The sequence below is a fragment of the Acinetobacter sp. SwsAc2 genome (genome assembly GCF_013391465.1).
GTDB classification, from domain to species: Bacteria; Pseudomonadota; Gammaproteobacteria; order Pseudomonadales; family Moraxellaceae; genus Acinetobacter; species Acinetobacter johnsonii.
This window is the reverse complement of sequence record NZ_JACBEZ010000006.1, coordinates 1-57,671: the sequence shown is the minus strand read 5'-3', so window position 1 is coordinate 57,671 and position 57,671 is coordinate 1. Positions and strand designations below refer to the sequence as shown.

Annotated in this window: 53 protein-coding genes and 1 rRNA gene (1 of these 54 running past the window's edge); 28 read left to right on the top strand and 26 right to left on the bottom strand. The window is 40.5% G+C overall.

What is annotated here, in order from left to right; translation table 11 throughout:
- From pgi to tviB, 18 genes are all read right to left on the bottom strand, one after another.
- On the bottom strand, nucleotides 1-1,387 hold the 5' portion of the coding sequence (gene pgi, locus HYI04_RS04335) for a glucose-6-phosphate isomerase (protein WP_178895897.1). Its footprint begins 287 nt before the window's first position; 1,387 of the gene's 1,674 nt are visible here — the first part of the coding sequence; the start codon lies at nucleotides 1,385-1,387; its stop codon lies off the left edge, out of view.
- On the bottom strand, nucleotides 1,384-2,640 hold the full coding sequence (locus HYI04_RS04330; RefSeq protein WP_178895896.1) for a UDP-glucose/GDP-mannose dehydrogenase family protein: 1,257 nt from the start codon (nucleotides 2,638-2,640) through the stop codon (nucleotides 1,384-1,386). Before HYI04_RS04330 ends, pgi begins: the two co-directional genes overlap by 4 nt.
- Before the next feature lie 19 nt (nucleotides 2,641-2,659).
- Nucleotides 2,660-3,529 (bottom strand): UTP--glucose-1-phosphate uridylyltransferase GalU, encoded by an 870-nt coding sequence (galU, locus tag HYI04_RS04325; protein ID WP_178895895.1) that lies wholly within the window; start codon nucleotides 3,527-3,529, stop codon nucleotides 2,660-2,662.
- 88 nt (nucleotides 3,530-3,617) lie between these two features.
- Nucleotides 3,618-5,492, bottom strand: a complete 1,875-nt coding sequence (locus HYI04_RS04320) for a nucleoside-diphosphate sugar epimerase/dehydratase (RefSeq protein ID WP_178895894.1) — start codon at nucleotides 5,490-5,492, stop codon at nucleotides 3,618-3,620.
- A 45-nt stretch (nucleotides 5,493-5,537) separates the two neighbouring features.
- Nucleotides 5,538-6,065 (bottom strand): acetyltransferase, encoded by a 528-nt coding sequence (locus HYI04_RS04315; RefSeq protein ID WP_178895893.1) that lies wholly within the window; start codon nucleotides 6,063-6,065, stop codon nucleotides 5,538-5,540.
- Nucleotides 6,058-7,071, bottom strand: a complete 1,014-nt coding sequence (locus tag HYI04_RS04310) for a glycosyltransferase family 4 protein (RefSeq protein WP_178895892.1) — start codon at nucleotides 7,069-7,071, stop codon at nucleotides 6,058-6,060. The genes HYI04_RS04315 and HYI04_RS04310 overlap by 8 nt, the downstream gene beginning before the upstream one ends.
- A 7-nt stretch (nucleotides 7,072-7,078) precedes the next feature.
- Nucleotides 7,079-8,017, bottom strand: coding sequence for an NAD-dependent epimerase/dehydratase family protein (locus HYI04_RS04305; RefSeq protein ID WP_178895891.1), 939 nt, complete (start codon nucleotides 8,015-8,017; stop codon nucleotides 7,079-7,081).
- A complete protein-coding gene (locus tag HYI04_RS04300) occupies nucleotides 8,014-9,123 on the bottom strand; it encodes a glycosyltransferase family 4 protein (protein ID WP_178895890.1) in 1,110 nt (369 codons plus the stop codon). The genes HYI04_RS04305 and HYI04_RS04300 overlap by 4 nt, the downstream gene beginning before the upstream one ends.
- Nucleotides 9,124-9,149: 26 nt before the next feature.
- Nucleotides 9,150-10,259 carry a glycosyltransferase gene (locus tag HYI04_RS04295; RefSeq protein WP_178895889.1) on the bottom strand — a complete coding sequence of 370 codons (1,110 nt, stop codon included), beginning with the start codon at nucleotides 10,257-10,259 and terminating at the stop codon, nucleotides 9,150-9,152.
- A gap of 21 nt (nucleotides 10,260-10,280) precedes the next feature.
- Nucleotides 10,281-11,384 (bottom strand): glycosyltransferase, encoded by a 1,104-nt coding sequence (locus HYI04_RS04290; protein ID WP_178895888.1) that lies wholly within the window; start codon nucleotides 11,382-11,384, stop codon nucleotides 10,281-10,283.
- Between the two features lie 67 nt (nucleotides 11,385-11,451).
- Nucleotides 11,452-12,597 carry a non-hydrolyzing UDP-N-acetylglucosamine 2-epimerase gene (gene wecB / locus HYI04_RS04285; protein WP_178895887.1) on the bottom strand — a complete coding sequence of 382 codons (1,146 nt, stop codon included), beginning with the start codon at nucleotides 12,595-12,597 and terminating at the stop codon, nucleotides 11,452-11,454.
- The gene (wecC, locus tag HYI04_RS04280; protein ID WP_178895886.1) at nucleotides 12,597-13,805 is read right to left on the bottom strand and encodes a UDP-N-acetyl-D-mannosamine dehydrogenase; all 1,209 of its coding nucleotides are present in this window, start codon (nucleotides 13,803-13,805) and stop codon (nucleotides 12,597-12,599) included. The genes wecB and wecC overlap by 1 nt, the downstream gene beginning before the upstream one ends.
- 18 nt (nucleotides 13,806-13,823) lie before the next feature.
- The gene (locus HYI04_RS04275) at nucleotides 13,824-14,999 is read right to left on the bottom strand and encodes a glycosyltransferase family 4 protein (RefSeq protein WP_178895885.1); all 1,176 of its coding nucleotides are present in this window, start codon (nucleotides 14,997-14,999) and stop codon (nucleotides 13,824-13,826) included.
- 7 nt (nucleotides 15,000-15,006) lie between these two features.
- On the bottom strand, nucleotides 15,007-15,936 hold the full coding sequence (locus HYI04_RS04270; protein WP_218645659.1) for an ATP-grasp fold amidoligase family protein: 930 nt from the start codon (nucleotides 15,934-15,936) through the stop codon (nucleotides 15,007-15,009).
- Nucleotides 15,937-15,946: 10 nt separating this feature from the next.
- The gene (locus HYI04_RS04265; protein ID WP_178895884.1) at nucleotides 15,947-16,894 is read right to left on the bottom strand and encodes an O-antigen ligase; all 948 of its coding nucleotides are present in this window, start codon (nucleotides 16,892-16,894) and stop codon (nucleotides 15,947-15,949) included.
- 361 nt (nucleotides 16,895-17,255) lie between these two features.
- Complete coding sequence (locus HYI04_RS04260; RefSeq protein ID WP_178895883.1) at nucleotides 17,256-18,518, bottom strand: flippase; 1,263 nt, start codon at nucleotides 18,516-18,518, stop codon at nucleotides 17,256-17,258.
- A gap of 2 nt (nucleotides 18,519-18,520) precedes the next feature.
- Complete coding sequence (locus HYI04_RS04255) at nucleotides 18,521-19,546, bottom strand: NAD-dependent epimerase/dehydratase family protein (RefSeq protein WP_178895882.1); 1,026 nt, start codon at nucleotides 19,544-19,546, stop codon at nucleotides 18,521-18,523.
- A gap of 40 nt (nucleotides 19,547-19,586) precedes the next feature.
- Entirely contained in the window at nucleotides 19,587-20,864 is a 1,278-nt protein-coding gene (gene tviB / locus HYI04_RS04250) for a Vi polysaccharide biosynthesis UDP-N-acetylglucosamine C-6 dehydrogenase TviB (protein WP_178895881.1), read from the bottom strand.
- Nucleotides 20,865-21,179: 315 nt separating this feature from the next.
- Here tviB and HYI04_RS04245 point away from each other — a divergent pair, with 315 nt between their 5' ends.
- From HYI04_RS04245 to HYI04_RS04225, 5 genes are all read left to right on the top strand, one after another.
- Nucleotides 21,180-22,283 (top strand): polysaccharide biosynthesis/export family protein, encoded by a 1,104-nt coding sequence (locus HYI04_RS04245; RefSeq protein WP_178895880.1) that lies wholly within the window; start codon nucleotides 21,180-21,182, stop codon nucleotides 22,281-22,283.
- On the top strand, nucleotides 22,283-22,711 hold the full coding sequence (locus HYI04_RS04240) for a low molecular weight protein-tyrosine-phosphatase (protein ID WP_178895879.1): 429 nt from the start codon (nucleotides 22,283-22,285) through the stop codon (nucleotides 22,709-22,711). Before HYI04_RS04245 ends, HYI04_RS04240 begins: the two co-directional genes overlap by 1 nt.
- 17 nt (nucleotides 22,712-22,728) lie before the next feature.
- Nucleotides 22,729-24,921 (top strand): polysaccharide biosynthesis tyrosine autokinase, encoded by a 2,193-nt coding sequence (locus HYI04_RS04235; RefSeq protein ID WP_178895878.1) that lies wholly within the window; start codon nucleotides 22,729-22,731, stop codon nucleotides 24,919-24,921.
- Nucleotides 24,922-25,134: 213 nt separating this feature from the next.
- On the top strand, nucleotides 25,135-25,839 hold the full coding sequence (locus HYI04_RS04230; RefSeq protein ID WP_178895877.1) for an FKBP-type peptidyl-prolyl cis-trans isomerase: 705 nt from the start codon (nucleotides 25,135-25,137) through the stop codon (nucleotides 25,837-25,839).
- Between the two features lie 53 nt (nucleotides 25,840-25,892).
- Nucleotides 25,893-26,585 (top strand): FKBP-type peptidyl-prolyl cis-trans isomerase, encoded by a 693-nt coding sequence (locus HYI04_RS04225; protein WP_178895876.1) that lies wholly within the window; start codon nucleotides 25,893-25,895, stop codon nucleotides 26,583-26,585.
- Nucleotides 26,586-26,710: 125 nt separating this feature from the next.
- On the opposite strand, the gene murJ is transcribed toward HYI04_RS04225, so the two are convergent.
- A complete protein-coding gene (gene murJ / locus HYI04_RS04220; protein WP_178895875.1) occupies nucleotides 26,711-28,267 on the bottom strand; it encodes a murein biosynthesis integral membrane protein MurJ in 1,557 nt (518 codons plus the stop codon).
- A 77-nt stretch (nucleotides 28,268-28,344) separates the two neighbouring features.
- Nucleotides 28,345-28,917, bottom strand: coding sequence for a 1,6-anhydro-N-acetylmuramyl-L-alanine amidase AmpD (gene ampD / locus HYI04_RS04215; protein ID WP_178895911.1), 573 nt, complete (start codon nucleotides 28,915-28,917; stop codon nucleotides 28,345-28,347).
- A 184-nt stretch (nucleotides 28,918-29,101) separates the two neighbouring features.
- Between ampD and nadC the strand changes: the two genes are divergently transcribed.
- Entirely contained in the window at nucleotides 29,102-29,947 is an 846-nt protein-coding gene (gene nadC / locus HYI04_RS04210; protein WP_148827017.1) for a carboxylating nicotinate-nucleotide diphosphorylase, read from the top strand.
- 73 nt (nucleotides 29,948-30,020) lie between these two features.
- Here nadC and rph read toward each other — a convergent pair whose 3' ends face one another.
- Nucleotides 30,021-30,737, bottom strand: coding sequence for a ribonuclease PH (rph, locus tag HYI04_RS04205; RefSeq protein ID WP_004684198.1), 717 nt, complete (start codon nucleotides 30,735-30,737; stop codon nucleotides 30,021-30,023).
- A 161-nt stretch (nucleotides 30,738-30,898) separates the two neighbouring features.
- On the opposite strand from rph, the gene HYI04_RS04200 reads away from it, so the two are divergent.
- Together HYI04_RS04200 and HYI04_RS04195 are read left to right on the top strand one after the other, a co-directional pair.
- Complete coding sequence (locus HYI04_RS04200) at nucleotides 30,899-31,576, top strand: TetR family transcriptional regulator (RefSeq protein WP_004684197.1); 678 nt, start codon at nucleotides 30,899-30,901, stop codon at nucleotides 31,574-31,576.
- Between the two features lie 108 nt (nucleotides 31,577-31,684).
- Entirely contained in the window at nucleotides 31,685-33,319 is a 1,635-nt protein-coding gene (locus HYI04_RS04195) for a PglL family O-oligosaccharyltransferase (protein WP_178895874.1), read from the top strand.
- Nucleotides 33,320-33,391: 72 nt separating this feature from the next.
- Here HYI04_RS04195 and HYI04_RS04190 read toward each other — a convergent pair whose 3' ends face one another.
- Complete coding sequence (locus tag HYI04_RS04190) at nucleotides 33,392-34,009, bottom strand: thiol:disulfide interchange protein DsbA/DsbL (protein ID WP_114836721.1); 618 nt, start codon at nucleotides 34,007-34,009, stop codon at nucleotides 33,392-33,394.
- A gap of 180 nt (nucleotides 34,010-34,189) precedes the next feature.
- On the opposite strand from HYI04_RS04190, the gene ubiG reads away from it, so the two are divergent.
- The 14 genes from ubiG (at nucleotide 34,190) to HYI04_RS04120 (ending at nucleotide 46,149) form a co-directional block, all read left to right on the top strand.
- Nucleotides 34,190-34,906 carry a bifunctional 2-polyprenyl-6-hydroxyphenol methylase/3-demethylubiquinol 3-O-methyltransferase UbiG gene (gene ubiG / locus HYI04_RS04185; RefSeq protein ID WP_178895873.1) on the top strand — a complete coding sequence of 239 codons (717 nt, stop codon included), beginning with the start codon at nucleotides 34,190-34,192 and terminating at the stop codon, nucleotides 34,904-34,906.
- On the top strand, nucleotides 34,903-35,598 hold the full coding sequence (locus HYI04_RS04180) for an HAD family hydrolase (protein WP_178895872.1): 696 nt from the start codon (nucleotides 34,903-34,905) through the stop codon (nucleotides 35,596-35,598). The genes ubiG and HYI04_RS04180 overlap by 4 nt, the downstream gene beginning before the upstream one ends.
- Nucleotides 35,599-35,634: 36 nt before the next feature.
- Nucleotides 35,635-36,381, top strand: coding sequence for a YciK family oxidoreductase (locus HYI04_RS04175; RefSeq protein WP_005401600.1), 747 nt, complete (start codon nucleotides 35,635-35,637; stop codon nucleotides 36,379-36,381).
- A 153-nt stretch (nucleotides 36,382-36,534) separates the two neighbouring features.
- Entirely contained in the window at nucleotides 36,535-36,954 is a 420-nt protein-coding gene (locus HYI04_RS04170; RefSeq protein ID WP_178895910.1) for a hypothetical protein, read from the top strand.
- Between the two features lie 150 nt (nucleotides 36,955-37,104).
- Nucleotides 37,105-37,260, top strand: a complete 156-nt coding sequence (locus HYI04_RS04165) for a hypothetical protein (RefSeq protein ID WP_178895871.1) — start codon at nucleotides 37,105-37,107, stop codon at nucleotides 37,258-37,260.
- 246 nt (nucleotides 37,261-37,506) lie between these two features.
- Nucleotides 37,507-37,890 (top strand): RcnB family protein, encoded by a 384-nt coding sequence (locus HYI04_RS04160; protein WP_178895870.1) that lies wholly within the window; start codon nucleotides 37,507-37,509, stop codon nucleotides 37,888-37,890.
- Nucleotides 37,891-38,189: 299 nt separating this feature from the next.
- Nucleotides 38,190-38,546: an RcnB family protein gene (locus HYI04_RS04155; protein ID WP_178895869.1), complete on the top strand. Its 357-nt coding sequence runs from the start codon at nucleotides 38,190-38,192 to the stop codon at nucleotides 38,544-38,546.
- A gap of 124 nt (nucleotides 38,547-38,670) precedes the next feature.
- On the top strand, nucleotides 38,671-40,023 hold the full coding sequence (gene argA / locus HYI04_RS04150; protein ID WP_178895868.1) for an amino-acid N-acetyltransferase: 1,353 nt from the start codon (nucleotides 38,671-38,673) through the stop codon (nucleotides 40,021-40,023).
- Nucleotides 40,024-40,354: 331 nt separating this feature from the next.
- Complete coding sequence (locus HYI04_RS04145) at nucleotides 40,355-41,320, top strand: sulfonate ABC transporter substrate-binding protein (protein ID WP_126039024.1); 966 nt, start codon at nucleotides 40,355-40,357, stop codon at nucleotides 41,318-41,320.
- Nucleotides 41,321-41,330: 10 nt separating this feature from the next.
- Nucleotides 41,331-42,326 (top strand): aliphatic sulfonate ABC transporter substrate-binding protein, encoded by a 996-nt coding sequence (locus HYI04_RS04140; protein WP_178895867.1) that lies wholly within the window; start codon nucleotides 41,331-41,333, stop codon nucleotides 42,324-42,326.
- 26 nt (nucleotides 42,327-42,352) lie between these two features.
- A complete protein-coding gene (ssuD, locus tag HYI04_RS04135; protein WP_063454422.1) occupies nucleotides 42,353-43,528 on the top strand; it encodes an FMNH2-dependent alkanesulfonate monooxygenase in 1,176 nt (391 codons plus the stop codon).
- Entirely contained in the window at nucleotides 43,528-44,343 is an 816-nt protein-coding gene (gene ssuC / locus HYI04_RS04130; protein ID WP_178895866.1) for an aliphatic sulfonate ABC transporter permease SsuC, read from the top strand. Before ssuD ends, ssuC begins: the two co-directional genes overlap by 1 nt.
- A 10-nt stretch (nucleotides 44,344-44,353) precedes the next feature.
- Complete coding sequence (locus HYI04_RS04125; protein ID WP_178895865.1) at nucleotides 44,354-45,154, top strand: ABC transporter ATP-binding protein; 801 nt, start codon at nucleotides 44,354-44,356, stop codon at nucleotides 45,152-45,154.
- Nucleotides 45,155-45,510: 356 nt separating this feature from the next.
- Complete coding sequence (locus tag HYI04_RS04120; protein WP_004684172.1) at nucleotides 45,511-46,149, top strand: TetR/AcrR family transcriptional regulator; 639 nt, start codon at nucleotides 45,511-45,513, stop codon at nucleotides 46,147-46,149.
- 60 nt (nucleotides 46,150-46,209) lie between these two features.
- Here the strand turns inward: HYI04_RS04120 and HYI04_RS04115 are convergent, their stop codons facing one another.
- The gene (locus HYI04_RS04115) at nucleotides 46,210-46,770 is read right to left on the bottom strand and encodes a 5'-nucleosidase (protein ID WP_005401589.1); all 561 of its coding nucleotides are present in this window, start codon (nucleotides 46,768-46,770) and stop codon (nucleotides 46,210-46,212) included.
- A gap of 132 nt (nucleotides 46,771-46,902) precedes the next feature.
- Nucleotides 46,903-48,039 (bottom strand): TDT family transporter, encoded by a 1,137-nt coding sequence (locus HYI04_RS04110; RefSeq protein ID WP_178895864.1) that lies wholly within the window; start codon nucleotides 48,037-48,039, stop codon nucleotides 46,903-46,905.
- A 206-nt stretch (nucleotides 48,040-48,245) separates the two neighbouring features.
- Between HYI04_RS04110 and ribF the strand changes: the two genes are divergently transcribed.
- The 6 genes from ribF to HYI04_RS16885 all read left to right on the top strand — a co-directional run bounded on the left by ribF (nucleotide 48,246) and on the right by HYI04_RS16885 (nucleotide 55,013).
- The gene (gene ribF, locus HYI04_RS04105) at nucleotides 48,246-49,247 is read left to right on the top strand and encodes a bifunctional riboflavin kinase/FAD synthetase (RefSeq protein ID WP_178895863.1); all 1,002 of its coding nucleotides are present in this window, start codon (nucleotides 48,246-48,248) and stop codon (nucleotides 49,245-49,247) included.
- A 64-nt stretch (nucleotides 49,248-49,311) separates the two neighbouring features.
- Nucleotides 49,312-52,155, top strand: coding sequence for an isoleucine--tRNA ligase (gene ileS / locus HYI04_RS04100; RefSeq protein WP_178895862.1), 2,844 nt, complete (start codon nucleotides 49,312-49,314; stop codon nucleotides 52,153-52,155).
- Nucleotides 52,148-52,687, top strand: a complete 540-nt coding sequence (gene lspA / locus HYI04_RS04095) for a signal peptidase II (RefSeq protein ID WP_062031494.1) — start codon at nucleotides 52,148-52,150, stop codon at nucleotides 52,685-52,687. The genes ileS and lspA overlap by 8 nt, the downstream gene beginning before the upstream one ends.
- Nucleotides 52,680-53,162, top strand: coding sequence for a peptidylprolyl isomerase (locus HYI04_RS04090; RefSeq protein WP_004684162.1), 483 nt, complete (start codon nucleotides 52,680-52,682; stop codon nucleotides 53,160-53,162). Before lspA ends, HYI04_RS04090 begins: the two co-directional genes overlap by 8 nt.
- A gap of 154 nt (nucleotides 53,163-53,316) precedes the next feature.
- Entirely contained in the window at nucleotides 53,317-53,859 is a 543-nt protein-coding gene (locus HYI04_RS04085; RefSeq protein WP_178895861.1) for an NADPH-dependent FMN reductase, read from the top strand.
- Nucleotides 53,860-54,503: 644 nt separating this feature from the next.
- Nucleotides 54,504-55,013 (top strand): hypothetical protein, encoded by a 510-nt coding sequence (locus HYI04_RS16885; protein WP_256732898.1) that lies wholly within the window; start codon nucleotides 54,504-54,506, stop codon nucleotides 55,011-55,013.
- Nucleotides 55,014-55,571: 558 nt separating this feature from the next.
- Here HYI04_RS16885 and HYI04_RS04075 read toward each other — a convergent pair.
- Together HYI04_RS04075 and rrf are read right to left on the bottom strand one after the other, a co-directional pair.
- Nucleotides 55,572-56,729 carry a PQQ-dependent sugar dehydrogenase gene (locus tag HYI04_RS04075; RefSeq protein WP_178895860.1) on the bottom strand — a complete coding sequence of 386 codons (1,158 nt, stop codon included), beginning with the start codon at nucleotides 56,727-56,729 and terminating at the stop codon, nucleotides 55,572-55,574.
- 601 nt (nucleotides 56,730-57,330) lie between these two features.
- Nucleotides 57,331-57,445, bottom strand: a 5S ribosomal RNA gene (gene rrf / locus HYI04_RS04070).
- Nucleotides 57,446-57,671: the final 226 nt, after the last annotated feature.

Genomic DNA, 57,671 nt, shown 5'->3' with positions numbered 1-57,671 from the left:
AAGAAGCTAATTCATTTTGATCCAATGCTTGATTACCGAATGCCAATAAACGTGACTGTGCTAAACAATTGGAAAGTGCTAAATGATGTTGTTCAATTAACGCCTCAGCATTATCCACATAGGTAAACTGATTTGCGTTATAACGTTGTATCGGTGCAATGAAGTCACAACTCACCGAATGTGTCCCTTGATGCAACAACTGATAAAATGCATGCTGTGCATTTGGTCCAACCTCTCCCCACACAATCGGACAAGTATCCCATTCTACCTTTTCACCATTGCGTTGAATCGACTTCCCATTCGATTCCATTTCAAGCTGCTGTAGATAGGAAGCAAAGTATTTGAGGCGACCGTCATAAGGCAAAACAGCATGGGTTTGAATGTCTAAGAAATTATTATTCCAAGCCCCTAAAAGCCCCATCAAGACAGGAATATTCTGCTCAAAAGAGGCATTTTGAAAATGCTGGTCAATGGCATAAGCACCCGCTAAAAACTGCTTAAATCCATTCACTCCAATAGTTAAAGCAATTGGAAGTCCAATACACGACCATAAAGAATAACGACCACCCACCCAATCCCACAATAAAAATTGATTCTCTGGCGCGATACCCCAAGCAGTCATTTTTTCAGGCTTGGTCGAGACACCAATAAAATGGTGCTTTAAGGTTTGAGCCTCTTGACCTAATGCTTTTTCAAGCCACAGACGTACCGTTTGCGCATTGGAGAGGGTATCAATCGTACCAAATGACTTTGACGAGATAATAAACAAGGTTGTTTCTGGACGCAGCTTATGCAGAAGTTCTGAAAGCTGACTGCCATCTATGGTTGAAACAAAATGCAGATTTAAAGGCTTTTGTGTCGATTTTTTAAAGTCAGATAATGCATGGCTGACCATCAGTGGTCCTAGGTCAGATCCCCCCACACCAATATTCACCACATCTTGAATCACTTCACCCGTCGCACCCCGGTATTGGCCCTCGTGAATTTTGTTGACCAATGCATACATTTTTTGCAGTTGTTCATGAACCTGATCGGCAATAGCTTGATGCTGTTGATCGCATTTTGGTAAACGTAACGCCCAATGCATGGCTGAACGGTGTTCAGTATAGTTAATCGCTGTACTTGAAAATAAGGTTTTAATCCGATTGGTTAAATCTCGTGCCTGCGCCCACTGTACTAAAGAATCAACTACGGTTCGATCAATACGATGTTTACTAAAATCAAAAATAATCGGCTCTAATACGACAGAGAGCTGCTCAAAACGAGTCGAATCATCTGCAAAAAGATCATTCAGATGATGCTGTTCAAAATGAGCTTTCAAGCCCTGCAGTCGGGCAATGGCTGTATTAATATCTTCGACGGGATACGGTTTATTTTGATTCTTCATCGCCCGACTCCCTGATAGGCAAAGCCTTGGGCTTTGACATAACATGGATCATAAATATTTCGACCATCTAAAATCAGTGGGTGCTGCATTTTTTTGAGTAATTCTGGGTAATTAGGGCTCCAGTACTGCTTCCAAGCGGTTAATAAGCACAAAGCATGTGCTCCCTCAACGGCCTCATATTGATTGGTACAGTAAATCAAATCTTCTCGATGCCCATAATGTTTTTCAATTTCGGCCAATGCCTGAGGATCATGCAATTTGACCACCATATTTTGTGCCCAAAGCGCTTTTAACATGGCATGAATTGGAGATTGCTGAATGCGAGACGTGTTTTCTTTAAATGATGCACCCCAAATCGCAATCACCTTACCCGCTAAATCCCCATGATAATAATTCCATAATTTACGAAAGAGAATTTCTTTTTGCTGCTCATTGATATCCCAAACTTGTGCCAATAATTGGCTCTTCGCTCCAGTCCCCGAAACAGTATTTGCCAATGTTAAGACATCATGAGAGAAGTTTTCACCGCCAAAGCCAGCACCTGGATAAAGATATGAAGCCCCGATTCGACTATCCGCCGCCAAGCCTTGACGTACATACTCAATATCGATACCTAGCTTTTCAGCCACCACAGCTAAATCGTTAATATAACTGATGCGGGTTGCCAACATGCCTGAAACACTAAGTTTAGTAAACTCGGCATCTAAAACGGGCATAAACAAATATTGTTGTTCTCTTGGAAATAATGGGCGAAGTAACTCTCGAATTTTAATTTGGCTTGTTTCGCTTGAGCAACCTACAGTCAACTGTTTAGCCTGTAGTAAACTTTGCAAAGCGTTACCCTCTTGGATCACGTCAGGCAAATATACCCAATCATCATCCGTTAAGATTTTTTCAAATTTTTCAGTGCCGTGTAACCCTAAAGTCGAGGCATTGATCATCAATTTAGGATGAATAATAGGGCGCTGTTTGAGTTCTTTTAAAATTTCAATGCCTTGCGATTCTTCTGTCGGACTCAGACTAAAAAAGTAAGCATCGATATCGAGAGGAATCGCATTAAAATTGCAGTATTGCAGAAATCCACTTTTTTCTTGCTTATGGAGTAGATTGATAACAGCATCATCTTGTGTATAGGCTTGCTCTGAAGCCGACCTTTTTAAGATATCGCACCAAAAGACCTGATGTCCACATTCAGCTAGCAATGCCGCCATAACACCTGAATACAGGGTTTGTCCAAATACTGCAACTTTCATAAGAGTTTCCCGCTGATCATTAAAGCTCTTGGATAAGCGCTTTAAATGCCTCACCCAACTTCGGGTGATCGACCCCATAATGCAAAACAGCTTTTAAATAACCCAGTTTACTACCACAATCAAAAGTTTGACCTTTCATACGATAGGCTTCAACAGTATTGGTCTGTTGTAGCATGGCAATTGCATCGGTTAATTGAATTTCGTTACCCGCACCTTTCGGTGTTTGTTCCAAAAGTTGCATAATCTCAGCGGGCAAAATATAGCGTCCGACCACGGATAAATTAGACGGTGCTGAACCCACTGCTGGTTTTTCAACAATACCTTGCATCACTATACTTTGACCTTCATTGGGTACAGAAGCTACATCAACAATACCATACTGATCAACCAAATGGTCAGGCACCGCTTCAACCATAATTTGTGAAGCATTTGTTTCATTAAAACGCTGAATCATTAAGCTCAAATCATTAGTTAGATCAGCATCTTTAACTAGAACATCAGGTAACAGCACAGCGAAATCATCATTTCCCACAATCGACTTTGCACATAAAACTGCATGTCCAAGTCCTAAGGGTTGCGGCTGGCGCACACTGACTACGCTGACATGTGGAGGCAGAATATCCTTAATCTCTTTGAGTAAATCAAATTTTTGCTTCTGCTCAAGCGTTGTTTCAAGCTCAAAGTTACGATCAAAATAGTTCTCAATCGATGCTTTAGATGAATGCGTGACTAAAATGATCTGCTCTATACCCGCCGCGACAGCTTCTTTCACAACGTACTCAATCGCAGGACGATCGACCACAGTCACCATTTCTTTAGGGATAGATTTACTGGCAGGCAGAAAACGGGTGCCTAAACCAGCAACGGGTAAAATGGCTTTTTTAATCATCTTAGATACCTAATTTCACACAAATTTTTTAATTAAATTTTACTCATCAACAAGTTGAACTGACTTACTTCAACTTAGTTTTTGAAATTTAGTTCACCTTAATTTCTGTCCCACGGACATAACCATCAACATAGTGTTCCAGCTGTGCCAAAGCCCAGTCGATATCACTTTGAATTGCGGTTAAGTCATGCATACGCTCAAACACCATCAGCAATTCATCCAACGGATACATTTTTTCATAAGAACGTAAAATACGACTGTGCTGGGTCACTTCGGTATTATCGGCATCAATCAACAATTCTTCGTAAAGTTTTTCGCCTGGGCGTAAGCCTGAATATTGAATTTCAATATCACCTTCCTGACTGCCTGTTTCTCGTACTTTTAAACCACTTAGTGCAATCATTTGACGGGCCAAGTCCTGAATGCGTACAGGTTCCCCCATATCCAGCAGGAATACATCGCCCCCCTGACCTAATGCACCCGCCTGAATCACCAATTGCGAGGCTTCTGGAATGGTCATAAAGTAACGGGTGACTTCAGGATGAGTCACGGTAATGGGCCCACCTTTGGCAATTTGCTGTTTAAACAACGGCACCACCGAACCCGATGAACCCAAAACATTCCCAAAACGGACAATGCTAATTTGGGTCTGATCTTGCGCTTCTGCCATGGCCTGACAATACAATTCTGCCATACGTTTAGACGCCCCCATGACATTGGTTGGACGCACGGCTTTATCGGTAGAAATGAGTACAAAGGTTTCCACACCTGTTTTGACCGCTGCATTTAAGCTAAATGCCGTACCAATGGCGTTGTTTTTCAAACCTGCCAATGGGTTACATTCTACCAACGGCACGTGTTTGTAAGCAGCCGCATGGTACACGGTTTGAACCCTATACTGTTCCATCACTCGCTCTAGTTTGGCCTGATCCAACACTGAACCTAAAATCGGGATAATCGTGACATCGCTATTTAAGCGTAATTCTTTGTCAATGCTGTACAACGCAAATTCGGTCAGTTCATAAATCACCAAAGCTTTAGGTTTATTTTTGACAATTTGACGACACAATTCAGAACCAATGGACCCCCCCGCCCCTGTAACCAAGACCATTTTGTCTTGAATATTTTTAGCCAACAGTTCGGGTACAGGCGGCACAGGGTCACGCCCGAGCAAGTCAATAATATCGACTTCCTGAATATCCGATACGCGAATTTCACCATCGACCAGTTTGGTCAGTCCTGGAATTTCGGTAATTTTAATATGTGCAGGTTCTAAAAATTTGACGATCTCGCTTTTACGCATCCGTCCGACCGAAGGCAGCGCAATCAGAATTTCATCGACATTTTTTTTAGCTAACAATTTTAATGCGCTGTCTGCGTCATAGACTTTTAAACGTCCCAACTGCTGCCCAGTGAGTGAGGGATCATCATCTATAAATAATACGGGTAAGTGTTCATCTGAATTGTATAGTGCTGCTGCAATTTGCTGTCCTGCATTGCCTGCACCATAAATCGCCACACGTTTTTTTTGTACATCGGCTTGTAAATAAGAACGCACGATAAACCGAATAAAACCACGGCTAAACCAAACCCATGCGAACATAAGAAATCCGAACATGAGCGGAATAGAAGTGGGAATAAAGGCATCAGTAAAGTAAGCCAACGCATACAACCCTGCCACAGTCAAAGCAGTACCCAACCCCAGTTTGACCATAAACAGCTCGCAGTAGGTGCGCACAATAAAGCGATACACCCCAAAAATAAACAGCGATACAACGGCAATTACACTTGCCCATACCGAACCAAAAGCCAAGTTGGGCACCACTTCTGCGCCTAGGTCAAACTGACGAATGGCATAACATAGCCACAGCAAGACAGGAAATACACAAAAGTCCAGCACCATTAAAAATGCAAGTTTGACTAAGCGGGGGGATTCAACAGCAGGTTCGATAATGGATTTCATAAATATACTATTATTAATATTTGAATTTTAAAACACCGTATTACTTTAATGCAGAATACAGGTTCCAACCTCTAAAAATGAATGTGCAGCGATAGTTTGACCACCTGCGACTTTTACCCCCACGCTTAAATGAGCAAATTCCTCAATGACCACGTCATGATCCAATAATGTACCAATATTTAAAATTACACCATCGTTGATCACAGTTTTACGACTAATGATACACCCTGCCATCACACTGACCCCTAAACCGATTTGAGCGGTTGGACTAATCATGCTGTGTGGATGAATAACCGAAGTTAATTCTATACCCAAGGCTCGTAAGGTCTGTTGCCATTGCTGCCGTAATGTATTACTGCCTACTGCCACAATCGCTTGAAGCTGCGTATTCTGCAACTGATTTAAATTAGCAATATTTGTCACAATGTTATATTCCGCAACATGCTGTGTTGCAGGCCAACGGTCATCGGCAAACTTAATCTCTTGCCATTGTCCACTCAGTTCTGCAGCTTCTGCAACGGCTAAACCGTATCCCCCTGCACCTAAAATTAACAAACTGGGTTTATTAAGCATCGGGATGACCTGCCTTGAATTTTATAGCCACAAATAGCAATGGCAAATAGGCAATCAGTACTGCCAGTTCAGGGTACGCCCATGGTTGTGTAACCGTTATATAAGCGATAGGAAATAACCACAATAGGTTAATTGCGGCAACCGCCAACGTCACGGGGGTATGACTCCCGCATTTACGCGATAAAATTTGATAGCTATGGCTTCGATGTGCGTCATACATTTTATAGCCGCTCAATACGCGTTTGATCAGGGTATAAGTCGCATCTACCACAAATACACCTAGACAAATGATCCACGCACAAAAAAGTGCCAAGTTTTTTTTGAGGGCGATGAGTGCCAAAATACCCAAAGTGAGGCCGAGAAATCCGCTACAGGCATCGCCCATAAAAATTTTAGCCTTGGGAAAGTTCCACAGTAAAAAGCCAAATACACAGGCTGCCAATAACCAAAGTATGTCTGAGTTTAATGTGGTATTCAGTACATAATACAAAATGGCCATACTAACGACAGTGGTGATTGCTTCGACACTAGCAATTCCGTTAATGCCATCCATAAAGTTGTATAGATTGAGTAACCACACCAAAAATAATACTGCAATAATATTGGCGATAAAGCCAAGTTGCAGACCATTAAAAGCTGTAACTTCGCTAAAGCCTCCCAAGCTGGTCACCACACCAATGGCCACCAAGAAGTGTACGGCTAAACGCAGCATGGAGTTAATATGCCCATGATCATCCAAAAAACCAAGTAAAGCGATGACAAAACCCGCTGCCATAAGAGTTAAGCCAATATGTAGTGTCAATTGTTGGCTATAGATCAGCACAGCCAAGGCCAATAAATAGCTACACACCACCGCAACACCACCACCGCGGGGCGTGGGTACACTGTGGGAGCTACGTTCATTGGGGTTGTCTATTATATTTTTTTTGAGGGCATAATGACGCATGTAGCCTGTAAATAGTAATGTCAGTATAAAAAATACGATGCTCAGTGCAAAAATTGACATGCGTAAATTACTCTTTCATTTTTAAATAATTTTGACCCGCTTGCAGCATCGCTTGCTGGGTACTCAATGGCGCTGTCCAACCCAGCAACTTCTGCGCTTTGGTCGTATCGACTTCTAGTGATTCAAACAACTGTTCATAAAGTTTAGATTTGCCAATACATGCTGCCCCTAGTCTCATAAGCGGTTGCGGAATATAAATGAAACTTACAGGTTTTCCCATGCCCTGTTTTAAATATTGCACTAACTCACGTGTCGAAATACTCGTTTGATCTGCAACTAGAAATGTTTGATTGGCTGCATTTGGATGTTCAATACAGGTTTGGATAAAGTCTACCAAATTTTCAAGTGCAACAAAGCTACGTTTATTTTGTGTGCCTGCAAAAGGTAAAGGTAAATTGCTTGCAACTAGTTTGAGTAACCGAGCAAAGTTACCTGGTGCACGAGCAGCATAAACTAAGGGTGGACGAATAATAACTAATTCTGTGTCTGATCCAGCAAACAGCTTTTTGAGTTCTTGTTCAGCCTCTAGTTTAGAAACAGCATAATCTGCATAAGGTTGTGCTGGAGCATCTTCTGTAAAGGGTTGTTGGGAAGTCACTGAACCATTAACACCTATAGAGCTCATAAAAATAAAACGTTTTACTTTTTTATCCAAAGCTTGACGTGCTAATTGCAAAGTACCTTCTAAATTCACTTTACGAAATTCGCTCAATGGGTCTGTTGATTGTTCATTTAGAATATGAGCACGGCCTGCTAAATGAATAATGACGTCTATATTTTCAGGTAAGTCTGCTGCAAAAATATTAGCAGCAACAAGTTGTTGGATATTTGAAGAAAGTGCATAATTCTGAGTGCGAACTAAAGCAATCGTGTTATACAAACTACTCACCTGTTCAGTCAGAGCTGTACCGACGAATCCTGTTGCACCTGTGATTAAAATTTTCATTTTAAAGTCACTACTTTTGTATAGATTTTAAGGATTTTTGTCAGCATCAAATCATGTGTAAATTCTGTAATAAGACGCTCATATCCACGCTTACCCATTTCTATAGCTAAATTTCTGTCATCAATTAAAGTAGAAAGGGCTGTAGATAGATCTTGAACATCATTCTTATTTGTTAAAAAGCCTGTTTCTTTATCTATAACACTTTCATTGTTACCCCCAACATTTGTTGCTATAACTGGTAACTTAGCTCTCATGGCTTCAAGAATTGTCAAAGGAAAACCTTCATAATTTGTAGATAATACAAAGATGTCTGAGTTATTTAGAAAATCTTTAACATTGCGTTGCTGCCCAAGAAATTTTATTTTATCTCCCAACCCTAATTTATTAGCTTCTTGTTTGCATCGCTCAACAGTTGGACCTGATCCTATAAACGCCATAACCCAATTTTTATTTTTCAACAAACCTAATGCTTGAATTAAAGTCATTTGATCTTTTTGATCGTCAAAACGTGCAACCATTATTATTTTACAAGGCTGATCAAACTGTCTGACTTTCTCAATTTGTAAATCTTGAATAGGTATGCCATTATGAACAGTAGTTACTATATCTAGTGACCCCACACCAAAATTAAAACCATATATACGATCAAATTCTGACACTGTAATAATATGATCTGAAAATTTAATTAGAAATTTTTCAATTTGGGCATAAATTTTTTGTTTTCTTGGACTTATCCCTTCTGTAAAAGCCCAACCATGTGCTGTAAATACTACTGGCAAGCCTAGTGACTTAGCTGCTAAACGTCCCAATAGGCCTGCTTTACTCGAATGACAATGTACAATATCCGGCTTCAGTTTTTTTAAGTGCTTTTTAATTTCCCAAAAACCAAGCGCATCATGTATTAAAGAAATTTCTCTCTTTAAATGATTTAGTGGACTAAAGCTAATATCATTTTTTTCAAGCTCCTCAGTAAAAGCACCTGTTCCACCCACCAAAATATGCACTTCATGTCCTTGACTAATCATTCCTTTTGCTAAGTCAAGAAGATGTACACTAGCGCCTCCTAGTACATCTGAGCGGGTAATAATATAAACAATACTTAGCATTTGAAATTTAAACCTAGAATATACATTTATTTTGTCAAATCAGTATAAATTTGAGACCACGTTTCTAACATTGCTTTCTCACTAAAGTTTTCAAGTGCATTTTGATAACGTTGTTCTATAATTAATGAATGATCAAAATTTCTCGCCTCTAATAACTTTAAAGCATACCTATCAACATCACCTATGGGTGATGTAAATCGTTCATCTAAAAGTATCTCTTTAGCACCACAACAAGCCGTAGAAATAATTGGTTTTTTTGAAAAGACTGCTTCTAACAATACAGTAGGAAGTCCTTCATGATCTGATGACAAACAATAAAAATCACATAATTTTAAAAGTGCTGCCACATCATTTCTACGACCAAGGAAATGAATGTTTTTACTCATTCCCAAATCATATACCATTTTTTTTAATTTTTCTTTCTCTTTACCTTCCCCTATAATTAAGAGCTTATCATCTACATTATTTTTGATAAAATATTTAGAAAAAGCTTGAATAAGTAATGAAAAGTTTTTCTCTGATGACAGCCTGCCAATTGACAGAAATATTTTACCTTTAGATCTAAAATATAAATCAATCTCTTCAGGAACAACTTGGTCTTCTAAATTAGAAAATTTAGTAAAATTGACCCCATTATAAACTGAAACAATCTCATTTTTTTTATAAAAACCATAATCAATATAGCTCTGAACAGCCTCTTTACATACATTTGTATTCAAATTTGACTGTTTTTTTAAGAAATTATTAATTTTGAAAAATAGCTTAGGTATTTTGGTATAAGGAGAAATAGAGCCATGCTCTGAACATATTAATGTATATCCAAATAAAGGTTTTAGTATGCGAGAAAGAACATGACTATAAAAAATATGACTGTGTACTAAATCTGGCTTTAACTCTTTAATTTGTTTTGATAATTTATATGTAGCATATAAATCTGATAAAGGATTTAAGCTACCACGATTAAGCGAATAAACTACAGGTATAGCACCGAGCCATTGTATTTTTTTCAATTCTAAGGCCTGATTATCTATAGTGAAAGCATAAACTTTCACATTTTTCTTAACTAACTCTTTAATAAGATCAGCTCGAAAGCCATAAAAACTTGAGGCAACAGTACCTATAAGAACTACGATCATAGTAAGTCACTTAATTTAAATTTAGTCTTCAATTATGCAATTCAGTGTTCGAATAAAGTTTTTCATAATATTACTCTTTTCTATATACACACTAGATGCCTCCCGAACTTCCAATCTAGATATAACTTTATGCTTTTTAGAAAAATTTAATAATTCAAAAAAATTAAAATCTTTTTTAAAAGTATAGTAGGGGAAATCTTCAGGTAATGAAGCATCTTTATGACCAGAATATACTGGTATTCCCATAGCAAGCATTTCACTAACTTTTAAAGTTGACCCCTCACTCATATTTTGACGAAATAAAGCTAATGAGCCTAAAGCTGTATCACACTTTGATGCTATTGAATAAATTTCATTTTTATTTAGGACACCATAAATCTTAATATTATTCTTATATTTATTATTTTCAATTATTAAAAGTTGATCAGTATTCAAATTCCCAATTAAATGTATAAAAAAGTTATCATCTATATCATTTGTATTAAGGAAATCTAGCAAGATATCTAAGCCATGCCATTCAGTAAAATAGCTACAAACAAAAATTATATTTATCTCATTATCTAATCTATTATCATCAGCAATACATATATCACTTAATTTAATACCATTCTGATAAGTAACATATTTTTTATTTAATTTCCTTCTTTCATTTTGATATTTTGCTATTTCCTCTGTAACTCCAGCTATTAATAAACTATTATTAATAGATATTTTTCCAGTAAACCTTTCTATGATTGAAGCAAAAATACCTTTCCAACCTTTTTTAATTAATACCAACTCTTCAATTTCCTTAGAATGGTGTACACTTACTCTATTTCTCACAAATGGAGAAAATATAATTGAAAATATATCAAAAGGTAGATATCGAAACATTACAATATCATAATATTTACTCATTCTTATTACTTTTAACCAAAAATAAATATTTCGAAGTACCAATACATCAATATACTTAGGAGTTCTATTTTCAAAACTTTCAATTTTTTCACCAGAATGAAAAGCTATTGTATTCCAGTTAATATCTTGTATCTCTTTTGCTGCATTAACTTCATATTTAAGTTGATTTCTTTGACCACTCCCCAACTCTCTTAAAGCTGTTACATGTAAAATTCTCTTTACTTTCATACAAATAAATCTCATAAGTCAATATATTATAATATAAATAGTATATTGACTTATTATTTTAATCCACTTATTTAGTAAATTTATTATCCTTAAGATATTCTATTATGCGACAACTAGCGTTTCCATCTCCGTAGGGATTATGAGCTTTAGACATAGTTTTATAAATAACTGTATCATCGAGCAATTTCTGAACTTGCATAGTAATCACATTTACATCTGTTCCTACTAGTCGGACAGTGCCTGCCTCCACAGCTTCAGGGCGTTCTGTTGTATCTCGCATGACTAAAACAGGTTTACCAAGGCCAGGAGCCTCTTCTTGTACCCCACCACTATCAGTTAGTACCAAATAAGCGTGCTGCATTAAGTATACAAAAGGCTCATAACCTAGAGGCTCAATTAAATGAATATTTTTTAAACTACCTAATAAACGTTTCACAGGTTCTTGAACATTCGGATTCAAATGAACAGGGTAAACAAAATGTGTTTCAGGATTTTTTATTGCCAACTGCTCAAGAGCAGCACAAATATTTTCAAAGCCTCCCCCAAAATTTTCTCGACGGTGGCCTGTAACTAATAAATAACGTTTACCGATTACATCTATGCTTAAGCCAGCTTGAGTTAGAGTATCTTGGATAGATTCACGTAACTCAAATGATGATTCAATCTTGCTCACAACTATTTGTAATGCATCAATCACCGTATTTCCTGTAACTAAAATCTGTGATTTTGGTATATTCTCTGCCAACAATGCATTTTGATTACGTATAGTAGGTGCAAAATGCCATTGTGCTAAGCGACCAGTTAAAACACGATTTGCTTCTTCTGGCCATGGTGAATACATATTGTTAGTACGTAAACCTGCTTCAACATGTCCAATAGGAATTTGTTGATAGAAAGCTGCTAATGAGGCACCAAATGTTGTAGCTGTATCCCCATGAACTAAAACAATATCAGGTTGGAAATCTTTTAAAATATCACGTAATCCCAGTAATACACCCGAAGTTACGTCATATAAATCTTGACCAGGCTTCATTAAGTTTAGGTCATAATCTGGTTTTATTTCAAAAAGCTCCAACACTTGATCAAGCATATCACGATGTTGAGCTGTTACTGCAACTTTTGCAGTAAAAAACTCATCTGCTTCTAATGCTTTGACCAAAGGGGCCATTTTAATTGCTTCAGGACGTGTACCAAATACAGCCAAAACCTTCATTATTTAATCACCCCACAGAAATCTAAAATCACTTTTCCATTACTAATAGCAATATCTTTAAATTCATTATGTGCGACAAGTAAAGCTACAATATCCGCTTTCTCAATAGCTTCCTCTAGCTTGGTAATTTTATAATAAGGATGCTCTTCAACATTTGGTTCAACTATGAAATACGTCTCTCCTTTAGCCTGTTGTAATACTTTTTGTATAATGTAAACCGCTGGTGATTCGCGCAAATCATCAATATTTGGTTTAAAAGCCAAGCCCATTAAAGCTACAGATGGTGTCTTATTATGCTTCACTTCAAAATCACGAATGGTGTTGGCAATTTTTTCTGCACACCAAAAAGCTTTATAATTATTTATTTCACGCGCTTTACCAATAATTTGAGCTTCACGTGGAAATTCTGCAGTAATAAAATACGGGTCAACAGCAATGCAATGTCCGCCTACACCACTACCAGGCTGAAGAATATTAACGCGAGGATGCTTATTGGCAAGGTGGATCAGTTCCCAAACGTTAATGTCAGCTTTATCACAAATTAAAGATAATTCATTTGCAAATGCGATTTGGACATCTCGAGAAGAGTTTTCTGTCAATTTACACATTTCTGCAGTGCGTGCATTGGTTGTATGCAACTCACCTTTGACAAATTGCTTATAAAAAGCGACTGCTTTTTCGGTAGAAGCAGAATTGATACCACCTATAACACGGTCATTATGAACTAATTCATACATAACATTACCAGGTAAAACACGCTCTGGGCAATAAGCTATATAAAGTTTGTCAGTTAACTCTGGACGGCGTGTATAGATAAAATCCCGCATACACTCTGTGGTACCAACCGGAGAGGTCGATTCAATAATGTATAAATCACCTTCTTTTAACAGAGGTAAAATATTTTCTGTAGCCACTTGAATATAGGAAATGTCTGGTTCATGATTACCTTTGAATGGTGTAGGTACCACAATAAGATAGGTATCTGCTTCAGCAGGCTTAATATTCGCTTTTAAATAACCAGATTTTACTGCATTTGCTACTGCCAAATCTAAGTCTGGCTCTACAATATGAATTTTTCCAGCATTAATTGTATCTACAACTTTCTGTGAAATATCGACCCCATGTACAGGAATTTTATGAGTAGCGATTAAGGCAGATGTGGGCAATCCAATATAACCTAATCCAAGTGTAGTCACTGACGATGTCATTAATTAAGGCTCCTAAACCTAAAATATATTATTTAAAGAATGATATACAGATAGTTCTTTCTTAATGGCCGTATCCCAAGAAAATTTTTCAGGTAACTGTAAAATATCCCTTTTACCAGAAAGGAGCTCTATTGTTCTATTTGCCACATTATGAACAAAGTTTCCATCTAATTCAAAACAGTTTTCACTACCAATTGCCTCAGGAATTCCTCCACGATTGGAACCCACCACACAGACCCCACAAGCTTGAGCTTCTAAAGTAACACGAGGTAACCCTTCATTCAAACTAGGTAGAACTAACAAATCTAAGGAATTCATAATATCTGGCACTTCCTCTGGTTCTTTTTTCCCCATCAGATATAGATTATTAATCTGTTGCTCACAAAATTTTTGTTCTAATTTAGAGTCTAAATTACCATCTCCTACGACTATAAAGCTTACATCATTGTTTAATCTTTTTTGAATTTCTTTAAATAAAGCAGGAAGAATTAAAACATTTTTAATTTCAACTATATTCCCAATAAAACCAACAATATATGTAGTTTTTATTTGATATTTATCACGTAATTGTTTTATTTTCTCATTTGAAAATCTATAAAAATTCTTAGCTGGTCCAGTATAAAGTACCCCTTTACTTGCGTCTTTACTAATTTTGTCAGAGATTTTCATTAACTTTTCACTAACGAAAAAATTATGATCAGCCATATCTAATAATTTTTTTACTTCACATTTAGTCTGAATAGTATGAAAAGGAGTAATATTAATATCTGATCCATGCCATGTAGCAACAAAAGGAATTTGATATTTTTCCTTTACAAGCACAGATAAATAATGAGCTTCTATACCATGAGTAGATAATAAATCATAATTTTTAAAGAGATTTGAATATTGCTTTAGTTTCTTAGGACAGATCACAATTCTTTTATGTAAATAATGAGTTATTAAATAACTAAAAAAATCCATTTTAAGCCATAGGTTTTTGAACTTAACTCCATCAACCAATGTAAACTCCTCGCGTTTACATTTAGGTGTTTTTTTCTTTAAAAAACCTAATATAAAGCCATATTCAATGCGAATCATATAGCAATCTACATCTGGCTCGACAAGCATTAAATGCTTTGTCCTCTCTAAAATATTATTAAACATTCCTTTTTTATTAGTTGGATCACCAACTAAAATTTTAGCTATCTTCATAAAGTCTCTACTTAAAATTACTCAATTTTTCTAAGTGAATCCAATCTCCTAATACTTTATCCCAAATTTCCGGCTGAAATGGCATAAGACCGCCTCCTTGGAAAAAAGTTAATTCTCCTAAATATACTCTCCCATTAATATTATAGAAATCTACTCGAAGATGAGGGAAGCCTAAAGACAGCTTCCTTGCTAACTGTTTCATTAATTCCCAGTTAGCAGGAATTTCAAAATGTTGATTAGATTGAGGATATCCAGGTCTAGAAATATCCAACTTATTGAAATCCATATCATAAAAATCAAAGTAGCAAGTATCTGTATGCCTTCCATGTGCTATATACATAATTTTAGGCTCACCATCAAAACAATAAAATTTATAATCATATAAATCATCTACTTCATTATCTATTAAAAGAGCTTCCGCCATAATCCTAGGCTTAACATTTTTATATGGCCATTCGCGTGAAAGAAAATAATGCTGTCTATTTAAATGCTTACTTAATTTGTTTTTAGCATATTCTTTATCTAACTTATTTTTATCACGAACAATAATTACACCACCTTGATCATGAGTAGTTTTAAGAACAAAGCTTTTGGGTAACACATTGAAATCAATTTCTTCAAAACTATTCCAAGTACCATAAGATTTAACAATAAAATCATCACCGATAATATTTCTTGCAAATTCTTTTGCAAGAAACTTATCTACCATTTTCGTCATAACAGGTGTTTTATAGTGAATTTTTAACCATTGCAATTTTTCATTATATGTTCTAGGCTTATTTAAATTAAGTTTATAACCAGTTTTCAATGGAAAAAGTAACTTTAAATAAAGAGCATCACTAAAAATTGGGGAAATTAAATACAAAATCTTAATTAAAAGAATTCTTGGATTATTAAGAAAGGTTTGAAATTTTCTTAAAATAACTTTCATATTCATACCACACCCTTTAAATACAATTAGTTTTCTTTTCGAACTTACTGCGTCCAATAAGAAAAGCGATTAATAGTGTTATTATTACACTAGAGTATGAGTTAAAAACCATTGAAAAAAGAGTAATAAGAAACCACATAAAAATTATAGCTAACAAAACCAACTTATATTCTTTCTTAAATTTCTCTTTATAGACTATTTTCAGTAGACCTAAGAAAATAAGAATATATAAGAAGAATCCTAATAAACCAAAATTTATTAGAATTTCAAGCCAATCATTATGAGCAAAATTCCCAGTAGAGGATAAATCTAGCGTACTAGAAAATCCATAACCAAAAATGAAATTTAAAATATTATCGCTATTATACCAAGCCCCTAATAAACTTGAGTAAATAATATCTCTACCACTCCCACCATCATCTATCCTTGAAAATCTATTAATTAAGTACTCATTACTTAAAAAGTACTTATATAAATATAACACTAAAAACCCCATACAGAAAGTTAATAGAATATAACTACGAACTCTATATTTATGATCAACCATACTCAACCTATGATATATAAAAAATAGAGATATTAATACACCAGCTATTAGAGCTCCTCTTTTAGATCCTTGTATAATGAAGGAAAAAATAATACCAAAAAACAAGATAGAAACCAAGTTTCTTTTTACTATAAATAAATAAGGAACTAATAAAACAAATTGATAAGCTAAATTATTTACTACATCACTACTATCATTATCTCGACTTAATAAAATTAACTTCTCAGAATAATTAAAATTCAGAATTGTTACTAAAAACATTAATAGAAAGAAGCGTAATAAATGCTTTTCAGTCAATTTCCCATTTTTAGCTAAGTAGTAAAATGGAAATAAAGGTAACAAGAATAAAAGTATTGCCTTAATTTGAGAAAAATAATAAGGATTTCCTATATCTAGAGTAATTAAATAACCTATCATACACAATATCAATAGTGCAGACCAAGCTCCAATAAATAGACTCCGATGTGCTTCCAATAAAATAACTTTATAACTATAGTAAATAGAAATTATAAATATTAGAAGAAGTGAAATTTGTGTAAACACTGTCCCCTTTGGTATTACAAATCCTTGAGATAGATACACCAAAATACTTAGTAACAGTATTTCTCTTATACAACTTAGCTTACTAACTTTTAGATTGCTCATAAGTACTCAGCTTAATTTCCATAGAATACCCATATAATTAACCTTAGATCTGAATTAAAAGATTTATAAAAAGAATTAACTTATTCGAGAATATAAAATTACCTTTAAGCATCTAAAGCATCCCTTTTCATTTTTAAACACTTATCCTCTTAATACTTTTAGCTTTAAACATTATACTTAAACCTAGGATAGCTCTAGTTAATGTAACTGTAATAGCCGCTCCTATAAAATCATAAAAATAGATTAATGGAAAACATAATGTAAATCCTATTAAAGAGCTTATAACCGTAATATTTTTTAAAGATCTCTCATACCCATGGATAATCATATAATTAACTCCATAAGTACTACTTAATGCTAAAAACACTAAGGAACAGGCTATAATTTGCAGAACAATAATCGATTGATAGAACTCAGGTGTAAAGAAAATCTTTATAATAAAAGGAGCTACTAAGATCAAAACTATAGAAGCGACTATTGATATAGAAATATTAATCTTAACATAGATATTATGTTTATTTGCCTTCCTAGATAAAAATGGAAAAAATACACGTGAAATAATATTAATGAATTGCTGAGCAATATTTGCAAACTTACTACCTGCATCTAGTAAACCATTTGCTACACTACCTCCCCAAAAACCAAGTAGCACTAATGAAAAACTATTATAAAAATTCGGCACTATATTATTAATAAATATATCCTTACTATTTTTTAAGGTTATCAGAGTTTCTTTATATTTAGGAGGTAATATTTTAACCTTCCATTTAAAAATAATTAAGTATAATGAAACTATACCTACTAATATTGAACCTAGACTTAAAAATAAAGGTTGTAAAATAAAATCAGATTTTTCTTTAACAAATAAAAAAATACATGCTGTAAAAATAGCTTTAGAAATTAAATCAAAAATTGTAATAAATTTCATTTTTTCTATAGCTTGAAAAAACCAGTCAGCAAATAAAATTTTAGCTGGTATAAGCATAAATGTAATAAATAATAATGTTTGATTATCTTTTAAATAAGAAATAAATTCAGTAAGAATGAAAAGTATAATGAAAGAAATTAAAGCGAGTAAACTTTTAGCCCAGAGTACATTAGAAAAAATTTCAGAAACTTTTTCTAAATTATCTCTATTACGCGCAACATCACGGGTTGCAGTATAACTAAAACCCCAATCAGTAATTGTCTGAAACCAAACTATTACTGCTGCTGCAAAGGCAATTTTACCAAAACCGTCCACCCCTATTACTTGTGCTAAATAAGGAATAGTGAGTAATGGAAAGATATAGCCAGTAACTTGCATTATCATCAGATAACCAAAGTTACTGGCTAAAGCCTTACCATCTTTATTATCACTTAAACGATTTTTAAGTACCTTAATTCTATTTAGCATATTTACTTACTGAAATTGATATACCAAGGCATAGCTTGATCAATTCCTTGTGCAATTACAAATTGTGGCTGATAACCTAATAAGCTTTTAATCTTTTCAATACTAGCTTGAGAATGTCTTACATCTCCAGCACGAAAATCACGATATACAGGTTCTTTCATATAAATCACATCATTTTCACTTAACGCAGCTTTAATGGCATTAAACAAATCATTTAGCGTGGTACGGTCTCCCACTGCCACATTATAAACCTGATTTTTAGCTTCATCATTTTGCGTAGTGGCTGCCAGAATATTGGCCTGCACCGTGTTTTCAATAAAACAGAAATCGCGACTGGTTTCGCCATCGCCATTAATAAAGACATCACCACCAGCAATCATGGCTGCGGTCCATTTTGGAATGACTGCAGCATAAGCCCCATTCGGGTCCTGACGCTTGCCAAAAACATTGAAGTAACGCAAACCAATCGCTTTAAAACCATACGTCCGTGCAAATACTTCCGCATACAGCTCATTTACATATTTGGTGACCGCATAAGGTGAAAGCGGCTTACCAATATTGTCTTCAACTTTTGGTAATGCCGGATGGTCACCATAAGTTGAACTGCTGGCGGCATAAGTAAAACTAGATACTTTAGCATCACGTGCAGCCGTCAACATATTCAAAAAGCCGGTAATATTGGCTGCATTGGTGGTAATCGGGTCAGCAATCGAACGTGGTACAGAACCTAAAGCAGCCTGATGCAAGACATAGTCCACACCTACACATGCTGTCTGGCAATCTTCAAAATTACGGATATCACCTTCATAAAACTTGAAGTTTGCCCACTGTTCAGGCTTGACCAGACTTTGCACTTCATCCAGATTATGCTGATGACCTGTGGCAAAATTGTCCAGACCCACCACATTTTGGTTCGACTTTAAAAGGGTTTCCAGTAAATTTGAGCCAATAAAACCCGCCACGCCTGTCACTAACCAAATTTTTGGTGCCTGTTGTAATTGCTCACATACTGTTTGATATTGGCTCATTAACCTGTCATTCCTTATTCTTTATTTATTTGCACTTTACTTAGAGTCGAATATCGGCTTCTTTCGCATCTAACACATATTTTAAATCATAGAGTACGTGCGCTGGTTTACCCAAAGCACGAATTTGCGCTGCACCCATCTGTTTAAACTGCTCATGCGCCACCGCTAAAATAATCGCATCATAGCTATTGTCACTCACTGACTGTAAAGGGCGAATGCCATATTCATGCTCGGCTTCCTGCACATCTACCCAAGGGTCATATACATCTACATCTATTTGATATTCTTTCAGTTCAGTCACAATATCAATAATTTTAGTATTACGAATATCTGGGCAGTTTTCTTTAAAGCTTAAGCCTAAAACCAGAACCTTGGCACCTTCGACCTGAATTTTTTTCTTGATCATCGCCTTGACCAGCTGGGTAACCACATAAGCCCCCATACCATCATTTAAACGACGACCTGCCAGAATAATTTCAGGGTGATAACCGATAGACTGCGCTTTATGGGTTAAATAATATGGATCCACCCCAATACAGTGCCCACCGACTAAACCTGGACGGAAAGGTAAAAAATTCCACTTGGTTCCCGCAGCCTGCAATACCGCTTCAGTATCTATACCCAACTTATTAAAAATAACGGCCAATTCATTAATTAAAGCAATATTCACATCACGCTGGGTATTTTCAATGACCTTGGCTGCTTCAGCCACTTTTATACTCGCGGCTTTATGTGTACCTGCTTCAATCACCAAGTTATAAACCTGATCTACAAAATCTGCTACTTCTGGAGTAGAGCCTGAAGTGATTTTTAAAATATTGGTGACTCGGTGTAGCTTATCGCCTGGGTTAATCCGTTCTGGGCTATAGCCTGCAAAAAAATCCTGATTAAATTTTAAGCCTGACACTTGTTCCAAAACTGGAATACAAGCTTCTTCAGTTGCACCTGGGTATACCGTAGACTCATACACCACCACATCGCCTTTTTTGAGTACTCTCCCAATGCTGGTAGAGGCTTTAATAAGTGGGGTTAAATCAGGTTGTTTAAATTCATCAATTGGCGTTGGAACAGTCACAATAAAAAAATTGCAGCTATTCAAATCATCTAAATTAGCGGAATAAGTCAGTTGTGTTGCTTGTTTAAGTTCTTCTGGAGACACTTCTAAAGTGTGATCTTGCCCATTTTTTAATTCTTGTATGCGTTTTTGATGAATATCAAAACCCACCACTGGCAATTTTTTTCCGAATTCAACTGCCAAAGGTAAACCGACATAGCCTAAACCAATAACGGCAATTTTTAGCTCAGAGAGTTGTAGCATTTTAGCGCCTTTAATTTATATCTGTATTTTATGAAGAATGAATCTTTCGGCAGGGATACTAGCAGAAATTTATGAAATTTCTATTATGATTTGTGCTCAAGTGACGTGAAAAAGATTGCAATGTATGATTTTTGTGAATATTCACTTTTTCTATTTAGAATAACTTCATAAGTTTTTAAGAATTCTCTTTTCTACTTTAAGATTCTGCCAAATATGCAAAATGGTTACAAATTGCTATATACCTCTTTCACAAGTTCGGTAAAATGACAGCAATTTATCCAAAACGATTTTAAAAAATTAATAATGGGATCTCGCGTGCGACACTTTCAACTGGCTATTTTATTGGCATGTGGCATTGCCACTACGGGGTGCGCTGTCACCTCTGGTTTACAAACCTACGACTTACCTCGCGAAGGGGTTTACACCACCGACTTGGGTACAGCGGTCAATGTGATTAAACTCACCCAAGACTCAATGCTTGCGGTACAGCCTGCAGTTCACAATATTCAACAAGACTATGCGCATCTATTCAATACACCTCAACGCCAATACCGTTTAAGTTCAGGTGATATTCTCTCTATTTATTTATGGGCCTATCCAGAAATTACTCCACCTACCAATAACATCAACAATGAGCAAGCGATTCAATCTAACGGCTATCAAATTGACTCACAGGGTTATATTCAGTTTCCGATTATCGGGCGTTATAAAGCTGCAGGTAAATCTTTAGCGCAAGTGAATCGTGAGTTGCGCGGTCAATTGGCACGTTATTTAAAAACCCCAGACGTGATTGTACGAGTTTTGTCTTACCAAGGGCAGCGATACTCGGTACAAGGTAATGTCATGAAAGGCGGGCAATTCTATTTAAATGATCAACCTGTGAGTGTCTATACCGCACTGGGTATGGCAGGCGGGGTCAATGCCCAACAAGGTAACAATGCCTCAATGACTTTAGTCCGTCAGGGGCATAGCTATCAACTCAATACCGTAGAGTTGGAAAAAGCAGGCTTGTCATTGCACAACTTACTCATTCAACCGAATGACACCTTGTATGTCAACAACCGTGAAAACCAAAAAATTTATGTCATGGGTGAATCGGGTAAAAATCAATCGCTCCCTATGCGTGATCAAGGCATGAGCCTGAGTGATGTACTCGGCGAAAGCGAAGGTCTCAATCCACTGTCGGCCAGCCGTAGCAAAATTTATGTGCTACGCAGTCAACCAAGTGGTGCGCAAACTGAAGTCTATCATCTGGATTTAAGCAGTATTGCCGACTTTGGTCTGGCCAATCAGTTTAAAATGCGCAGTAATGATATTGTCTATGTCGATGCATCGGGCCTTGCGCGCTGGCAACGTGTCGTAAATCAACTTATTCCTTTCTCTAGTGTCGTTTATCAACTAGATAATTTGGGTAAATAATGAAAATTAACAATATTCTGGTGGTCTGTATTGGCAATATTTGCCGTAGCCCAATGGCGGAATACTTTTTAAAACAGGAATTTCCGCATTTACATATTGAGTCTGCCGGTATTTCCGGGCTGGTCGGTCATGCAGCCGATGACAAAGCCAGCCTGTGCATGCAGCGTCTAGGGATTGATATGAGCCCGCATGTGGCCCGCAAGCTGAATGCCGAGCTGGTCAAGAAAGCCGACCTGATTTTAGTGATGAGTCAGAACCAGCAAAAACATGTGGAACAGACCTGGCCCTATGCCAAAGGTAAAACCTTTAGGCTCGGCCACTGGCAAAGTAAAAATGTGGCCGATCCTTACCAGCATGATCAGACAGTATTTGATGACACCTGCCAGCTAATTCAGGCCTGCATTGCAGACTGGAAAAAATATATTTAACTTTCGAATAAAAGACTATGAGCCAAAATACCAATACAGAAGATACCATTGACCTGAAGGAATTGTTTTTCTCCTTAATTGCCCAGTGGAAACTGATTGCTCTCTGTGTCATTTTAAGTTTGGTCTGTGCCTTACTTTATTTAAGAACCACACCGAATACCTATCAGGTCGATGCACTGGTTCAAGTCGAAGAAAATAAAGGGGCATCTGCAGCCTTATTGGGCGATTTGTCCGATATGATTGAGCAGAAATCACCGGCTCAGGCCGAAATTGAGATTTTAAAATCGCGTCTGGTGCTTGGTACCGTCATTGATCGCCTGAATTTAAATATTCGCATTCACGGTACAGAAGACAGTTTCTGGAACCGCTTACTGAATAAGCACGAGTATGACAGTGAATATTCGGGCAAATCCGTGCTGTTTAAAGACAACCAGAAAAGTTTTGATGTACGCAGCTTTGAGATTCCAGATTACTACCGCGATAAAAATCTGCTGCTTCGTTTCTCGCAAGGTAAATTTAGTTTAACGGATTCAGCCACAGAACAGGTGGTCTTTTCTGCCCCACTGAACCAGACCAGCCAGTTACAGTCTGAGTATGGCCTATGGAAAGTCGGTATTTATAGTCAGGACAGCTTTGATACTACTTACCTGATCCAAAAGCAAAGCCTGCCTGCTGCGGTTCGCAGCTTGCTCGCTGACTATTCGGTGGCCGAAAAAGGCAAACTGACCGGTGTGCTGGGCCTCAACTACCAGGGTACTGACAAGCAGCATATTACCCAGGTGCTCAATGCCATTTTAGCGGTCTATAGTCAACAGAATATTGAACGTCGCTCGGCTGAAACCGCACAAACCTTAAAATTCCTGGAAGATCAGCTGCCTGAACTGAAACAGCAACTCGATGTGGCTGAACGTGAATTTAACCGTTTCCGCCAGCAGTACAATACGGTCGATGTCACCAAAGAATCAGAGCTGTATCTGACCCAAAGCGTGACCCTGGAAACCCAAAAAGCTGAACTGGAACAGAAAGTGGCTGAAGCCTCAGCCAAATATACTGCTGAACATCCAGTCATGCAGCAAATGAATGCGCAACTAGGAGCTATTAATAAAAAAATTGGTGAGTTAAATGCGACATTAAAAGAACTACCAGATTTACAACGTCGTTATTTACAGCTTTACCGTGAAGTTGAAGTCAAACAGCAGCTATATACTGCCCTACTTAACTCTTATCAACAGCTACGAATTGCAAAAGCGGGCGAGATTGGAAATGTTCGTATTGTCGATACAGCAGTGGAACCGATTGAGCCAATTGCACCGAAGAAATTACAGATTTTAATTCTCTCTATTTTCTTAGGTGGTTTCCTCGGTACACTCTTGGCATTATTACGTAATATGATGCGTTCAGGGATCAAAGACTCCTCTCAAATCGAAAATGAGTTGGATCTGCCCGTGTATGCAACGGTTCCTCGTTCACCTGTACAAGAAAGCCGTATTAATATTTTAAAGAAGAAAAAGAATATTCCTATTCTGGCTGTTAAAAATAGTGATGATATCGCTATTGAGAGCTTAAGAAGTATGCGTACAGCCATTCATTTCGCGCTAAGCTCTGCCCGAAATAATCTAATCACAATTTCAGGCCCTGCGCCAGAAGTTGGTAAATCCTTTATCTCAACGAATTTAGCCACAATTTTGGCGCAAAGTGACAAACGCGTATTAATCATAGACGCAGACTTACGTCGCGGTTATTTACACAAGTATTTTAATCTCGACACACAACCTGGCTTAACAGAGTTACTCAATGGTCAACAAAGTTTAGAAACAGTCATTCGTCATACAGAAGTACCTGGCTTAAGTGTAATTTCTCGCGGGAAAAGTCCTGCGAATCCTTCTGAACTACTAAGCTCTAACCAGTTTAAAAATCTATTAGAGCAAATGTCAGAGAAATTTGATCATGTGATTATCGATACTCCACCAGTCTTAGCCGTGACGGATGGCATCATTATTTCTCAATACACAGGTGTTAACTTAGTGATTGCCCGTTATGCGAAAACGCAGATGAAGGAGCTTGAATTGACCCTGAATCGCTTTGAACAAGCTGGTGTGAAAGTCAATGGATTCATTCTAAACGATATTCAGCGTTCAAGTTCAGGCTATGGCTATGGCTATGGCTATAATTATGCTTATGCCTATAAAGCCAATAAAGAATTAGACTAAATACATCCTCTAACCGATAAAAAGCCAGAACTTGATTTCTGGCTTTTTATTTTGTATGACAAACGTTTATATATTCAAATCCTTATAGTTTTTTTAAGGACTTCGGCATATATTAATTTGAAAATGTACTGGTGGTACAAAACACGTCATTCATGAAGTCTGCTAAGATGCTAAAAAACTTTTTGAATGTAATAGAATTAGGAAAAATTTCACATGAGTAAAGCCTTACCCATTGCTGTAGCTGTTATTCTAGGCGGTGCTGCACTGGTTCCCGTTTATTATGCATCTCAACACCCAGCTTCAGCCGAAGCCCAAGTTTCACAAAATGCATCTGCCGTAGAAAAAATTAGCTATGCACTGGGTTATGAGGTTGCTCATCAAACTCCACCAGAACTCGATATTAACAGTTTTTTAATCGGTGTCCGTGCCGGTCATGCCCGTAGCCAACCCGCCTATAGCGAAGAAGAATTAAAACAAGCTTATGAGCAGTTCCAACAAGAAATGCAGCAAAAACAGGCCAATGATGCGAAGCAAGCACAAACAACCAGTGACAGCTTCTTAACTGAAAATGCGAAAAAACCTGGGGTGAAAACCACAGCGTCAGGCTTACAGTACAAAATTACGCAAGAAGGCACAGGCAAGCAACCCTCTGCCAGCTCTGTCGTGACCGTGCATTACAAAGGCCAACTGGTCGATGGTAAAGTCTTTGATAGTTCACTTGAACGTGGCGAGCCAATTGAGTTCCCATTAAATCAAGTCATTCCAGGTTGGACTGAAGGTCTACAACTCATGAAAGAAGGTGGGAAAGCGACACTTTACATCCCTTCTAACTTAGGCTACGGCCCACAAGGTGTACCCGGCATGATCCCAGCCAACAGCACGCTTATTTTTGATGTTGAACTGATCAAAGTAAAATAAGACAAGTCAATCAAAGGAGAGCTTTTGCTCTCCTATTTTATTGAGAATACGATATGAAAATTCAAACAACATTACTCTGTGGCTTGTTACTTTCTACACCTGTTTTTGCTGCACCGATTAATAATAAAAGCAGCATCAACCAACAAGTCGGTTATAGCTTTGGCTATCTCATGGGTCGGAGCAATGCCGAGTCAATTCAAGATTTAGATCTCGATGCTTTTGTACAAGGGTTACGTGAAGCATCTAAAGGCCAAGCTGCGTCATTAAGCGATGAAGAAATGGCGCGTGTACTCACCCAATATAAACGCCAAGCCGAGGCAAAACAGTTATTAGAAGTTAAGCAACTGGCTGATAAAAATGCCAAAATTGGTGCAGCCTTTTTAGCTGAAAATGCGAAAAAAGCAGAGGTAAAAACGACGGCTTCAGGCTTGCAGTATATGGTTTTACAACAAGGCCAAGGCAAGTCACCTAAGGCCAACAGCAAAGTCAAAGTCCATTATGAAGGACGTTTGATTGATCAAACCGTTTTTGACAGCTCGATTGCACGCCAACAGCCTGCGGAGTTTCAAGTCAGCCAAGTGATTCAAGGTTGGACTGAAGGCTTACAGCTAATGAAAGAAGGCGCAAAATATCGCTTCTTTATTCCCGCTAAACTGGGCTATGGCCAAATTGGTTCAGGCGATGTGATTGAACCGAATAGTACCTTGATTTTTGATGTGGAACTGATTGAAGTGTTGCCAAAATAAGGTAGCAATGCAAAGGTAATGCTATATACAAAATAAAAAACCTGATCTTCGTGATCAGGCTTTTTATTAATTTCAATCATTTTCAAATCAAGCCATGCTTTTTTAAGCTGCGAACTCCGCTTGTTTTAGGCTTCATGTTTGAGATGACGTGGTCTAAAGCCTGTTAGAAGCAAACCAACCGCATAAGCCACAACGCCGACCACGCACAGCCCGATCACTTCGGCAACGCGAATCCACTGTGACACATCACCATTATACCAAGTCAATGCATACCACAAAGCCACAATCATCACGGCGTTAGAAATACCAAACTGGATAAACAGTTTTTTCCAGTGTGCGCCAAAACGGAAAATATCGCGCTTGTGTAGATAGAAATACAACATCCCCGCATTCACCAGAGCAGAGCCCGAAGAAGCTAAAGCCAAAGCCATATGCTCTGCCTGCCAGTCAATCAATTTAAAGAAGCCAATAAACACCACGTTTAAAATCGCATTTGCGGCAACGGCCATTAAACCGACACGGACTGGCGTTTTGGTGTCTTGCTGCGCATAAAATCCAGGTGCAAAGACCTTAATCAACATAAATGAAATCACCCCAGCACTCATACATTGCAGCGCCAAAGCCGTCATTTGCGTATCTTCAATGGTGAATTGACCGCGTTGGAACAGGGCCTGAATAATGGGGGTCGATAACATAAACAGTGCAATACTGGCAGGCACCCCCACCAAAACAATCACCTTCGCAGCCCAATCCATCATGCCACGAAACTTCGACATATCTTGCTCTGCATGACGGGTCGACAATGCGGGTAAAATCACCGTGCCGATCGCTACCCCAATCAAGCCCAAAGGTAACTCGGTCATGCGTTCCGCACTGTACAACCATGACACTGAACCATCTTGCATAAACGAAGCCCAAATGGTGTTCAGGAGTAAGTTGATTTGCGTGACAGAAACACCAAATAGCGCAGGCAGCATCAATTTCATGATGCGATCCACCCCTTCATGTTTAAAATCGACTTTCGGCGGAATCAGTAACTTTTTATGCCAAAGTTCAGGAATTTGGATCGCCAGTTGCAATACACCCGCAGCAATCACCGCCCAACCGAGTGCCATAATCGGTTCTGCCATATACGGCGTCAGCCACCATGCCCCCGCAATCATCGCAACATTCAGCAATACTGGTGAAAAGGCGGGCGAAGCAAAGGAACCATAACTATTTAAAATACTGCTGGCAAATGCCGTCAACGACATAAACAATAAATAAGGAATGGTAAGGCGGAACATTGAAACCGCGAGGTCGAACTTCTCTGGATCGGCATGGAAGCCTGGTGCATAGATGTAAAGCACCGCTGGAGCGGCGACCATAGCGAGGAAGGTTAAAGCCGTCATAACGGTCATCAAACAACCAAAGACTCGGCTAATCAGAATTTGAACTTCCGCATGGGTACGCCCAGTTTTATATTCGGTCAGTACTGGAATAAACGCCTGTGAAAATGCTCCCTCAGCAAATAACCGACGGAAGAAGTTCGGGATACGAAAGGCCACAACAAAGGTATCGAAATCTTTCCCTGCACCAAAGACATTTAGTAAGACAATGTCTCGTACCAAACCCAAGACCCGAGAAAGCATGGTCATTGCACTTACAATTACGGTTGACCGCCACAGCGCCATCGTATCCACCTAGTTTTTCATTTGCCGCTATTGTAATGAAACTTCAGCGAATATTTGATTGTTTAATGTTGTTGTTGACTCTCAATTCATTGACTTTTTAACTGCTGCAAACGATTTCGATAGCCTAACCAATCAAAAAATGCGCCTGGATCGGTCTTACGTCCTGGCGCAATATCGGAATGTCCTGCCAAATGCTGCTGAATTTGAGGATAGGCCTGTTGTAAACAGGCCGTCACGTGTACCAATGTTTCATATTGGGCATCTTCAAAAGGCAAGTCATCACTACCCTCCAGCTCAATGCCAATCGAATAATCATTGCACTCTTTCTTGGCCAGATAGCTTGAGCGTCCTGCATGCCATGCACGGTCATTAAAATTGACAAATTGTAAGACTTCGCCACTTCTTAAAATCAGTAAATGCGCTGAGACTTGCATGCCTTGAATAGTTTGAAAATATGGATGTACTGACCAATCCAATTGATTTTGAAAAAATTGTTCAATATAGCCGCCACCAAATTGTGAGGGAGGCAAACTGATATTATGGATGACAATCAGTTGAATCTCAGTATCAGCAGGACGTGCGTTAAAATTAGGCGATGGAATTTGTCTCGCTCCCAGCAGTTGCCCTGCTTGCACTTGAAACGACGGAATGACCTGCATATTTTTATTCCTCAAACCCATTACGCCCTTTGGGCAATCTTTTTTAATGTCTCTCATGCTAAATCTTTCCCCGTCATTTCTCAAATTGGTCAGCGTTTGATTTTGAAATTTTCACGCCTTTTTCAGGAAAAATGCTAATATATTGCGCAATTTTCATGGCTTCTATAAAGATACGGACAATCGGATGAGCATATCGCAGCAACTGCTTGAACAATCTATTCAACTGAATATTCAACAAGCATTACAAGAAGACATCGGTGATGGCGACATTACGGCGCTTTTGACGCCTGAAGATGAACAAGCGACTGCGACCATTATTAGCCGTGAAGACATGATTCTTGCTGGTCAACCTTGGGTTAATGCATTAATTGCAGCTTTTGATCCAAGTGTACAAATCACGTGGCTCAAAAATGATGGCGATCTGGTTCGTGCCAATGAAACCATTTTTAAACTGGCGGGTTCAGCACGCAGCTTACTTACGGTTGAACGCCCTGCACTCAACTTTGTACAAACGCTATCTGCTGTGGCCAGCAAAACTGCGGAATATGTCAAACAGCTCGATGGCTTAAACACCAAGTTGCTCGACACCCGTAAAACCCTACCGGGTCTGCGTATTGCCCAAAAATATGCTGTCGCGGTCGGTGGTGGTCAAAACCACCGTTTAGGTTTATTCGATGCTTTTTTAATTAAAGAAAATCACATCATGGCAGCAGGTGGCATTGCTCAAGCCATTGCCAAAGCGCATCAAATTGCCCCAGGCAAACCTGTCGAAGTCGAAGTTGAAACTTGGGCTGAATTAGACCAAGCATTGGAAGCCCAAGCCGATATCGTGATGTTAGATAACTTTAGCCAGCAACAAATGATTGATGCGGTCAAGCATGTTGCTGGACGTTGTAAACTGGAAGCGTCAGGGAATATCACCATTGCCAACTTGCGTGAAGTCGCAACTACAGGCGTGGATTATATTTCGATGGGTGTATTGACCAAAGATGTCAAAGCAGTCGACCTTTCTATGCGTTTTAATGCTTAGTTTCAACAACTTGTATCAAACGACACCCAATAAAAAACGCACTCTCAAGTGCGTTTTTTTATTTGGTTAAAACTTACCAACCCAGTGCTTGCTGTTGTTTTTTCACCAATTCTTGAATGCCCTTTTCTGCCATTTCTAACATGGCATTGCACTGTACACGGGTAAATGGTTTATCTTCTGCCGTGCCTTGAATTTCAATAAATTCGCCAGCTTGGGTCATGACCACGTTTAAATCAGTTTGGCAGTTTGAGTCTTCTTCATAGCACAAGTCTAAAAGCACTTCGTCTTGGAAAATACCGACTGAAATTGCAGCCACTAAGCCTTTTAATGGATCTTGCTTAATTTTCTTTTTCTCAAGCAACGTATTCATCGCATCAATGAGAGCCACCGCAGCACCAGTGATCGCAGCAGTACGTGTACCGCCATCTGCCTGAATCACATCACAGTCGATGGTAATGGTGTTTTCACCTAATTTTTTTAAATCCACCATGGCACGTAGACTACGACCAATCAAACGTTGGATTTCTTGAGTACGACCACTTTGCTTACCACGCGCAGCCTCACGGTCACTGCGGGTATGCGTCGAACGTGGCAACATGCCATATTCGGCGGTTACCCAACCCTGACCCTTGCCTTTTAAAAAGCGTGGTACTGAGTTATCAATACTTGCCGTACAAAGAACTTTGGTATGACCAAACTCAACCAATACCGAACCTTCCGCATAACGTGTGTAGTTACGAGTAATGGTGACATCACGTAATTGATCTAATGTTCGTTGGTCGATACGCATAATACGCCCTTCATCTGACTAAATAGGTTGGCGCATAGTATAGCAGAAGCAGACCCAAAGCATTTGTCTGACTGCATTGCATTTGTAATTGATCGCCTGTTTCCCTACCCATCCATATTCTTTGTTAAACTGAAGCTTAAAAGAGGCTGAGGCAATCATCTATGTCGATTCGAGAAGAACGTAAACAACAAAGCCGCCAAGCTTTGCTGAATGCTGCATTACAACTCAGCACCTCTGGACGTTCCTTTGCTCGCATTAGTCTGCGTGAAGTCACTCGCCAAGTAGGGTTAGTACCGACCGCTTTTTATCGTCACTTTAATGATTTGGATGAGCTGGGACTTGAACTGGTCGATCAAGCTGCGCTCCACATCAAAAGTATGTTGACGCAATTAGGACAAAGCTATGTTTATGGTCCACATGCCACGATTGAGCATAGTTTAGATCTATTTTTTCATGCTGTAGAGCAACATCCTGAACAGTGGATTTTCTTGATTGGAGAACGTTGGGGTGGGTCAGCCTTGATCCGTGCAGCCGTTGAGCGAGAAATTGCCTTTTTAATCGATGACTTCGCCCATGAACTAACCCGTATTGAAAGCATGCAACATATTCATGACAGCGAAGACCTCAAAGTATTGGCCAATATTTTAATGGATGCCTCCTTTAACTGGGCCATGCGCTGGATTGGTTTGAGTCGAGATGTAGCTCTCGATAAACTCCAACAGCAGCAGGCTGCATTTAAACTGCAAACCATCGTGCAGATTCAACTCATGTTCCGTGGAATCTCCAATTGGCAACGACCATCTGCTCAAACCAAACACGCCAATCCGACTTTGCATTAAGCCGCTCGCAGACGCAATTTTGGTGTATTACAAAATTTTTAATGCGCTTTACTCAAACTTGGATGCTTTTTCACTATCATAGAGCCAGTTTTTTCATCTGTAGCTCCTATGCGTTTTTTTCTTTTTTTAGCGGCGAGTGTCTGTATTGCCTTGGCATGGCTATTGCCCATTCATTATCGCCCTTGGGTCACCTATACAGGTGAATTGTTTGCATTTTTATCTTTATTTGCACTCTCTGCCTTATTTTTAAAAGAAAAACTCTTGCTCCCGAAAGTGAGTCTGCCACTATTGCTATTGAGTCTGGTGCCCTTCATTCAGTACGGTTTTGGCGAGCTGTTCTTTTTCAGCAAAGCACTGATGTGTGGCTTATATATCTTTGCATTCTGGCTGAGTATGGTTTTAGGTTTTAACCTGAGCCAAAAACCCTTAGAACGTGAGCAATTATTTAGTGGTCTGTGTAGTGTATTTTGGTCGGTCGGTCTGGTAACAGCGCTCATCGCCACTTGCCAATGGCTCAATATTGAACAGTACATTCCCGGCATGACCACTTTACAAAGCAATCGTCCTTATGCCAACTTTGCTCAGCCGAACAATATGGCGAGCTTTCTGATTCTGTCCTTACTCGGCACACTGTACCTATTTGAAAAGAAAAAATTCAACTCGATTCTGCTGTGCGTCAGTGCTGCATTGATGTTATTTGCGGTAGCCCTGAGTCAGTCCCGCACATCATGGGTCGCAAGCATTTGCGTACTGCTGTATTTGCTCTATCAACAGTACAAGGGTGTGGTTCAACTGAAGTGGTATAGTGCCCTTGCATGGTTTGCGTTGTTCATTGCATTCACTGCGTTTATTCCACAGCTCAATCACCTTTTGGCTCAACTGTCTAATGTCGAAGTGACCCAAACCCGTGATGCAGTTGCACGGGCAACGGGCGATATGTCACGTCTTGTGATTTGGCAACAAATGCTCCATGCCATTGCTGAGCGACCTTGGTTTGGCTATGGTTGGCATCAAACCAGTGTGGCTTACACCCTAATCAGTGATCAGTTCCAAGGCCCCGTTTGGGTGAAAAGTGCGCACAACTTTATTCTCGACTTTATTGTGTGGAATGGATTAGTGATTGCGATTCCATTTTTTGCCTATCTCAGCTATTGGGGCTATCAACTGCAAAAGCATGCAACATCGCTCGAATCTGTGATTGGCCTTCTGATGGTCGGCGCTTTACTGATTCACGGTATGCTCGAATTTCCGTTGTTCTACGCTTATTTCTTGCTGCCAATCGGATTGATTCTAGGCATTATTCAATCTCAGCAAAAAGTGAAAACGTGGACTTTACCGAGCTTTGCCATGCCGATTACATTTACTGTCTGTGTGGTCTTGGTCGCACTGATTATTCGTGACTATGAGTTGATGGTACCGAAGCTGAATCAAGCTTCACGTTATGAACAGACTCCTGAAAAGTTCACCAATCACGATCATATTTTACTGCTGTCGGAGTTTAACCGCCGCATTGAATGGATTCAGTTAAATCCATACAGCAAAGTCAGCCCTGAGCAAATTCGTGACTATGAGGAAATGGTGCTGAACTACCCGATTCCCTATGATTTGACCAAATTTGCCAAACTCTTGGCCTTTAATGGCTATGAAGCCGAAGCCCGTCATCAACTGTGGCGCTTAAAAACCTTAAGAAAAATTGAGCTACGTTATGAGGATTTATTGCAGCCTGCATCAGCCGCGCAATAAACGTTTTTAACCCATAAAAAAGCCTGCTGACGCAGGCTTTTTAACTTAATAAGGACTTAAAACAGATTAAGCTTATTTTGCAGCACGTTCTTTTTCAATCAAGTAATCCACGACTTGAGTCACTTTAGCATCTTCACCTTGCACAATATATTTACCATTCACCGTCACCGCAGGAACACCACTGAGTTGATAGCGCTTGGCTAAGTCTTGTGCTTGGGCAATTTTTGAAGTAATCGCAAATGATTTATACGTACTGTTAAATTTCGCTTCTGGAATACCAAACTGAGTATAGAACTTGGCTAAAGCAGGTTGCTCTAGAATCGGTTGATTTTGATCATGAATGGCATGGAATAACGTCAGGTGAGTCTTTTTACGCACACCCAAGGCCTCAGACACATAATAAGCTCGCGCCGCTTGTTCCCACACTGGATTCATGGCTGCTGGGGTACGCACAAAACGTACATCTTTCGGTAGTTTTTTCAACCAAGTCTGCATATGCGGTTCAAGTTTAAAACAGTGACCACAGCCATACCAAAAGAATTCGCGGACTTCAATTTTTCCTGGCACTTCCACCTGTACAGGTGTTGGTACGACGATATAGTCCTGACCTGCCACAAAATTTGCAGCCATTGCACTGCCCGAAATTGCGAAAACAGCGGTTGCTAAGCCACTCAAAAGGAGTTTTTTCATTGAACTTATTGTCCTCAAAATCATTATGATAAGTTTATGCAAATACTATAAATCAAATATGCCAAATTCGTTTTCATTCTGTGAACTTTTTTCAGGCTTTTATCGCTTTTTCTAGAATAAACGCTACACTAAGCCCTATTGAACGTTTTAAATATCATGACTTAAATTGAGGTGCCGACGATGTCGCAACTGAATGTTGATCCACAAGAAATTGCCAAATTTGAAGCATTTGCTGCCATATGGTGGGATCAGCACTCGGAGTTCCGCCCTTTACATATGATCAACCCACTACGCTTAAACTGGATTGATGAACATGCAGGTGGACTCAATGGAAAAAAAGTCCTTGATGTCGGCTGTGGTGGCGGAATTTTAGCTGAAAGTATGGCACGTCGTGGAGCAAATGTGCTCGGCATTGATATGGGCGAAGCCCCTCTGAATGTGGCACGTTTACATGCAGAACAAGAAGGTGTTGAGCATATCGAATATCGCCAAATTCCAGTGGAGCAGCTCGCAGAAGAACAAGCAGGACAATACGATATTGTGACCTGCATGGAAATGTTGGAACACGTGCCCAATCCAGCCTCAATCATTGAAGCCTGCCATAAACTGGTGAAACCAGGTGGTCATGTATTCTTCTCCACCATTAACCGTAATCCCAAAGCCTACCTGTTTGCCATTATTGGCGCTGAATATGTCCTGCGCATGTTAGCCAAAGGCACCCACGATTATCAAAAATTCATTAAGCCCTCAGAACTGGCACATGATATTCGCGGCGCAGGGCTCAAACTGAAAGACATGACGGGTTTACATTACAATCCCTTGACCAAACGCTATTGGTTAGCGCCAAATGTCGATGTCAATTACATGGTTTATACCGTCAAAGAAGGTGCTGCATGAAAGCCGTCTTATTCGACCTTGACGGCACACTGATCGACACTGCCGCCGACTTTATTCGCATTATTCAAGACATGTGCCATGAAAAAGGCGTCGCTGTGGTCGATGCAGACCTGATCCGTAGCCAAGTCTCCGAAGGTGCACGGGCCATGGTGAAATTGGTTTATCCAGAACTTGCGGTCGAAGACCCGATTTTTCTGGCACATCGTCAGCGTTTTTTAGATACCTACGGTGCCGATATCGCAGTAGATACTGACCTGTTTTCGGGCATGTATCCGCTTATTGAAAAACTTGAAAACCAAGAGATTCCTTGGGGCATCGTCACCAATAAACCACGCTGGCTCAGTGAAGCATTATTAGACGCGCTGAATTTGACAGAACGCTGTGCGGTTTTGGTCTGCCCAGAGGATGTCTCGCAGACCAAGCCTGATCCTGAGCCGATGTATTTGGCTGCCAAGCACATCGCGATTGCGCCTAAAGACTGTATCTATGTTGGCGATCATCCACGTGACATCGATGCGGGTCGTAACGCACAGATGTATACCATTTTGGCGGCTTATGGTTATTTACCATTCGCGCACAAAGATGACTTAACAGCGTGGCAGGCAGATTGTATAGTGAAGACTGTGGCTGAATTGGACGATGTTATTCAGTCTCTTGTGAGTCAAACTACACCGTCCAACTCACTGACTTGATCACAATTAAAAAATCAAAATAACGAGGAGGTAATGATGAAATATTCAGAATATCAACCTCGCCCCGATCTGCTCAAAGATCGCATCATCTTAATTACAGGTGCGGGCGATGGTATTGGTCGTGCTGCTGCATTAAGTTATGCCCTACACGGCGCAACGGTGGTGCTGCATGGACGTACCTTAAATAAGCTCGAAGTCATTTATGATGAAATTGAAGGCTTAGGTGCGCCGCAACCTGCAATTTTACCCTTGCAGCTGTCGAGCGCCTCTCCTCGTGACTATGAATTACTGGTCGACACCTTAGAACGCCAATTTGGGCGCCTAGATGGCATTTTGCATAATGCGGGCATTTTAGGTGAGCGCACCGAACTGGAAAATTATCCTGTCGATGTCTGGGATGATGTGATGGCCGTCAACTTGCGTGCGCCATTCGTTATGACTCAAGAGTTAATGCCACTCCTGAAAAAATCTGAGCATGCCTCCGTGGTTTTTGCCAGCTCAGGTGTCGGACGTGAAACGCGTGAACGTTGGGGCGCATATTCAGTGTCTAAGATCGCGATTGAAGCGGTCAGCCAACTGTTTGCCAAAGAAAATACCTCACCGAATATCCGCTTTAACTGTATCAATCCGGGGGCGACCCGCACTGCAATGCGTGCAAAAGCCTATCCCGATGAAGATCCAAAAACATTGCCAACGCCTGAAAATATCATGCCTGCCTATCTGTACTTGATGGGCGATGACAGTTTGCATATGAATGGTCAAAGTATTGATGCACAAGACTAAAATGTGTCACTCAAGAGGAAGCTTCGGCTTCCTTTTTTTATGTATCAAACTGAAGCTTAGTCATCTGCAACATGATCTCAAGGTTCAGAAAAGGTTGTCTTTTTTCAATTTTTGCGGATACTGATGCTCAACTCCATTTTTGAAGCATACGCCATGACGGACTTGAGCAACATCACTGTACAACCCACTGAAGATGGTATGGTTAGCCTGTTGATTGACCAACAACCCATTTCAGAGAAATATGGAATGAAGTTTGAAGCCAGTATTGTGGAGGAACTTCAAGCATTGGAAAATGGCACCACACTGAAACTTTTCGACCAGTTTGTTTTTGCCCATACCGACTTGAACTTTGAACATAGCTATCATTACGTCACGGTCATTGCTAAGAATGATGAACAATACAAAGCAAAGAAAAGCTTTGTGTATCGCATCAAAATTGAAGGTCAGCCCGACATTGAGCATGCCATCAGTAAAAATGGTGAACCGATGACTGCAGCCGATGTACGTGAATTTATCCAAGCGCATGTGCAGAAGTCATTGAGTGATTATACCGACCTCAACTACGCTTATTAAGCCGAATCAGCCAAGTTGAAAACTCAGCTTGGCTAGCTAGATATTTTAAATCGTATTTTTAAATTACTTTAATAAAAATATTCGGTTTTTAAGATCAACATTTCCTATTTATCATTCTGATTGATCAAGAATTGAAAATAAGGATGCAGCATGGCTGATTTGCAACGTAAACATGACACCATTCGTCATATCCATCATTTACAACTCCCCGAAAGCCTGATTTGTGCTTTGGAGGATGCCAAACAAGCTGAAGCAGTGGTTCATTCAATCCGTTCATTACAACATCTAACGCAGCAGTGGAATTAAATAATGCACTATGCGTTCTTTGACAAAGGGAGATCTGAGCCCTCAAAATGAGTCAAAAATCAGAAGATACAGACTGTTTGCTTTGGACTTTAGCGCAATTGATGATTTAATTCAGGCTTAGAATTGGGCATAATCTTCTTAATATCTCTGCATTTGTTAATAAATACCCAATTCATCTTCACAGTTTCTCTGCATTTTTTTCGTACATTATAGGAAAGAATGAAATTACCTTAATGAGGATTCAACATGAAAAAGATTTTGACAGTATTGGCAATCTCTTTCAGTGCTTTGATGGCAAGCAGTCTCGGTACTGCTGCCCCTCAGTTTGACCACGATCATCCACGCTATGGCAATGAGCCACGCGGACGTGACTTTCGCGATTCAGATGATGACGATCAGCAAGATCGTCGACGTATGCGCGAAGAGCGCGGTGTCAAACGTTTACAACAGCATAAATGGCAACAAGGTTATGTCATGCCACAGCATTACCGTGGTAACGGCTATAAAGTCGAATATAAAGACCATAATCTTCCAAAGCCAAACCGAAACCAGCAGTGGTACAAAATCAACAATGACTACATCTTAGTCGACGCAGACAGCAACAATATTCTGCGCATTATGGGGCTTTAATCTGCGCTTCATTTTGTACAACTCAGCGACATTATTATTGAAACCTGAATCAACACCCTTTCACCCGCTTTAGCACGACTACATACTCCTCTTAAGAGACCACAGTCAGGCACAGCATGGAAGGCGTTGTTTCAGGTTTTTTATGTGCCAAAGCTTTTGTTTGCAAGCATTGCAGAAAAACAACCATCTCCTCAGTCTCTTCATACATTTCACAATTCACCTAAATAGCCCTCACGCTTTCTCTAGAGTTATTCGCTAATTTTGAATGATCGAAACAAGACTAATACTGGACGAAAGCAATGAAAAAAATTCTGACTGCAATCACACTCTCTTTAGGCGCGCTCATGGCAACATCTGCAATGGCAGCACCACAGTACTATGACCGCTCGCATGATCATGACTCACGTTGGGATCATCGTGATGACCGTCGTTGGGACAATGACAATCGCTACCAAAACAAACGTGTTAACCCAAGCCGTGACTGGCGCTCAGGTCAGTATTTACCACGTGGCTATGACTCATCGCGTTATCATGTCAGTGACCGCGAAGCACGCCGCCTACCCAACACTGGACGCTACCAACAATGGTATAAGGTCAATGGTGACTATGTTTTAGTCAATGAACGCAATAACCGTATCCTGCGTATTATCGGCTAATTCTGGTTTGTGTCGCATAACCAATGAAACACCTGAACATTGCATCAGGTGTTTTTCTATTTAAGGCTTCCTCTTCTGCAATTTTTGATTAAAATCATGCTAAGCAGTTCATTTTGAGACAGGCATGCACGCAAATTCCATCGAAACACATCACAGTACAACTTTGCAGTATGTGCATTGGTTTCGACATTCTGCGCCTTATATCAATGCTCACCGTAATAAAACTTTTGTGATTATGTTCGATGGTGAAGCCGTTCAACATGATAACTTTCAACATATTATTCACGACATTGCCCTGCTGCATTCACTTGGGATTCGCCTGATCTTGGTGCATGGGGCACGTCCGCAAATCAACCACAACTTAAAACAAAGCCAACTACAAACGCCGTTTCATCAGTATCGTCGCGTCACCACCCGAGAATCGTTGGGCTGTGTGATGAATGCAGTGGGCTCGATTCGTTTGCAAATTGAAGCCTTACTCTCCATGGGACTGGCCAACTCACCGATGTATGGCGCACGCATTGATGTGGTTTCAGGGAATTTTGTTACAGCTAAGCCCTATGGCATTCGCGATGGGGTCGATTTTCAGCTAACCGGCGAAGTCCGTACGGTCGATACCGATGCCATTCAACGCCATTTGGATAATCACAATATTGTGCTGCTCGGGCCAACTGGCTATTCCACCACAGGCGAAGTATTCAATCTGCTGGCTGAAGAAGTGGCGACCCGCACAGCGATTCATCTTAAAGCGGACAAATTGATTTTCTTGGGCAAACAACATGGTCTGCTCAATGAACATGGGCAGTTGCAACGCGAAATTTCACCACACAAGCTCGATGCACAAATTGAGAAGTACCAAGATTCGAATCCAGACATTGCGGTACATTTACGCGGTGCCAAAAAAGCCTCGACGCACGGCGTACATCGCGTCCATCTGATTTCCTATGCTTATGATGGTGCCTTGGTTGAGGAGCTCTTCACGCGTGATGGTTCGGGTACCATGATTACCGATGCCCATTATGAAGAAGTCCGTATGGCCAACATTCAAGATGTCGGCGGGCTGATTAACCTATTACGCCCACTTGAAGAAGAAGGCATTTTGGTTTATCGCTCACGTGAACGTCTCGAAAACGAAATTGGGCAATTTGCGGTAATTGAACGTGATGGCATGATCTTGGCCTGTGCTGCGCTCTACCCACTGCCTGCGTCAGAGGGTGAAATCCGCAGTGCCGAAATTGCCTGTGTCGCAGTCGATCCTGGCTATCGCAAATCAAATCGCGGCAGCCAAATTTTGCATTATCTCGAAGGTAAAGCCCGCAGTATGGGCATTCAACAGTTGTTTGTACTGACCACACGTACTGCACATTGGTTCTTAGAACATGGCTTTGAAACGGCCAATGTCGATGAACTTCCCAATGCACGCCAAGCCTTATACAACTATCAGCGCAACTCACTCGTCTTTAAAAAGCCACTTTAAGTGGCTTTTGCAGGATTATGGATATCTTTATTTCTCATATCTTTATCTAGAAAACACCGCAAAAATCGCTCAAAGCTATATTGCGTGAAACACTAAGCTTATTCCAAAAATAAAAATACCTTTTAAACAATAAATATCAATAAGTTAACATCAATAAATTTTATATTTTATGTTTTTTATATTGCTGTTTTTTGCATAAGTTTTGCACTTTTGTTTTTATCTTTTTTTTTCATGTCTAAAGCCCGATTTCTTATTTTTTCTGAAAAGAAATGCCCATTAGCGTATGTGTTCACCAACTCACTCACCTTATTTATTTGGAGTTATGAAACACATGAGCACTTCTCGAGCACAGTTCTGGATCAAAACAAGCGTTCTTTCTGCAGCAGTCGTGGGTGCCATGATGTTATCTGGATGTGGGAAAAAAGAAGCTGAGACCGTCACACTCAATATTGGCTTTCAAAAATATGGCATTTTGCCTATCGTCAAAGAGCGTGGCGCTTTAGAAACGGCGCTTAAAGCACAAAATGTCCAAGTCAAATGGGTCGAGTTTCCTGCAGGTCCACAGCTCCTCGAAGGCTTAAATGTCGGCAGTGTGGTCTTTGGTGAAGCGGGTGAAGCGCCTCCGATTTTCGCACAAGCTGCAAATTCGAACTTGGTTTACATTGCCAACCAACCTGCTGCACCTAAAGCAGAAGCACTGATCGTACAAAAAGACTCAAAGATTCAAAGCATCCAAGATTTAAAAGGCAAACGGATTGCACTCAACAAAGGTTCAAATGTGCATTACCTGCTACTCAAAGTGTTAGAAGCGAATAACCTGAAACTTTCTGATATTGAAGCGGTGTATCTTCCACCATCGGATGCACGTGCCGCATTTGAACGTGGTGCAGTTGATGCATGGGTCATTTGGGATCCCTTCTTTGCTGCCGCTGAACACCAAATCTCAGCACGTGTGATTGCTACCGGAGAAAACTTAGTCAGTAATCATCAGTTCTATTTGGCCGATCGTAAGTTTGCCGAAGCACATCCAGAAGTTTTAAAAACGGTTGTCAATGAACTCAACACCACCACACAGTGGGTCGAACAGAATCAACAACAAGCAGCCCAATTGTTAGAAAAACCGACAGGCTTGTCTTTAGACATTTTACAAACTTCGATTGGTCGTATGGGCTTTGGCGTTCAGCCCATTTCAGCCGAAGTCGCAAAAAAACAGCAGTACGTTGCAGATGCTTTCTATCAACAAAAACTCATTCCGAACCAGCTGAATATTGACGCTGCCATTATTAAACAAAAATAACGAGATCATTATGAAAACACTTAAAACAGTTTCCAGTATTGGCATTGTCACCTTAAGTCTTGGACTCGGGGCATGCCAAAAGCAAGACACGGCAGTAATAAATACTTCTGAAAAGCGGGCAGCAGCTCCAGTTAAAACCCTATCGATTGGCTACCAAAAGTCGTCTTTGAACCTGTTGGTTGCACGTGAGCAAAAATTATTTGAGCAACAATTTCCTCAAGCCAAAATTGAATGGAAAGAGTTCCCCGCTGGCCCACAAATGCTAGAAGCCTTGGCCGTCGGTGCAGTTGATTTTGGCTCTGTGGGCAATACCCCACCGATCTTTGCCCAAGCTGCTGACAAAGAGCTGAGTTATGTCGGTTATGAACAAGTTCCAGCCAATGCTCAAGCGCTGTTGATTGCTAAAAATAGTTCCATTGATTCAATACAGGCCTTAAAAGGCAAGCGGATTGCAGTACAACGCGGCTCAAGCGCGCATGAGTTACTGGCGAAAGTTCTACAAAAAGCAGGACTCAGCTGGCAGGACATTCAACCAATTTGGCTGCCCCCTGCGGATGCACGTGCCGCGTTTGATAAACAGTCCATCGATGCATGGGCCATTTGGGAACCCTACCTCAGTGCAGCAGAGCAGGATGCACATGCCAAAGTCTTGATTGATGGCACAGCATTTCCGCAAACTTATTCTTTTTATATTGGCAACCCCAAGTTCATTCAGACCTATCCTGAGGCCACCGCTCAGTTCATTCACGGGCTAAATTTGGCCGATCAATGGGTGCTAAAAAACCAAGCACAAGCACTTTCCGTCTATACCCAAAGTACGGGTTTACAGCCTTCTATTGCTCAACGCGTCATCGACAAACGTCTGAAGCCTTCACCAATTCAAACCCTGACGCCTGAAGTGGTGCAAGCACAACAACAAATTGCGGACTTGTTCCAGCAAGTCCAGCTCATTCCGAAACACATTCAAGTTCAAAGTACCGTTTGGGTTGCACCGAGCAAACCTTAAACGACTCTATCTAAGGATTTTTTAAAATGAAAATTTTCTGGTTTATCCCAACTCACGGTGACAGTCGCTACTTAGGTACCAGCAAAGGTGCTCGTCAAGTGGACCATGCCTATATGAAACAGATTGCGGTTGCCGTGGATAATTTGGGCTATGAAGGTGTGCTGATTCCAACAGGTCGTTCATGTGAAGACCCATGGTTGACCGCAGCCAGCCTGATTGATGCCACAAAAAAATTAAAATTCCTAGTTGCACTACGTCCAGGCGTGACCACTCCGGCACTGGCTGCACGGATGGCAGCCACCTTTGACCGTCTCTCCAATGGTCGGGTTTTATTGAACTTGGTGACAGGTGGCGATGAAAAAGAACTGCAAGGTGATGGCGTTTATGAAGACCACTCCACTCGCTATAAAACTGCCAATGAATACGTCAAAATTTGGCGTGAGATTTTAACCCGCTCCCATACAGGTGAAAGCTTTACCTTTCACGGCGAACGTCTAAACGTAGATGATGCCAAACTGCTATATCCACCGGTGCAACAACCCTACCCTCCACTTTGGTTTGGCGGCTCATCGGATGATGCCATCGAGTTAGCCACTGATCAGGTCGATACTTATCTCACATGGGGCGAACCCCCTGTTGCAGTTAAAGACAAAATTGACACTGTCCGTGCCAAAGCTGAAGCCAAAGGTCGTACGCTCAACTATGGTATTCGTCTGCATGTGATTGTGCGTGAAACCAATGAACAAGCATGGCAAGCGGCGGAAGAGCTCATCCAGTATGTCGATGATGCCACCATTGCTGCGGCACAGGCTAAATTTAAGAGCATGGACTCGGTCGGTCAACGTCGCATGGCTGAACTACACAATGGTGACCGCAGCAAACTTGAAGTGTCCCCAAACCTTTGGGCAGGCGTAGGTCTGGTTCGTGGGGGTGCAGGTACGGCATTGGTCGGTGACCCTGAAACGGTTGCAGCCCGTATTCAAGAATATGCCGACTTGGGCATAAGCACCTTTATTTTTTCAGGCTATCCACATCTTGAAGAGTCGATTCGTTTTGCCGAGTTGGTGTTCCCACTCCTGCCGCTTGAAACTCAAACAAAGTTAGCACAACCAAATTTAACAGGCCCCTTTGGTGAGATTGTGGCAAACAACTACACACCCGATGAAAACAAAAAAACCAAAGTGATTCAGGAGCCTGCCTAATGTCCAAAATCGTTTCAGTGCAAGCCCTCCAGCAGGAAAAGGTTTCACGTGGAACTCAGTTAGGGCAGCTATTGCTGCCTTGGCTCTTTCCTATCGGCTTGATTGTGCTTTGGCAAATTGCCTCCAGCACAGGACTTTTAGAAAGTCGGATTTTACCTGCTCCAACGGCAGTAGTTACTGCTTTTTGGCACCTGCTACTGAGTGGTGAACTATGGAAGCATGTGCAAGTTAGTGCAGGCCGTGCCTTACTCGGCCTATTGGTGGGTGGGGGTCTAGGTCTATTTCTGGGTTTGTTAAATGGTTCATCGAAAACGGCGTCAACCTTGCTCGACACCACCCTACAGATGATCCGAAATATTCCAGCACTGGCACTTATTCCGTTGGTGATCTTATGGTTCGGGATTGATGAAACCGCTAAGCTGTTTTTGGTCGCGGTCGGGGTGTTTTTTCCCATTTACATCAACACCTATCACGGCATACGTTCGGTAGATCCACAACTGATTGAAATGGGGAAAAGCTATGGTTTGACCCGTTGGCAACTGTATAAAGAAATTATTTTACCGGGTGCGATGCCTTCTATTTTAGTCGGTCTACGCTTCTCACTGGGTTTGGTATGGGTCCTGCTGATCGTTGCCGAAACCATTTCAGCCCAAGCCGGCATCGGTTATATGACCATGAATGCACGTGAATTTTTACAGACTGACATCGTTTTGGTGGGGATTTTACTGTATGCCCTACTTGGAAAATTGGCTGATGTACTGGCCGTCACATTAGAAAAATACCTGCTGCGCTGGCATGCAGGATACCAAAAATAAGGAGTTTGAGATGACTGATTTAAGCCTTGGTCGCCATGCCAATATTCCGTCGCCGCCAAATCACAATCAAGACATTAACCCTCAAGCAGTGCTTGGGGCCGAAATTATTATCGAACAACTGCATAAGTTTTATGGTTCAGTTAAAGTCCTTGAAGACTTAGATCTGCATATTCAGCCGGGTGAGTTTTTAGCCATTGTCGGACGCAGTGGTTGTGGTAAAAGTACCCTCCTGCGCCTGATTGCCAACTTAGAACAACAAAGCTACGGCGAAATTAAATTTAAGTCCGCGCGACACCTCCGCGAAGGGATTACCGCAGACGATATACGGGTCATGTTCCAAGATCCACGACTGTTACCATGGCGCTCCATTGAACAAAACGTACAACTGGGGCTGCCGAAACAACAACATGCCACTGCCTCGGGTTTGCTAGAAAAAGTCGGACTCAAAGAAAAAGCGGGACTTTGGCCTTCGCAGCTCTCTGGGGGACAGCGTCAACGGACCGCTTTGGCACGGGCTTTATCGCATAAACCACGGATTTTATTGCTCGATGAACCTTTGGGAGCACTCGATGCCTTAACCCGCTTAGACATGCAGAATTTGATTGAAAAATTATGGACGGAACAAGGCTTTACCGCCATATTAGTCACCCATGATGTTAATGAGGCTGTTCAACTGGCCGATCGGATTATTTTGCTAGACCATGGCCATATTGCCAAAGAGTTTCAAGTCGACCTACCCCGCCCTCGCGTCAAAGATATGCCGTTCAATACCCTTGAACAGCAGGTGTTAAATGCGGTTTTAGCCACATAAGTAGACTAAAAAATCCTTAGCTTGGGGGGCTAAGGATTTTTTATGCTGAATTTCAGTAAAAAAAACAAGACCATCATATAACTTAAGCATACTTTATTTTAATAATGTAATAAATTTCACGTTATTTTTATCAAAACATACCACTTCACATTGAATCATTTCATATAGTTTAGACAAAATAGTTTTTATATAATTATATTTTATTGGACAACTTTTAGAATTTATCGCAATTTAAGAGCCAATCTACAGAATAAATGATCATTATTCAAAAAATTAAATTTCCACTTTGTGCACAAATCTGATGATTTGCCGTACAATTTGTCCTTCCCCCTTTTTATTGTTTTTTAAATTACAGAATGGAACAGAAAAAGAGTACTCAAAAACGCCACCAGCTGCTGAATGCTGCACTAGATGTCTTCTCGCTCTATGGATTTAATGGAGCAAGCTTAGATGAAATCGCACAGATTGCTGAAATGCACAAATCGAATATTTTCTATTACTATGAAAATAAAGAAGCTTTGTACGTTGAAGTTTTAACGACGGTTTTACAAAAATGGTTAGCCCCACTACAGATGTTAGAAGCTGACTTAGAGCCGGAAGAAGCGATCACCAACTACTTATTGCAAAAGATTGAGGTTTCTCGGACTCAACCAAAAGCATCTCGCTTATTTGCGTTAGAAGTGATCCAAGGGGCTCCGCATATTTTGGAAATCCTCAAAGGGCCTTTAAAGAAGTTGGTCAAACGTAAAGCCAAAGTCATTAGCAATTGGCAAGAGCAAGGTAAAATTTCAACTGAAATAGACCCTGAGCTGTTAATCCTCAACATTTGGGCATTAACACAAAATTATGCTGACTTTGCCACGCAAATGGAAATGGTAACAGGTAAAACCCTACGTAACCGTAGTATGCAACAACGAGTCATTCAACATACCGTGCATATGATGCTGTATGGCGTGATCCCGCGAACACCGTCTGAATTATTCAAAGCTGAGTAATTTTGGCATACGACCATAGCACTCTATGGTCGCCGAATTGAAAAAGACAGAATCAAAACCTCAGATACTTTCAAATAATGCTAATAATTTCTGAGCTCCCAATAACAAATTGTCTTCCCAGTCCAAATGCGCGGTGTCGTTGGCACCATCTGAAATATATTTGACCGAAATCAGACGGACACCCTGTTTTTTACAGACCTTTGCCAGCGCATATCCTTCCATATCAACCAAATGACACGGTACTTTGGGTTCACCCGTTTCAAAGCTATCCCCTGTTCCACAGATGCCAGTGCGGAGGTGTTGGAAAAAAGGTTCTAAATGAATTTCCGCAGGATGCATGGTGTCAAATGGGGTAAAACCGACAGCGAAACCGAGTGGAGAGACATCCATGTCGCGTTGTACGAATTGAGAGACTTCGACCAATTCGTGCTTATCAAAATACGTACTGCCTGCTGTACCTAAATTAATCAGAGTTTTACAGCCTGTTTTTTGAATCACTTCAAATGCTTTATAGGCCGCGTTAACTTTACCAATACCGCTGTAGTGAACTTCAATCCCTGCTTGCTCAAACAATCCTTTAGACTCATTCGGCAAAGCCATGATCAATGCAACATCCGACATAAAATACCCAAATAACAGACTTCATGCGTGCCATTAGAAAACAAATCGATCCGAAAGAAAAGCGCCTCTGGTCTCTGCTCAAACAACCTACATAAGATCAGATGGCGCTTTAAACTGAAAGGATTGTAGAGCTCATTTATACTGCTGTTCTAAATAGGTTTTTAAGCACGGCGAAAAGAACAAATGACCTTGATAAAAACCGTGTGCCGTTTTGGTTGCGACCAAACTCCATAACAACATTAGTATGGCTGCAAAAGCATAGCCAACGGCATACAGGAAGGCCAAGTTGAGTTGTTGGGCTAAGTTTAAGATTGCGAGTGTATACACGCCCAATGGGAAGGTCAGTCCCCACCAACCCAAATTAAACGGTAAGTCCTGTTTGGCATGGTGCAAAGTCGTGAGTACCGCAATTCCCAACCACCACAGTCCAAAACCCAGCAGGATTAAACTGGCTAAAATCCCTGCCTGATGAAATAACTGACCCAGTTGTGCTAAGCCCAAACTCGCCATCAGCGTCGGTGCCTGATGTCCTAAAACCAATAACGCCAAAGCAGCAGTGCCTATCGGCCCCAAAGCCAACCAACTGCTGACCGCCAACTCTTTTTCAGGCAATTTATGTAAGACCAAACGCAACATTAAAATCGTTAAAATTGCAAAGGCGGGTAATACTGAAACACCCCACAACACATAACTACCCAATAAAATCGCAACGGCGTGAGTATCAGCTGCCAAATGCCCCAGTAATAGACCACCACTGCTGGCTGCAACTTCACAGGCCACAATCGGCAATAACCACACCGCGGTCATCTGCTGTAAAGCATGCTCCTGATGTCGATACATGGCAAAAGGAACTGCCCATGCCACCAAGAGCGCCAAGACCACATCGGCATACCAGAGCATTTGCGCAATCTGTACAGCTGTGTCGCCATAAATAGGCTGACCATACTTTAAAAAGCCATTGAGGATGGTGGCCAGCGCCATCGGAATCGTCCCTAAAAATAGGCTCATGCTTGGATGTTGAAAAATCTGTTTGGCTTCGTGCGGATAAAATGCCCAACGTAAGCTATATAGCACACTAAAAAGTACGAACAGTAAAATATTGAAATACCACAGCCCTGTGCCGAGTTGCCATGTGAGTGCCTTTAACATCGGAAACTCTGATACAATTAACGCCACGACACCTGTTCCCATACTGACAGTGAACCAGTTGGGGGTGAATTGACGAATGATATTGTGGCGCTGTCCAAGTTGTGTAAATGGTTTTTGCATGAGTTCGGCCTCATTTAAAATCTACATTTATACTAATCAAATTTATAAATAAGAAAAATTGATTAATTTATATTAAATAAATCAATAAAATTGATATAAATATGCTTTGCACTAAATTTTGCGTTGTCAAAAAACAACCACAAGACGAATGCCCAAGAATATGGCAATATATAAGCCGTTCTTAATTCCAAGCACTTGATTTGCCCATGAAGCTGCTCCGTCTAAATGCTTTGCCTTCAAATACCCAATTAGAAAAAACCGCTGTCACTATCGGTAATTTTGACGGGGTGCATTTGGGTCATCAAGCCATGATTCATCAGCTCAAAGCCGTTGCAAAACAACAAAATCTAAAAACAGTGGTGATGATTTTTGAACCTCAACCACTTGAATTCTTTAAAGGTTATGATGCTCCACCGCGTATTTCATCATTGCGTGAGAAAGTCGAATATTTAACTGAGCTGGGTGTGGACTATATTGCGGTCGCGAAATTTGACAACAGCTTCCGCAGTTTAAGTGCAGAACAATTTGCCGATATTTTAAAAGAAAAACTCAATGCCCAAAGTTTGGTTTTAGGCGATGACTTTCACTTTGGTAAAAACCGACAAGGCAACAGCGAATTTCTAGAAAACTATGGTTTTCAAGTCCACAATCTAGAAACTATCCTCTCAGCAGGTGAACGCGTCAGTTCAACTCGGATTCGCCAAACACTGGCCACAGGGGACTTGGCGCTGGCTGCTCAGTTATTAGGGCGCCCTTATAGCATTACGGGTCGGGTACAATATGGCGACCAAATTGGCCGAACCCTTGATTTTCCAACCATTAATGTACGTTTAAACCGACATAAACCCTGTTTAAACGGCATTTATGGTGTAGATGTGATGTGTGAAACCACGTCTTTACGCGACAAAGTGAAAGCAGACCACCCTGATCGATTAGGGGTTGCAGGATATGACCATTCAGCGCTTTTTGGTGCGAGTCATGTCGGAACACGTCCAGCCATTCAACAAGCACAGCCAGAATGGCGATTAGAAGTACATTTCCCTGATGTTTCTGCTAATCTGTATGGCTTGTTAATGCGGGTCACTTTCTTGAACTACTTACATGGTGAAAAGAACTACCCTTCGCTGGAAGCACTAAAAGCGGGAATTGATGATGATGTGGTGAAACTGCTTGAGTTCCGCCAAAACACCCCCACATTTCCCTTTTAAATACCAATCAATTTTATGTAAAACGCGTCAGCCGAGCCGCTGATTAAATTGGAAGACATCTTGCATGAGCGATAAGCAAACTACTGAAAATGCAGTGGATTATAAAGCCACACTCAACCTCCCAGGTACCGAATTTGCCATGAAAGCAAACCTTGCGGTACGTGAAGCAAAATGGTTAGAAGAGTGGTATGCCGACAACATTTATCAGCAGATTCGTGCGTCGCGTATTGGCAAGAAAAAATATGTCCTACATGACGGCCCTCCGTATGCAAATGGCCAAATTCACTTGGGTCATGCGGTCAATAAAGTTTTAAAAGATATCATTATTAAAAGTCGTATTCTCGACGGCTTCGATGCCCCTTATGTACCAGGTTGGGACTGTCACGGCCTTCCGATTGAACTGAAAGTAGAAGAGAAAGTCGGTAAAGTGGGCGTGAAGGTGGATGCTTCTACTTTCCGTAAAGCCTGCCGTGAATATGCTTACACCCAAGTTGAACTGCAAAAGAAAGACTTTGTGCGTATGGGCGTGTTTGGTGACTGGGACAATCCTTACCTGACCATGAACTTTAAGCAGGAAGCAGACATTGTGCGCTCTGTTGGCGCAATTGCGAAAGCAGGCCATATCGAACCAGGTCTTAAACCTGTGAACTGGTGTTTAGACTGTGGTTCAGCTTTGGCTGAAGCTGAAGTGGAATATGAAGATAAAAAATCTGACGCGATTGACGTTGGCTTTACGGTTGTCGACTTAAAAGACTTAAGCGCACGTTTAAATCTCAACGTAGACGCCGCAACAGATATCGTAATTTGGACCACCACACCTTGGACTTTGCCTGCAAACCAAGCAGTTGCCGTCCATGCTGAAATTGACTATCAACTAGTTCAAGTTAGCACCGACCGTGGCGTGCAAAACTTTATTTTAGCTAAAGACTTGGTTGAATCAGCAGTTGAGCGTTATAAGCTTGAAAACCCTGTGGTTCTCGCTGATTTTAACGGCTCAGCAATCGAAAACCTATTATTACAACACCCGTTACTGACCGATCGTCAAGTGCCTGTGATTTTGGGTGAACATGTGATTGCAACCAGCGGTACAGGGGCGGTACATACTGCACCTGGCCATGGTGTAGACGACTATAAAGTTGGCTTACAGTACAACTTAAAAGTTGAAAACCCAGTGGGTGGTAATGGTGTGTATTTACCAACTTCACCGATTTTTGCAGGCGAGCACATCTACAAAGCCAATCCAAAAATCATTGAAGCATTGGATGCAGTTGGTCGCTTATGGGCACATCAACCGATCAAACATAGCTACCCACACTGCTGGCGCCATAAAACACCGATTATCTTCCGTGCGACCCCACAGTGGTTTATCAGCATGGATGCACAAGGTCTGCGTCAAAATGCTTTAAATGCGATCGAAAACGAGATCAGCTTTGTGCCTGATTGGGGTAAAAATCGTATTCAAGCCATGATCGAAGGTCGTCCCGACTGGTGTATCTCACGTCAACGTACGTGGGGTGTGCCAATCCCATTCTTCGTGCATAAAGACACCAACGAGCTCCATCCGCGCACAGCCGAGTTGATCGAAGAAGTCGCGAAATTGATCGAACAAGAAGGGATTGACGCTTGGTATAACCGTGAAGCGAAAGACTTTATCGGGGATGAAGCGGAACAGTACAACTGTGTGCGTGACACTTTAGACGTGTGGTTCGACTCAGGCACAACGCACTATGCCGTGTTGCGTGAACGCGAAGAACTCACCGATCCAGCCGATTTATACCTTGAAGGTTCAGACCAACACCGTGGTTGGTTCCAGTCTTCATTGCTCACCTCGATTGCGATCAATGAACGTGCGCCGTACAAAGGTTTACTGACCCATGGCTTCGTGGTGGATGAAAAAGGCCGTAAGATGTCAAAATCTTTGGGCAACATCATCACCCCACAAGACATCATTAAAGACATGGGTGCAGATGGCTTACGTTTCTGGATTGCATCAGCCGATTACCGCTATGAAATGACTGCTGGTAAAGAAATCTTTAACCGTGCATCAGATGGCTACCGCCGTATTCGTAATACCTTGCGTTTCTTATTGGCAAACTTAAATGGTTTCAAACCATCGACGGATGCACTGCCTGTAGATCAATTGATCGCACTTGATCAATACATCTTGCAACGTGCAGCAGATGTACAGAAAACCATTCAGCAAGCCTATGAAGATATGAACTTCCATATCGTGGCAAATGCGCTGACCAACTTCTGTATCAATGACTTGGGTGGTTTCTACCTCGACATCATCAAAGACCGTCAATACACCACCAAAGCCGATTCACAAGCGCGCCATTCAGCTCAAACTGCGCTGTATCATTTGGTGCAAGCCTTTGTACGTTGGATGTCACCAATCTTAAGCTTTACCGCTCAAGAAGCATGGCCACTCATTCCAGAGCAAACTGAGAAATACGTGTTCACTGCGGAATGGTATGACATTCCTGTGGCTTCAAAAGCAAACTTGTTGTCTGAAGCCGATTGGCAAACCCTGATTGCAGTGAAGTCTGCAGTGAACAAGTTCATCGAAACTGCGCGTACTGCGAAAATTGTGGGTTCAAATCTCTCTGCCAAAGTTGAACTGTGGGCAGATGCAGAACTCAAAGACGTACTGGATCGTTTAGATGATGAACTTCGTTTTGTTATGATCACTTCACAAGTCTTGGTCAATGCATTCGATGCAACTCAAGGTGAAGCCTCTGATCTGGCAGGTCTGAATGTGCAAGTCTCTGCGGCTGATGGTGAAAAATGTGTACGCTGCTGGCATGTTCTGCCAGATGTGAATACACATGTTACACATCCAGGTCTATGTGGTCGTTGTATTATCAACCTTCCTACAGGCCAAGGCGAAGAGAGAAAGTATGCCTAACCCACAACATAAAAAGGGCTTATTCCAATTCTATCCGCACAATTTAGTGTGGGTAGGTTTGGCGATTCTAGCGATTGTCTTAGATCAATGGACCAAATGGATTGCCAGTACCCATCTGAATTATGCAGATCCAGTACCAGTCCTGCCCTTTTTAAATTGGACTTTATTGCATAACTATGGCGCAGCCTTTAGTTTCTTGTCCGATGCGGGCGGCTGGCAACGCTATTTCTTTACCTCTCTTGCAGGTATTGTGTCTGTCATTTTTCTGTTTTGGCTGATGCGTATGCCCAAAACCGTGAAAGTGCTGCCCATCGCGATTGCTCTAATTTTAGGTGGTGCTATAGGGAATTTAATTGACCGTGTAACATTAGGCTACGTGGTTGATTTTATTCATGTGTACTATCAAAACAGCCACTTCCCTGCGTTTAATATTGCAGATAGTGCGATTACGCTAGGAACGATCCTTTTGTTGATCGATACCTTTTTTCTCGAAAAAAACCGTATCCAACGTGCCGAAGTAAATAATGACTGATTTTATTAATCCCAATGAAGAAACTCGCGTAAGCGAAGGTTCAAAAGTAGAGTTACATTTTTCTGTTTGCATTGAAAATGGCGTAGAAATTGATAACACACGTAGCCGTGAAGAACCTGTGAGCCTTGTAATGGGTGATGGCAGCTTACTCCCTGGTTTTGAAAAAGCACTGTTCGGTTTACGTGCTGGCGACCGTCGTACTGTAAGCCTACCACCAGAAGATGCTTTTGGCCCGTGGAATCCTGAAAACGTACAACAGTTTGATACAGTCAAATTTGAACAGCGTCCTATTGAAGGGCACATGATCGAGTTTGAGGACAAAGCCAAACAAAGTCTATATGGCGTAGTTAAAACTGTAGGTGATGACATCACTGAAGTCGACTTTAACCATCCATTGGCAGGTAAAGATATTACCTTTGAAGTGGAAATCTTCAAAGTAACGCCTGCTGGCCAGCAAGGCATCAAAATTATGTAAAGCCACAGATCGATTATCTGTGTGTCAGCCAAAGCCCCTTCGGGGGCTTTTTTAATGCCTCAAACATTGGTCAATCAGATACATATTCAATCTATGCAAAGCCTAATTTTCATACTACCGTAGCGTAATCACATTTATTTCCCAAGGATTTTTCATGAAAATTCAGGTCATTATAGGCAGTGTGCGCGAAGGTCGGACAGCCATTAAAGTTGCACGTTGGGTACAAAAAAGCTTTGAACAACTTGGGCTCAATATGGTCCAAGTCGAATTGGTCGACTTAAAAGAGTGGGATTTACCGATTTTTTCAGGTGCAAATCCCCCAATGACAGGGATTTATGATCAACCCAAACAACAAGCATGGGCCGACCACATTGCGCAAGGCGATGCCTTTATTTTCATTAGCCCCGAATACAATCATGGTTATAGCCCTGCGCTTAAAAATGCCTTGGATTACTTAGGCAAAGAATGGCAAGGTAAACCTGCTGCCTATATCAGTTATGGTGGTACCAATGGCTCACGTTCCATCGACCAAATTCGCCAAGTCGGTACTCAGCTCGGTCTGGTCGATACCAATGCGGTGATTGAAATTCGAGATATTTTTTCACGCAATAAAACCGAAGATTTTGAACCAAATCCTTTTGATGAGAAGAATCTAAAAGCAGCAATTGATAAACTCATTAAATATGTCAGCGCATAAGCATGAAATTCTTCTGTACGCCATTGCTTACAGTAACTTGAGTATTTGTCGGCTTTTCAATAATAAACATCGACGCTATAGTTAAACCATACAGAGACAGGATGTCTCAGATGAAAAACAAAAATAACAACATACACAGCAGGATGCTGATCGGTAGGACAGGAGTTATACCGCTTGAAAGAATTTAAAAAGCCCTCGACAGGATGTCGGGGGCTTTTTAATTGTATTGATTTTTAGCTCAATATTTCTCTAAAAGCCCAAATCACGATCAGATATTAACGAACCTCTTATATGCTTCAATACTTTAGAAGAAACTCGTGAATACAAATCAAATTGGTCTGTCAGGATGACTATCCCAACTTAAATTTTCTAAAAATAACGATATAAAACATATAAATAAATACCAAATGTTTCCCAAGTGATCATTTCCGTCCAACGTATATATTTAAGCGCTAATCTATAAATTAGATCCATCAAATATTAAGACTTTCACCGTTTATCGGTATGTTCTTCTGCACCACAAAATATTATATCTGGCGCTCGAACTACACTTTATACTCTCGCCGACTGAACATCTGCTGCTTCACCCAAATACTTCAGTCCAATACAATAAATTAAAAAAAACAACAATAGAGACCATTCACATGCACCCAAACACCGCACTTTTAAATGATTATTGCAAAATTTATGTTGCTGACCCCGAATATACAGATGTAGATGCTCTAGCCGCCTACGTTAGAGTTCATCGTACAGAGCTTATGCAAGAGTTGCATCAGTACGGCATCTTATTATTTCGCGGCTTTAAATTACAACGTCAGTATGAATTTCATGAGTTGATCGAACATCATTTTCAGCTTGAACCTTGGCATACATTTACGCCTAAAAAATCAGGTTGGTTTGCCTCTTTCATTCGTAAATATAGCGAAAATCGTGCAGGTGATGATAGACCTTATCTCAACCACAATACGGTGCAATTAGGCGCTGTTGAAAACTCAATTCAAGGTCCACATGTCGAAGGTGGCCTACATTCGACTCGCTCACGTTTATTGCCTTGTTTTGCCAAGAACCTGCGAACCATGTGCTCGAAACAGGGGTTAATAACCTCGAAAAAATTTGGGCCCATTTTCCAGTCAGCGTACAACAAAAATACTTAGGCGCATGGAATCATTTTTCTTATATTTCAACACGTAAACTCAATCTATTTGATCGCTTGCTATTAAACAAAAGGCCCTTTCGTTTCAACAAACAACCAAATAAAGAAACCAAACTTACTTTAAAACACTCACCTTTCGTTGCCATACACCCGAACACGCAAAAGTTGATGATCGAGCCGTGGGCTTTTGCAAACAATACCAACGCTTTTGCCCACCAAGCTGCACAAAAAAGCTTTAAGAAGTGAGGAAAGCTTCAACTAGACCCCACGGCTAATTGCATACAGCTGTCATGGGAACTTTTCACCCATGAAGGTGAAAAAATTGAATGGACCGATCAGGAAAAACAACACTTCTTTAAAGCCTTATATCACGATGCACTCTTGCTCCAATGGCAAAAAGGGGATGTCGCCTTGATCGATAATATTAAAATTGACCATTGTCGGATGAATGGCAAACAAGGACAACGAAAACTGATGCAGATCCAAGCCAATGTCTTTAATGCCGATCAACATGCTGCACTTTAAGACCGTCTTTCTTAGCAACACTCTGTTTGGGTGATTAATGTGAAAGCAGCTGAATTAAATCTGCATGTTTCCCATCCTCAATCACCCAAATACTGCCATCTTTCGCTTGTTGTAAACCACGGATACGTTCTTTCATATCTATCCGTTGGATTTCTTTTACTGGCTGTGCTGTGGTGTCTACAATAATTAATGCTTCAGATGAAAGCCCACCAATGATGGCTTTATCCTGCCACTTTGGAAACATCTGTCCCGTATAAAAAATCAAACTCGATGGAGAAATTACAGGGGTCCAGTCTAATTTTGGCGCTTCAAACTCAGGTCGTGTAGCATGGTCAGGGATATTCAAACCACTATAATGATCACCATTCGAAACGATTGGATAACCATAGTTTTTAGCCTTTTGAATTAAATTAAGCTCATCCCCACCTTTGGGGCCCATTTCAACCACCCAAAATTGTTTTTTGGCATCCAAAGCCATTCCCAAAGGATTACGATGCCCCAAACTCCATATTTGTTTTGCGATATCCCCCTGCATCTGAAATGGATTATCTGAAGCAACCGAACCATCATCATTCAAACGAATCATTTTTCCAAGGTTCGATGTTAAATCTTGTGCAGGATCAAACTTTTGCCGCTCTCCTGAACTAATCCATAGTTTTCCTGCGCCATCAAATAACATCCGATGTGCATAATGTCCTTGCCCACGCACCTTAGGTACTTGTTTCCATATCGTTTTAAGGTTATCTAATTGTGGCTGTGCCTGATCTAAATTCAAATCAGCACGAATCACGACCGCACCATAACCATCTTGCCCTGCTTCTGCATAGCTAAGATAAATTTGATGGTTTTGTGCAAACTCAGGATGTAAAACAATATCACCTAATCCGCCCTGACCACCATAAGCCACTTTAGGTATATTCTTAATGAGGATCTTTGTCTGATCTATAGGATTAAATAAAATCAACTGTCCAGATCTTTCAGTAATCAATAATCGCCCATCGGGTAATACCGCTAATGCCCATGGCTCATTAAATTCAGCGATACGCTTGAGATCTATAGATGTGCCTAAAGAAGTGAAACTGTCCTGTTTTTCCTGTGCCGCTGACTCTATCTGACTTTGAGCATGACATGCCATTAAGCCCAAAAATGCACTCACTGTCATCAACAAACAAAAAGCTTTTTTTCTCAGCATTGCCTTCCCCATTAAATGCACGATCACCATTCATTGTAGAGAGATCATAAGCATAAGGTTATCCGCTATAAGATGAATCTATGTAAGCCAAAGCTTACAAAAACTGAGGAAAGTGACCACTAGTCTTAAAACAGCTTACCGCATATATTAAATACATCAGGAGACAGGACGTTTCCCAAACTTAAAACAACAATAATCAGTTTGAACATCAGGATGTGAGATATGACAGGAGTTGTATCTAAGCACTGAAATACAAAGAAACCTCGACAGGATGTCGGGGTTTCTTTTTTATTAAGCACATTAAAATCTAAATCAAAACCTGTTTTGGCATATTTTGCATGATCACGAGTTAACTATAGCCCTTCTTTTCCAACGGATATAGATGAAATAGCTGCTCAATTGCTTAAAATATATATAGATACTTAGTTAAAATTTCTTTTAGTGAAGAAGAAACCATCAAATTCAAGTGATAAAAACTAAACCTATTAAATATTAACGGCTATTTTTAGCTAATATTCTTCTTGTATCTCGTATATTATTTACCATTCCTTGCATAAAAAAATCCCCCTCAGCGATTAGCAGAGGGGGATTTGAATTAATGAGCTGGCGATGACTTACTCTCACATGGATAACTCCACACTACCATCAGCGCTAAGAGGTTTCACTTCTGAGTTCGGGAAGGGATCAGGTGGTTCACTCTTGCTATTGTCGCCAGCACAACTGTTTATGACTATTCGTTGGGTCTTATTTACACATTGTGTATGCCTAACTTTCATCAAATGAGTTATTAACAGGTATATTTGAGTTGGATATTGTATCTAGCTTTATAACTAAATCAAGTTGTTTGCAGTGATTTGAACCACAACACCAACTGTTTGGGTGTTGTATAGTCAAGCCTCACGAGCAATTAGTATTGGTCAGCTTCACATATCACTATGCTTC

Excerpts from the sequence above, each read along its gene's own strand:
- HYI04_RS04330 (WP_178895896.1), bottom strand. The coding sequence starts at position 2,640 with ATGAAAGTTGCAGTATTTGGACAAACCCTGTATTCAGGTGTTATGGCG.
- galU (WP_178895895.1), bottom strand. The coding sequence starts at position 3,529 with ATGATTAAAAAAGCCATTTTACCCGTTGCTGGTTTAGGCACCCGTTTT.
- HYI04_RS04320 (WP_178895894.1), bottom strand. The coding sequence starts at position 5,492 with ATGAAATCCATTATCGAACCTGCTGTTGAATCCCCCCGCTTAGTCAAA.
- HYI04_RS04315 (WP_178895893.1), bottom strand. The coding sequence starts at position 6,065 with ATGCTTAATAAACCCAGTTTGTTAATTTTAGGTGCAGGGGGATACGGT.
- HYI04_RS04310 (WP_178895892.1), bottom strand. The coding sequence starts at position 7,071 with ATGTCAATTTTTGCACTGAGCATCGTATTTTTTATACTGACATTACTA.
- HYI04_RS04305 (WP_178895891.1), bottom strand. The coding sequence starts at position 8,017 with ATGAAAATTTTAATCACAGGTGCAACAGGATTCGTCGGTACAGCTCTG.
- HYI04_RS04300 (WP_178895890.1), bottom strand. The coding sequence starts at position 9,123 with ATGCTAAGTATTGTTTATATTATTACCCGCTCAGATGTACTAGGAGGC.
- HYI04_RS04295 (WP_178895889.1), bottom strand. The coding sequence starts at position 10,259 with ATGATCGTAGTTCTTATAGGTACTGTTGCCTCAAGTTTTTATGGCTTT.
- HYI04_RS04290 (WP_178895888.1), bottom strand. The coding sequence starts at position 11,384 with ATGAAAGTAAAGAGAATTTTACATGTAACAGCTTTAAGAGAGTTGGGG.
- wecB (WP_178895887.1), bottom strand. The coding sequence starts at position 12,597 with ATGAAGGTTTTGGCTGTATTTGGTACACGTCCTGAAGCAATTAAAATG.
- wecC (WP_178895886.1), bottom strand. The coding sequence starts at position 13,805 with ATGACATCGTCAGTGACTACACTTGGATTAGGTTATATTGGATTGCCC.
- HYI04_RS04275 (WP_178895885.1), bottom strand. The coding sequence starts at position 14,999 with ATGAAGATAGCTAAAATTTTAGTTGGTGATCCAACTAATAAAAAAGGA.
- HYI04_RS04270 (WP_218645659.1), bottom strand. The coding sequence starts at position 15,936 with ATGAATATGAAAGTTATTTTAAGAAAATTTCAAACCTTTCTTAATAAT.
- HYI04_RS04265 (WP_178895884.1), bottom strand. The coding sequence starts at position 16,894 with ATGATAGGTTATTTAATTACTCTAGATATAGGAAATCCTTATTATTTT.
- HYI04_RS04260 (WP_178895883.1), bottom strand. The coding sequence starts at position 18,518 with ATGCTAAATAGAATTAAGGTACTTAAAAATCGTTTAAGTGATAATAAA.
- HYI04_RS04255 (WP_178895882.1), bottom strand. The coding sequence starts at position 19,546 with ATGAGCCAATATCAAACAGTATGTGAGCAATTACAACAGGCACCAAAA.
- tviB (WP_178895881.1), bottom strand. The coding sequence starts at position 20,864 with ATGCTACAACTCTCTGAGCTAAAAATTGCCGTTATTGGTTTAGGCTAT.
- HYI04_RS04240 (WP_178895879.1), top strand. The coding sequence starts at position 22,283 with ATGAAAATTAACAATATTCTGGTGGTCTGTATTGGCAATATTTGCCGT.
- HYI04_RS04235 (WP_178895878.1), top strand. The coding sequence starts at position 22,729 with ATGAGCCAAAATACCAATACAGAAGATACCATTGACCTGAAGGAATTG.
- HYI04_RS04230 (WP_178895877.1), top strand. The coding sequence starts at position 25,135 with ATGAGTAAAGCCTTACCCATTGCTGTAGCTGTTATTCTAGGCGGTGCT.
- HYI04_RS04225 (WP_178895876.1), top strand. The coding sequence starts at position 25,893 with ATGAAAATTCAAACAACATTACTCTGTGGCTTGTTACTTTCTACACCT.
- ampD (WP_178895911.1), bottom strand. The coding sequence starts at position 28,917 with ATGCAGGTCATTCCGTCGTTTCAAGTGCAAGCAGGGCAACTGCTGGGA.
- nadC (WP_148827017.1), top strand. The coding sequence starts at position 29,102 with ATGAGCATATCGCAGCAACTGCTTGAACAATCTATTCAACTGAATATT.
- rph (WP_004684198.1), bottom strand. The coding sequence starts at position 30,737 with ATGCGTATCGACCAACGAACATTAGATCAATTACGTGATGTCACCATT.
- HYI04_RS04200 (WP_004684197.1), top strand. The coding sequence starts at position 30,899 with ATGTCGATTCGAGAAGAACGTAAACAACAAAGCCGCCAAGCTTTGCTG.
- HYI04_RS04195 (WP_178895874.1), top strand. The coding sequence starts at position 31,685 with ATGCGTTTTTTTCTTTTTTTAGCGGCGAGTGTCTGTATTGCCTTGGCA.
- HYI04_RS04190 (WP_114836721.1), bottom strand. The coding sequence starts at position 34,009 with ATGAAAAAACTCCTTTTGAGTGGCTTAGCAACCGCTGTTTTCGCAATT.
- ubiG (WP_178895873.1), top strand. The coding sequence starts at position 34,190 with ATGTCGCAACTGAATGTTGATCCACAAGAAATTGCCAAATTTGAAGCA.
- HYI04_RS04180 (WP_178895872.1), top strand. The coding sequence starts at position 34,903 with ATGAAAGCCGTCTTATTCGACCTTGACGGCACACTGATCGACACTGCC.
- HYI04_RS04175 (WP_005401600.1), top strand. The coding sequence starts at position 35,635 with ATGAAATATTCAGAATATCAACCTCGCCCCGATCTGCTCAAAGATCGC.
- HYI04_RS04170 (WP_178895910.1), top strand. The coding sequence starts at position 36,535 with ATGACGGACTTGAGCAACATCACTGTACAACCCACTGAAGATGGTATG.
- HYI04_RS04165 (WP_178895871.1), top strand. The coding sequence starts at position 37,105 with ATGGCTGATTTGCAACGTAAACATGACACCATTCGTCATATCCATCAT.
- HYI04_RS04160 (WP_178895870.1), top strand. The coding sequence starts at position 37,507 with ATGAAAAAGATTTTGACAGTATTGGCAATCTCTTTCAGTGCTTTGATG.
- HYI04_RS04155 (WP_178895869.1), top strand. The coding sequence starts at position 38,190 with ATGAAAAAAATTCTGACTGCAATCACACTCTCTTTAGGCGCGCTCATG.
- argA (WP_178895868.1), top strand. The coding sequence starts at position 38,671 with ATGCACGCAAATTCCATCGAAACACATCACAGTACAACTTTGCAGTAT.
- HYI04_RS04145 (WP_126039024.1), top strand. The coding sequence starts at position 40,355 with ATGAGCACTTCTCGAGCACAGTTCTGGATCAAAACAAGCGTTCTTTCT.
- HYI04_RS04140 (WP_178895867.1), top strand. The coding sequence starts at position 41,331 with ATGAAAACACTTAAAACAGTTTCCAGTATTGGCATTGTCACCTTAAGT.
- ssuD (WP_063454422.1), top strand. The coding sequence starts at position 42,353 with ATGAAAATTTTCTGGTTTATCCCAACTCACGGTGACAGTCGCTACTTA.
- ssuC (WP_178895866.1), top strand. The coding sequence starts at position 43,528 with ATGTCCAAAATCGTTTCAGTGCAAGCCCTCCAGCAGGAAAAGGTTTCA.
- HYI04_RS04125 (WP_178895865.1), top strand. The coding sequence starts at position 44,354 with ATGACTGATTTAAGCCTTGGTCGCCATGCCAATATTCCGTCGCCGCCA.
- HYI04_RS04120 (WP_004684172.1), top strand. The coding sequence starts at position 45,511 with ATGGAACAGAAAAAGAGTACTCAAAAACGCCACCAGCTGCTGAATGCT.
- HYI04_RS04115 (WP_005401589.1), bottom strand. The coding sequence starts at position 46,770 with ATGTCGGATGTTGCATTGATCATGGCTTTGCCGAATGAGTCTAAAGGA.
- HYI04_RS04110 (WP_178895864.1), bottom strand. The coding sequence starts at position 48,039 with ATGCAAAAACCATTTACACAACTTGGACAGCGCCACAATATCATTCGT.
- ribF (WP_178895863.1), top strand. The coding sequence starts at position 48,246 with ATGAAGCTGCTCCGTCTAAATGCTTTGCCTTCAAATACCCAATTAGAA.
- ileS (WP_178895862.1), top strand. The coding sequence starts at position 49,312 with ATGAGCGATAAGCAAACTACTGAAAATGCAGTGGATTATAAAGCCACA.
- lspA (WP_062031494.1), top strand. The coding sequence starts at position 52,148 with ATGCCTAACCCACAACATAAAAAGGGCTTATTCCAATTCTATCCGCAC.
- HYI04_RS04090 (WP_004684162.1), top strand. The coding sequence starts at position 52,680 with ATGACTGATTTTATTAATCCCAATGAAGAAACTCGCGTAAGCGAAGGT.
- HYI04_RS04085 (WP_178895861.1), top strand. The coding sequence starts at position 53,317 with ATGAAAATTCAGGTCATTATAGGCAGTGTGCGCGAAGGTCGGACAGCC.
- HYI04_RS16885 (WP_256732898.1), top strand. The coding sequence starts at position 54,504 with ATGCACCCAAACACCGCACTTTTAAATGATTATTGCAAAATTTATGTT.
- HYI04_RS04075 (WP_178895860.1), bottom strand. The coding sequence starts at position 56,729 with ATGCTGAGAAAAAAAGCTTTTTGTTTGTTGATGACAGTGAGTGCATTT.